Here is a 57,671-nt window from a genome sequence, read left to right on the forward strand (position 1 = left end):
CGTGTATCCCACAATTCCGGCAGAAACATCAAAATAACCTTTGGAACCTCCGCGTCTTTCATCACCTGTCTGGTAAATAAATCCACGACGCGGATCAATCTGATCACCAAAAGTCAGTTTATTCCAATCCAGAAATTTTTGACCATACGTAGCCTCTGCCCCAAAGAGAAGAGAGAATTTACGGTTAACCTTAAGATGATACGAATAAATAAGACTCAGACGCGTAGCATTGATTGTGTTTTGCCCCTGTTGATCGTGTGTTGCTAAAATCCCTATTCCCCCGCTAATTTTATCAAAATATTGGTCGTATGAAGCGCTGTAGGTGACAAAGTTACCCGAGATAGCCGGCCATTGATTGCGATAATTAAGTGCAAAACGTGGGCATCCATGTGTTCCCGCTAAAGCAGGATTCAGATACAAAGGATTTGCATAGAATTGTGTGAATATGGGGTCTTGCGAATATCCGGAAATGGTTCCTGCACTAATAAATAATATGGCTAATAACTTCTTCATTTTCTTTTTTAGTTTAGTACATTAGTTTTCGGCTGTTTTTATTTGGTTTCGAAGTAAATCGCAAACTAAGTTGGTGACTTAACATTCTTTTTCCTTTAAGTGAATTTTTTGAATAGTCTGCAAAATAAACTAGACGAAAACGATCAAACGACAAACCAATAGATGCAACTGGATCAGCATTTGTTGAAATCGCTGCCCCAACAGTCATAAATCGATAGCGGTAATTCATTCCTAACCACCCCTCATTTACATCACCGTAGTTTCTGTACAACAAATACGTCGACAGCGAAGTCTTTTTATTAAAAGACTCATAATCTGTTCCGGCAGTAGCTGTAAAATTCAACTTTGCTCTATTATCTCCCCCTGCTCCGGGATTAACATAAATCGGATTAGCATGTCGTAAGATATTATCTACATTCACTCCAACATATGCCCATTTTGTATTTAACAGGACTCCTAACCCCATATCCTTATAAAAGATACGTTCACCATTCGGCTTTTCTCCGTCAGGAAACAGGGTTGTTCTGTTACCTCTTTCCCATTCTACTTCTGTTCCCGGTACAATTCTATCCGGATTCAGAGAACGGGTTCCCATTTTAAAACGAAGAGCTGGTTCCAATACAATGTTCTTACTCAATTTAAACTTTGGTGAATACGTAATTGCTCCTTCATAAGACTCAAACATTCCCGCCTCATAATTAGAGTAATTCATTTGCACACCTATACCACCACCTAAACTGCTGGCATACGTATCAAACCCTGCTTGCATAGATACTGTCTGACCGGTTCTTCCGGGCCACTGAAGAATCGTATTGGAATAAACTCTGGTTGCTAATAAAGAACCTGTATGACCAAAGTTTATATCATTCGCAATGTTTCCCGGCAATAAGTAATTCGGGTCTCTTAAGTTAATAAGGCCAATTTCAGAATGAATAATTCGTTTCACAGAACGGGAGAAATCCTTAAAAGCACCACCTTTGGATTTTGTATTTTCTTTTTCATGAACAGGAGTTTCTTCACCAGCATCCTTATTGACTACAATTTGAACGGGAGGTTCCTTCAAAGTTGCAGCTATCTGATCCGGCACTACATCAATTTCTAAAGCATTAATTATGACAGGCTCAGCAACCGGAGCTGATGAGCCCGCATAATTATCAGATCGGCTAGTAGTAGCAGCCTCCATATTATTTGAACTCATCGAGTTATTTACTTCCGAAGTATTTTCAGCATGCTCCACCAAAAGGTATTGCCCTCTACTATCTTGTTCCACTTCATTTGTTTCTTCCTCTTTTTGTTCTACAGAAACCAATGATAATCCAGAATCAGTTGAAAAGTAGGTGTCAGAAAGAGGAACGAAGTAATATTTAACATCAGACTTGAGATTATTAACATAGTATAATCCTGTTCCAAATGAAAGTAGTAGAATAAAAACAGCTGCCCACCTTGTAAATAAAGGCACTATTGCAACACGTCTTTTAAGTCGTTCGCTATTCTGATAAGTATCTACTCCGGAAGCTGCTCTTGCTCCTCCCCAGGCTTCCATGTCGGCATCATACTCAGGATGATCCATGAGAAATTGCTCAAGCATTTCTTCCTGCCCGGGATTAAGGTTTCCCTCAAAATAGTCAAACAGCCATTGATCAATATTTGCCTTGTTCGGAGACATCATATAAAACGGTAAATTCCTTCAATTGTTGCTTTATTTTTCTTCTCGCACGGAACAGGTATACTTTCACCTGAGAATCAGAAATAGATAACATTTCTCCAATCTCATCGTAGTGATACCCTTCCAGATCACGAAGTAAAAGGATTGATTTCTGGAGCGGTGGTAAGGTATCTATAACCATATCCACAATCTCTTTCATCTCAAACCTGCTCTCCGTTTCCTGCGAGCGTTCAGGAAGATTATCACCGTACAAATCCATTCTTGCCTTCTTCTTGGCGAAGTTTATCAATGCATTATGTGCCGTAGTGTACAACCATGTTTTGGCTTTCTCTACTTCAACATTTTTACGATGATTCCAAAGTCGTTCAAAAACATCCTGCACAATATCACTTGCGTCTTCCGAATTTTGAAGACACTTCAATACATACCCGAAAAGTCTTCCGGAATACATATCCACCGTTTTATTGTACTCTTTTCTTGTCAACTTCTTCCTGTTACAACCCTAAAACAATTTAACCCGTCCTAAAGTTACACCCCTAGATATATTTTTATACAATTTCTTACAAAATACAACATTTACAGTACATTAAGGGGTAAAACTTTTTTATTTTTTTTTGAAATATCCTTTACAAAAGGGCTCCTGAGCGTATTTTTTACTAAATTAAGGGCAAAACTTTGCTATTATGGAAGAACCAAAAAGACTTTTTGATATCCCCTACTATCAATTACAGAAATATCCGAAGAGTGATGCTTTCACAATGAAAATTGACGGCAAGTGGATTCCCACATCTATTCAGGATTTTATTGACAGATCCAGACGTATCTCGCGTGCTCTGATTGCATTAGGGGTTCAGGCCGGAGACAGAGTCGCATTGGTTTCTCCCAATCGGGTTGAATGGAATTTGCTGGATATTGCTATCCAACAGGTCGGAGCAATTAATGTTCCTATTTATCCCAATATCTCAACAGCTGATTATAAATTCATTTTTTCTAACGCAGAAATAAAGGTTTGTTTCGTAGGTAATCAGGAAATTGCTGATAAAATTAATCCTCTACAGGAAGAACTTGGTTTTCTGAAGCATATTTATTCTTTTGATTTAATCAGTTCTAACCCTAATCTTTCCGAATTGGAAAAACTAGCTGATTCGGTAGCCGATGAAGAAGTTCAAAAAAGAATGGACGTCATTGAATACGAAGATCTGGCTACTATGATTTATACCTCCGGAACTACAGGACAACCAAAAGGAGTTATGCTTTCACATAGGAATATTCTATCGAATGTTGAAGGATGTATTCCGCGGATTCCGGCAGATGCTGATTGCAGAGCACTCACCTTTCTTCCGGCATGTCATGTATACGAGCGGATGCTTCATTACTTATATATGTACATTGGTGCTTCTATCTATTATGCAGAATCTCTGGATACCATAGGAGATAATATACGGGAGGTTCAACCGCATATATTTACAGCTGTACCAAGGCTGATTGAAAAAGTATATGATAAAATTATAGCTAAAGGAGAAGAATTAACGGGAATCAAAAGAAAACTATTTTTCTGGGCGGTTGAAGTGGCTGAAGAATTTGAACTGGAAGGAAAGTCTTTCTGGTATTCTATTAAATTATGGTTAGCCCGAAAATTAATTTTCAAAAAATGGCAGGAAGCATTAGGTGGAAATGTACATGCAATAGCTTCGGGGAGTGCCGCTCTGCAACCCCGATTGGCTCGAATATTTCACGCTGCACAAATTCCCATTCTGGAAGGTTACGGATTGACAGAGACATCTCCTGTTGTAAGTGTAAACTGTCTGCAACGAGGAGTTATGTTTGGTACCGTAGGACCTCTTTTGCATAATGTTGAAGTTAAAATTGCGGATGACGGAGAAATTCTTGTGAAAGCCCCAAGTGTTATGATGGGATATTACAAAAATGAGGAAAAAACCCGTGAAGCAATTGATCCGGATGGTTGGTTCCATACAGGAGATATTGGTGAAATGGTGAATAATAAGTTTCTTAAGATTACCGATCGTAAAAAAGAAATTTTCAAAACTTCCGGTGGTAAGTATATCGCTCCTCAGGTTATGGAAAATAAGTTTAAAGCCTCGCGATTTATCGAACAGATTATGGTGATCGGTGAAAACAGAAAACACCCTGCTGCTCTTGTTGTACCTTCCTATGATTTTGTCCGGGAATGGGCAAGAAGGAAAAACATTCAGGTTGGTGCTACCAACGAAGAATTGATTCAATCGCCGGAGGTTATAGAACGGATCGATAAAGAAATTGCTCTTTTCAACACAGATTTTGGTCGTTTTGAACAAATCAAAAAGTTTGAATTACTTCCGATGGAGATGACGGTAGAAACAGGAGAATTAACTCCTACTCTTAAATTCAAACGAAAAGCAATACTGGAAAAATATGCACACCTTGTAGATAAAATCTACGCTGAACAGCATTAAATAAAAAACGAAAACGGGTTAACAATGTTAATCCGTTTTTTTATGATCGTTCTTAACTAAAAGAAAACAATTAGTAGCTGTAATATATCTGCTTTACCATTAAGGAACCACTACTTTATAGCTCACCCCTTGTTTGGTATCATAAATAAAAAATAAACCTGGTATCGCTAATGGTACTTCATTTGTATTGGCGTATTCTCCAACCAATTTACCTTCCAGAGAGTATACTGTAAAATCCGATGCTACTTCAAACAAGGCTACTCCTAACAATTCATCATACATTAATCCGTTTGTCTCAACAAGAGCCGATACGATCCCCTTATTGTAAGCTGTTCCGTCATAATCCTTCGAACGTAGTTTGTAATAATTGATCCCGTTAGACGGACGTTTATGTATATAACTGTACTTATTTCGTTGTGAAGAAGTTCCCGCTCCGCCAATTTCAGCTATTTCCTGAAACTGATACCCGTCCGTCGAATGAAGAATAGTAAACGATTCATTATTGAGTTCACTTTCTGTCACCCAGTTTAATTCAACTTCCCGCCCAAAAGATGTCGCGTAGTAATCCACAAGAGATACGGGCAATATTACATCACAGGAAACCGGACAAACATAAATATCATCAAAATAATAATTCTCATCATTTGCCTGATTACCAACTATAATCCGGATTTGTAAATTAGAACCTAACGATGCGTCTATACAATCTGATTGTGTATAACTGGAGGATGCGCCGCAAATTGTACTAAAAGAAACCCATGTACCTCCATCAATACTGTACTGTGCATCAAAATAATCTCCTCCTGAACCACAAGAAGCACACTCTACATTACCTGCTACTCTACTTGAGATAAAAAGTGACAGTTCTGTTATCCCGGAAATATCAATATTCTCAGTTAAAAAGATATTATCACTCTCTCCTTCTGCTCCTGAGCAACAGGTTATCCCTTCAATATCATTCACTCTGAACTCACCATCTTCTACTCCCCAATAATTTCCATTTTCAGCTCCGGGAGCACCTTCTCCATCACAGTTTCCCGCAGTTGTAGTCCATTTTAAATTAGCCGGATTTGCCTCCCCATTTGTATATGACTCAAAATCTTCAAACCAAACGGGGACAGAGCAATTAGGTAAACCTCCTGCACAGGGTTCTTCCTGAATAATTTCAAATGCAGTTCCCAGTGCACTTCCCTCCAAATAAGGATTAGAAGATACTACGCGTACCAAATACCCTGTACCACTTGTGATATCTTCAGGAATTGTAATCGAAATGGTTCCGGAATTTGCATCGGAGGTCAATGAACCAATTACAATCGGATCAGAAAATCCACCAGAAGCGTCTGACAGTTGAACCGTATATACGTTTGTTACATGAAAGGTTCCTGTAGATGTGTAATTTATAGTACCCGTAGCACCTGTAACTGTAGCACAATTTACTGTAAATGGTACTGAAGATATTGAGTTTACATCTATTGTATTGGAAGTCGCAAAACAAGTCCATGATAAATCATCTATACCAATACGATCACCATTTCCCGGTGTTATGATTTCAATATCGAACGTTCCGGTGATATTAATGCCCGAAATCGTTGTCGTTTGTACCGTTCCGTCATAAGGAACAGTACCTACATTTATCCCATTTATGGTAATCGTAAGATTTCCGCTTCCGGTAGATCCAAATATTCGTTCTGTTGTTATGGTTAACGAACCCACCCCGTTCGGAATTCCGGTTGCTGACAACGAACCATTTCTCACTAAAATACATCTTCCATTTATAGATTGATCCGTTCTGGCATCCGTTGCTGTAAACTGATACCCGTTATCCCCTGTCCAGATTCTTGTCCCATAACTTGATGCATCGGCAGGTATATTTGAAAAAGTTTCCTCTACACAAGGTGTGCCACTGGCAGAGCAAGGTTCTTCCTGAATGATTTCAAAAGGAGAACTTACTACATTTCCTTCCACCACAGGATCTGAAGAAACAACCCGAACAAGATATCCTGTACCACTTACTGTACCTTCAGGAATTGTGACTGAAATGGTTCCTGTATCCGCTGTTGAGGTAAGTGAACCAATATCCGTTGGCGTAGAAAAATCTCCCGTTGCATCAGATAACTGAACCGTGTACACATTCGTAGCTCCAAACGTACCGGTGGATGTGAAATCTATTGTACCTGATGCTATTGTTGCGGTAGTACAATTTACTGTAAATGGCACAGATGAGATAGAGCTTACATCTATTGAATTACCGGGAGTAGCATTTGAATAGCACGTCCAGGATAAATCATCAATTGAAATACGATCTCCGTTATTCGGTGTCGAAATCTCAATGTCAAATACACCAGCAATATCAATCCCTGAAAGAGTCGTTGTCTGCGCTGTTGCACTGTAAGGAATTGTTCCGACATTTATTCCGTTAATTGTTATAGTAAGGTTTCCATTTCCACCGGCAAATTCTCTTTTGGTAGTTAGTGTCAATGATCCTATTCCGTTAGTAATACCAGAGCCTGAGAACATCCCATCACGAATGGTTACAGATCTTCCGTTCAGAGTTGTCTGATCTATTCTTGAATCAGTTGTTGTAAACGAATACCCGTTATCACCCACCCAGGTTCTTGTTAAATACTGGGACACCGTACCTGTACCTGAAATATTCGTAAATGACTCTTCTACACATGGACCACTTGCTGAACAAGGTCCATCCTGAATAATTTCAAAAGGAGAACTTACTACATTTCCTTCCACCACAGGATCCGAAGAAACAACCCGAACAAGGTATCCTGTACCACTTGCTGTACCTTCAGGAATTGTGACTGAAATAGTTCCTGTATTCGCTGTTGAGGTAAGTGAGCCAATATCCGTTGGCGTAGAAAAATCTCCCGTTGCATCAGATAACTGAACCGTGTATACATTCGTAGCTCCAAACGCACCTGTAGATGTAAAGTTTACTGTACCGGATGCTGCTGTCGTGGTAGTACAGTTTACTGTAAATGGTGCAGATGAAATAGAGCTTACATCTATCGTATTACCGGGAGTAGCGTTTGAATAGCACGTCCAGGACAAATCATCTATACCGATACGATCTCCATTACCAGGTGTCGTTATCTCAATATCGAACGTTCCGGTGATATTAATTCCCGAAAGCGTTGTCGTTTGTACCGTACCGTTATAAGGGATAGTACCTACATTGGTACCATTTATGGTAATCGTAAGATTTCCACTCCCGCTAGACCCGAATATTCGTTCTGTTGTTATCGTTAATGATCCTATTCCATTTGGAATTCCGGTTGCTGATAATGAACCATTTCTTACTAAAATACATCGTCCATTTATAGACTGGTCTGTTCTGGCATCGGTTGCTGTAAACTGATATCCGTCATCTCCTGTCCAGATTCTTGTCCCATAACTCGATGCATTGGCAGGAATATTTAAAAAAGTTTCCTCTACACAGTTTCCTTGTCCAAACCCAAAAAAACTAACAAATAAAAAAGCCGCAATGAATGCAAAAACTTTCATAACACACATTTTATGATGCACGTTTATCTGAATTTTAATTATTGTGCATCCATAACTAACCGGTAATGGTTTCAGCGAACGCGATTGCGAACCATCAAGGAGGACATTACCAATTTTCTGAACAAATTACGGCAAAGAATACTATCAGCGTATTAACCCAACGTTAAACTTGTTCAAATAATTGTTAGACCTAAACCAATCCCCTATTAATCAAGTTATTGCTGTTTTTTCAAGACACTTGTATACAACGATTCGTACATAGGAAGAATATTTCTGATGGAAAAGTACTCAGCGCGTTTGAGCGCATTACCGACAAACTTTTTATGATTTTCCTTGTCTTTCAAGATCTCAACGGCATAAGCAGCCATAGCCTCAACATCCCCCACATCAGCGAGGAATCCGGTTTCTCCATGTATATTAACTTCAGGGATTCCTCCTGTATCAGAAGAGACCACCGGTACACCTGCCGCCATAGCTTCCAATGCCGCCAAACCAAAGCTTTCTGTTTGCGACGGTAACAGGAACAAATCAGAAATACGGAGCGGTTTATGAGTCACCTGTAATTTTCCTAACATAATTACGCGGTCGCAGGTTCCTAATTCCCTGCACAACATCTCAACATTATAACGCTCAGGTCCATCTCCCACCAGTAGCAGCTTACTAGGAATCTGATCATTCACTTTTTTAAATATACGCACCACATCTTCTACCCTCTTTACTTTTCTGAAATTAGAGATGTGACAAAGAATCGGCTCCTCATCCTTCGCATATTTTCTCCGCATTTCCATATCACGCGGAATCTGGTATTCATCCGGACAAATAAAATTCGGTATCACTTCAATTTCCCTTGAAGTATTAAAGTGCCGGATAGTATCCTGTTTCAAACTTTCCGAAACGGCTGTCACGGCATTTGAATGTTCAATACAAAACCGGATAACCGGAGCAAAAGAAGCGTCTTTTCCCACCAAGGTTATATCTGTACCATGTAAAGTAGTTATAAACGGGATTTCAATCCCTTCCGATTTCAGAATTTGTTGTGCCATGTAGGCCGCTGACGCATGTGGAATTGCATAATGCACATGCAATAAATCCAGGTTTTCAAATTTTACCACATCCACCAATTTTGAAGCCAATACAGTTTCATACGGTTGGTATTCAAAAAGCGGATAGTTGCTTACGCTTACTTCGTGGTAAAATATATTTTCTGTTAACCCATCTAGTCGAACAGGTTGGGAATAGGTTATAAAATGAACCTCATGACCCTTTGCGGCCAAAGCAATCCCCAACTCCGTCCCCACAACCCCGGAACCTCCGTAAGTCGGGTATAAAACCATTCCTATTTTCATTCTGTTATTGTTCGTTTGTGAAAATGTAATTTTTCTTTTTTTTCAGTGCTTCGTATATGACACGTTGTATTTCTGTTCGTGTTGACAAACTTAGTAATTTCTTATTTTCAGCATCCGGATAGACCCGGTTTGATAAAAAGACATAATTGACGCCATATTTAGGATCAGCCCATGCCATTGTACCTGTAAAACCGGTATGACCGTAACTATCCAATGAAACCAGTTCACATGTCGGACCACCGGATAGGCTACGTACCGGTTTGTCAAAACCTATTCCTCTTCTGTTTGTCGAACAATTCGGACAACTTGTAAACTCATTTATGACTTGTGGTTCAAGCAACTGTTTCCCAGCAAATCGTCCACTATCCAGAAACATTTGCATTAACTTGGTTACATCCATTGCATTCGAGAATAATCCCGCATGACCACCAACACCACCCTGCATTGCCGCTCCCTGATCATGCACATACCCCCTGATCAACTGTTTTCTGAAAATTTTATCGTTCTCTGTAGGTGTAATTATTTTTCCATCCATTTTACGAAGAGGGTGATAAGTCATGGCAGACATTCCCATTGGGATATAAAAATGATCCCGGACATATTGATCGATTGTAACACCTGTTTTTCGGCGAATAATCTCCTTCAGAAAATAATACCCCACATCCGAATATCGGTAACCCTGATTCCTTCTCAACGGAGTCTCCAGTATTCTGGCAAAAATACTATCCTGATAATTATCTAAAATATATAATCCCTCTGCAACTTGTGTGGAATATCCCTCCTTAGGTGTAGTGGAATAAATTTCCTGTCTCCAGCTCCCTCCTTTCAATGTCTTTGTATAAAAAGGAATCCATGGAGTTAAACCTGCCTGATGGGTTAACATATCTTGCATTTTTAGGTTGGCATACACAGTCTCCCCGACAATATCCGGCAGATAATCTCCAAGTGTAGCATCCAAATCAAATAATCCTTTCCCTTTCAGATCCATCAGAGTAAGTGTTGTCGCAGCTACCTTTGTGATAGATGCCAAATCATAAACTGTTCGATCCGACACCTCATTTTTCTCCGAATAGGTATAATATCCGAAATTCTTACGATAGATCACTTTCCCTTCCAGTGCGACAATGATCTGACATCCCGGATAAGCCCCTTCTTCCATTCCTGCTAGTGCAATGGAATCAATTTTTGAAAGATCTACTCTGTCTATCCCTGCTTCTTCAGGAAGAATAAATGACATTCTCTTTCCTCCTTCTGTCTGAAAAGATGTTTCTCTTCGAAAACGTTGGTCTATGGTAACAGGAAGTCGTCCTTTCAAACCAATAGCTCCCATTATCCCCTGAATGGCAATATCCTGAATAATCGGTGAATTTTCGTACGTCACTACCAACCCGTCAAAAATATCAAAAGCGTCCTTTTTTGTGATCGCGTACGGATTTCCTACAAAAACACCTATATGCTCACGATCCGGGTTAAGTCCATGCTGGTAAATATCCCATCCTTCCGGCAAACCAAAACCTGCTGCCGGACGATTTGTAGAAGCGATATACACATGAATAACCCGATCATATTCAAAAAGTACTTCTCCCATTCGTTCAGGAGAATAATCCGAAAAATAAAAAACCTTGGCATCAAGATAATCCAGTAATCGATTTTCTGCTACGTCCTCTTTTTTCCCTACAACGACAATTCCGGTTTTTTTGGTAAAGTCAAGAATAGGGATACAACTATCTTCATTTCGGACAACCGTAACAGCAGATTTTGCCACAGCTCTTTTCAAATACTCAACTTTCAGAAGATCTTTTGTTGTAATGGCTGTTCTTTTCTTTTGCTGTTGGAGTGCCCAATACTTAGCTTTAAGTACTTTCTTACACCTATCATCTATCTCACTCTCTGTTATTTTATTATCCTCTACAGCTACCAGAATAGCATCAATCGCTGCATTAACACTCTCCGGGAACAACAAAATATCATTTCCTGCCAAAAAGGCACGGAGGACGACTTCTTCTTTTCCAAACCGATCTGCGACACCTTTCATATTTAAAGCATCAGAAATTACCAGCCCATCAAACTTCAAACTATCCCGTAACCAACCTTTAATCACTTTTTCAGATAAACTGGAAGGGATTCCGGTTGAATCCAATGCAGGAACATTGAGGTGTGCAATCATAACTGCAGCTACTCCTCCGTTGATCGCACGTTGGAACGGAACAAAGTCAATTGCCTGAAACTGCTTCACTGTATGTTTCACAACCGGTAGTTCGTAATGCGAATCAGTTTCTGTATCTCCATGACCGGGAAAATGCTTAACACAAGCCATTACGCCTCCTTTTTCCATTCCCTCTGAAAAGTTTAACACATTTTCAGCAACTTCTCTGGGATTTTCTCCGAATGAACGGTAACTGATCACCGGATTTCCCGGGTTTACATTTACATCTGCAACAGGAGCAAAATTAATATGTACCCCAAGATCCGCACATTCCCGTCCGATCCAGTATCCCGCATCATGCACAAGTGTATCGTTGTTGGTTGCTCCTAATGTTAATTGGTATGGATACCTTTCTGCATCTGAAAGTCGCATTGCAGGTCCCCATTCGGCATCCATTCCTATTAATAAAGGAACTTTCGAAATGGACTGATAGTGTTCGGTCAACTCTTTTTGTTTTTGCGTATCTCCCTGAAAGAAAATAACCCCCCCAATATGCTGGTTTTTGATCCACTGGTCGATTTCCTGTCTATTTTGTTTTTCGCCCGAAGACCAGGCTGCAACCATAAAAAACTGGGCAACCTTATCCCTAAGCGTCATTGTCTTCAGGATGCTATCTGCCCAATATTCTCCACTCCTGAGAAAATCAGGACCTTTATCATTGATATTTTCTCTACCTGAAGAGGACGAAAATGACAGTAATGATTGTATAAGAAAAGTTATAACGATCACGCCTGTAAATCCTAAAAAAACACCTCTTCTCTTCATCATCCTTTCAAATTTGACTTTAAAAATACACTGCCTATTTGGCACTTCACCCCAATTGGTACAAAAATTGTGCACATTTCATCGTGAAAGGAATTTTTATTCCCCTCCAAGTTGATTAAATTTGTAGTACAAACCCTAAGGGATAAACGATAGATTATGATTTTTAAGAATTTTTCCTTCATGAAGGTCAACGGTCACCGAAGATATGATTATTCACCTCGTTATTACGACGAAAGGAAGGAAAAATTGCGTGCACGTATAGAAAAATATGAAAAAGAAAGTACGGACACAGAAGCAAATCGGGAAGTTCGCTTATCTGAATTACGTGACCGTATTAGTGATAATTGGGTACGTGGTACAGACTACAAACAAAATATCAAAAACTCCAATATACGCCTTGTCATCATTCTCGCCATTATTCTCGGAATGATTTATCTGGTATTTAATGGTCTGGATATTGGCGGGAGCTATATTGAACAACTTAAATCCGAGTAATTCATGAGTGATGTAATCAAACTGTTACCGGATCATATTGCGAATCAAATTGCTGCCGGAGAGGTTATCCAGCGTCCGGCTTCTGTAGTAAAAGAATTAATTGAAAACTCTATTGATGCCGGTGCTACAAAAGTAGATCTGGTCTTAAAAGATGCCGGAAAGACGCTTATTCAGGTAATAGACAATGGGTGCGGGATGTCTGCCAATGATACGCACCTTGCATTTGAAAGACATGCTACGAGTAAGGTGTCATCAGCAGATGATCTATACGCTCTTAAGACAAAAGGCTTCCGGGGAGAAGCTCTTGCTTCAATTGCTGCGATCGCCCATGTAGAATTGAAGACCAAGCAAAAAGATAGCGAATTAGGAACTGTAATGGCAGTGGAGGGATCTGAAATAAAGTCGGTTGAACCCGAACTTGTACCAGAAGGAAGTTGTTTTTCCGTAAAAAATCTATTTTTCAATGTTCCTGCCCGACGAAATTTCTTAAAATCAGATCCGGTAGAGACCAGGCATATTGTTGAAGAATTTATGCGGATTGCTCTTGTGCATCCTGAAGTTGGGTTTTCTCTTTATCACAATGGCTCGGAACTACACAAATTAGCGGCTACACAAAATCTCAGAAAACGTATCGTCGATTTATTTGGGAAGGCAATGAACGACAAACTGGTACCTGTAGAAGAATTCACTGACATTGTCGGAATTTCAGGGTTCGTTGTCAAACCGGAGTTCGCACGAAAGACAACCGGAGAACAATATCTGTTTGTCAACAATCGTTTTTTTAAAGACCGGTATTTTCATCACGCTATCAAATCGGCTTTTGAGAATCTGATCCCGAAAGATCATCAACCTTCCTATTTTCTGTATTTTGATGTGGAACCGTCTTCTATTGATGTCAACGTACATCCTACCAAAACGGAAATTAAATTTGAAGAGGATCGATCGATCTATGCGATATTAAAAAGTTCTGTACGACAAGCCTTAGGGAAGTACAATATTGCTCCAACTCTGGATTTTGAACAGGAAATGGCTTTTCCTCATTCCCAACCCAAGAAGGGAGAACCGATACGTGTTCCCACTATTCAGGTTAATCCCGACTATAATCCGTTTGATACATCATCAATTGGGGCGGGAAATGGAAAAAGTTCTTCCGGAACTACCTCAAGGAAAAGTGCATTACAACCTAACAAGTCTGATTGGGAAGCTTTTTATGGAGTCAGTACTTCAGAGCGTCAGGATATGGAAGCTTTACGCATGGAATTTGATCACAACCCGAAAGGAAATCAGGAAGAAGAAACTGAAGAGGAGGATAAAATTGTCGTTTCACCAGATACAAAAGAATTTATTCAACTTCAGAAAAAATATATTCTTTGCCCGGTAAAAACAGGCTTTTTCCTTATCGACCAGCATCGTGCACATGTTCGCATCCTATATGACGAACTAATGGAACAATTTATGCTCCAACCCATTGCTTCTCAACAGTTGCTATTTCCTATAGAAAAGGATATGAATATCGCAGAAAAATCATTTTGGGAATCACATGCCAAACAGATAGAACGCATCGGATTTAGCTGGGAATGGAAAGAAAATCATATCTCTATCGTCGGTGTTCCACACATGATCCGCGAAGAAAATATGGAAGAGTTTCTCGATGAGCTGATTCATAAATTATCTGTAGAAGATATTGATGCAGGTGAGTTTGCACATACATTATTGCTCCGACTCAGTAAATCTGCAGCTATCCGATACGGAGAATCCATGCAACGGGAAGAAATGCTGCATCTTACTGAACAATTATTTCAAACGAAAGAACCCGGTTTTACGCCAGATGGGAAACGGGTATTAAAAACAATAGATTTACTTGAATTAACGAACGACTTTTAATTATGTTCCAGAATATTCCTCATATCACAAAAAATATCCTCATCATCAATGTCTTGATGTTTCTGGCTACGATTCTATTTGAAAATCAGGTCCATCTTACACAAGAACTGGGAGTACATACACTTAACTCCCCTCTTTTTGAACCTTATCAAATTGTCACCTATTTTTTCATGCATGGTAATTTTATGCATCTCTTTTTTAATATGTTTGCGTTAGTTGTATTTGGTTCTCAACTGGAACGCGTCTGGGGTCCCAAGCGTTATTTCATTTTTTACATAATTACTGCCATCGCTGCCTACTTATTGTATGGAGGATTAGGAACATACGAGCTTTATCTTACCAAGCAGGAAATTTTGAATACGTTTCAAAATGCTCAAGAAACATTGCTAGACATTGATTTACAAATCATCGCTGATGCTAAAGCCGGTTTAAAGCGGGAGTATGTAAACCCTCTTTTAACAGACTATTATAGATCAGCTGCGACACCAATGGTAGGAGCTTCCGGTGCTATATTCGGTTTATTAGTCGGTTTTGGAATGCTTTTCCCTAATACACAATTAATGCTTCTTTTCCCTCCTATTCCGATTCGTGCCAAGTACCTTGTGATCGGATATATGGCTATCGAACTATATCTGAGCTTTACCAATGGAGGAAGCTCTATTGCCCATTTAGCGCATGTCGGAGGAGGTGTTGCCGGATTTATAATTATCAAAATCTGGCAAAGAAGCCGTAAAAACTTTTTCTAACGGAAAAAATAATGACAGGAAATTTTTTAGACGATTTAAAATATCAGTTCAGATACGGAGGGATTCACCTTCAGCTATTGTTTATCAACGTTGGTTTGTTTCTGTTGATCAACCTACTCTTTCTATTGGATACACTCTTTATGACCTCCGGAATATTTGGTCGTATAGTCGATCTTTTATTTGTTCTTCCTCCTGACTTTGCTTCTCTTCTATACAAACCCTGGACTTTATTCACCTATATGTTTGCCCACATCGGTCTTCTGCATATTCTGGGAAACATGATCTTTCTCTATTTCGGAGGACAGTTGTTCAGAAGTTTACTGGGAGAACGACGTTTATTATATACCTACCTTGTAGGAGGAATTGTGGGAGCCATTATTCAAATAGCTGCCAACGAATTTATTCCTTTCTTTATGCTGAGATCATCAACAGGAATGATTGGTGCTTCTGCTGCTGTAATGGCTGTTTTTATTGCCGTTGCCTTTTATCGCCCTAATGCAAAAGTACTTTTCTTCGGCATATTTCCTATATCGCTTATTGTACTGGCAATCATATTTATGGCTCTTGATTTTATAAATCTGGCTAAAGATGATAATGTAGGTCACCTTGCTCACCTTGGAGGTGCTCTTCTTGGTTACTTATCGGTCCAAAACGTTCATTCTTCTTCCAATTTTCTTTCAAAAATTGAAATCTGGGGAGACAGGAAATGGATGCAAATCCGAAATCTGTTCAAGCGAAAGCCACGAATGAAAGTATACAAAAACACGTCCAGAAGTAATCACGAATCGAAAAATACGAGAGTAAAAACAGACGAAGAGTTCTTAGCTGAGAAAAAAGCTAATCAGGCTCGAATTGATGCAATTTTGGACAAAATATCTAAAAAAGGATACGAAAGCCTGACGAAAGAAGAAAAGCAATTTCTATTTAAACAAAGTAAGGAATAAATGAGTGGAAAAAAGTTCAATCTGTTTTCGTTGGACACGCTTGTTCTGATCGTGTGGCTAGTTGCCACAGCTGCACTCTTTATTAGTTACGCCAGCTCCTATGCTGATCCCAGAAGCTTTTCTTTTGTACCGCTCTTTGGTCTGGCTTATCCGTTAATCATTTCAGCCAATCTGGTTCTTTTCCTTTATTGGCTTATAAGAAAAAGATGGAAACTGGTATTTACATCACTCGTATTTATCATCATCGGATTTCCTCTGCATTCGCGCTTCATTACATTTAGTAAATCTACGTCACCTTCTGAATCTGCAAACTCCTTACAGGTGATGAGTTATAATGTACGCTTGTTTGATGTGTACAATTGGTTGGAAAGAGGTACGGAAACACGTGACGACATTTATACATATCTCGAAAACAACCCTGTAGATGTACTTTGTTTTCAGGAGTTCTATTACGAGGAAAGTCCCGGTGAGTACAATACGATCCAAACAATCAGAAAACGCACGGGCTTGTCCAATAAGCATGGTCGTTATACTTCCGGATCTCACGGTAAAGCTCATTTTGGCGTCATTACTTTCAGTAGATATCCCATTATCAATTCAGGACATATCCTACTCAATTCGGTAGCGAGTAATCACTGTATTTATACAGATATTCAGAAAGATTCCGTTATTTTCCGTGTGTACAATCTGCATATAGGTAGTATACAAATACAGGATGATGAATACGATCTGTTCTCCGAAAAACCCAATAATCTTAAACTTGATAAAACAGAGCGAAGTAAACGTCTTGTAGGAAGATTACTATCTGCCTATACAAAGCGTATTGAACAAGTAGAAGTTATTCTTGAACACAGTAAGCAATCTCCTTATCCTGTGATTATTTGTGGTGATTTTAATGACACGCCTATCAGTTATGCATATAATCAGTTTCACAAGCATTATACGGATGCCTTTCTAACTTCTGGAAACGGAATCGGGACAACGTACACAGGAAAAATTCCTGCCAATCGCATCGATTTTATCTTTTATGACACCAGCTTTCATGCTACTGATTTCAAAATTCAAGAAGAAATTTTATCGGATCACCGGGCTATACAATCAACTCTCGAGATACGATCATTAAATTCCGGTGGAGAGTAATTCGAAAAGATTCAGTAAACTCAATAAAAACCAAAGAGAATTAACCGTAAAGAAGGGTTGGGGAAGTTGTTCGTCTTCAAAAAAGAAGTAGTTCATGAGCAGTGCCATTCCTCCGACCAAATACACAGTAATTTCAGGTGCAAATACTGTCTCTAAAAACAGACTGGTCACAAAAACAGTACTTACCAAAAAGAAGACCAAAAACCATACTTTAGATCGTCGTAAATAATACAGTTGGGTTAGCAGGGACAGAACGAGGAAAGAAACCCCAACAAGACGGACAATATGATATATACGGCTATCAAACCAGGTACTCAACTCTTCAAAATTGAGCAAAAATGCCATAAACCATTGATCATTAAACAGATTGGTTGTTGCATATACGGCAAATGAGAGAAGCCCCAGATTAACCTTTTTATTCTTCAGTAAACTTTTGATAAACAGGGAATCTGCAATCAAAAACAAAAGAGTTGCATTCAGGAGAAACGGAGCAATAAAAACTTCTGTTGTCAGGTACTGTGTAGCACCAAACACAGCATACATTAACGCAACAGCTACTATTATCCTACTCTCAAATGACATTCATTTTAGTCTTCGGAGGAAATCCCCAATGCTTCGTAGATATAGTCAAATGTGGATAGTATCACCGGTTTTCCATCAACTACAGCAACATCGTGCTCAAAATGTGCCGAAGGCCGACCATCCTGCGTAACGATTGTCCAATTGTCATCCAGTTGACTAACACGGTGCGTCCCCATATTTATCATCGGCTCAATAGCAATTGTCAGTCCATTCTGGATTTTTTTACCCCGCCCACGTCTTCCATAATTCGGAATCTGTGGATCTTCGTGCATCGTTTTACCAATTCCGTGTCCAACCAGCTCTCTGACTACACCGTAGCCATGCTTTTCTGCGTGCTGCTGAATCGCATAACCAATATCTTCAATTCGATTTCCAACTTTCGCTTCAGCAATTCCAAGATAAAGGCACTCTTTTGTTACTTTGAGTAACATTTTAATCTCTGGCTTTACCTCTCCTACTTCAAATGTATAGGCATGGTCTCCGTAGTATCCATTTAACTTTGCTCCGCAATCAACGGAAACAATATCACCATCCTGAAGAGGTCTGTCCGTAGGCAATCCATGTACTACAGCTTCATTCACAGATGTCAATAGTGTAGAAGGGCAACCATACAACCCTTTAAACCCGGGGATAGCACCTTGAGAACGGATATACTCTTCTGCCATTTCATCCAGCTTTTTCGGAGTTACTCCCGGCTTGATTTCTTTTGCCAGCATACCCAATGTACGCGACACCACAAGGGCCGCCTGACGCATTAGTTCTATTTCCTCTTCAGTCTTGTAAATAATCATAATTTAATAAAAAAGGGCCGGTAAAACCGACCCTGCAAAAATACATAAAATAAACTTATGCCAGAACTTCTTTCACTTTGTCTGCCGCTTCCTGAAGCAAAACAGCTGAATGAACATTCAATCCTGACTCGTCAATTAATTTCTTCGCTTCTTCCGCATTTGTTCCCTGTAGACGAACGATGATCGGAACAGGAATTGATCCCATATTTTTATAGGCATCAACTACCCCTTGCGCTACACGATCACATCTAACAATTCCTCCGAAAATGTTGATCAAGATCGCTTTTACATTTGGATCTTTCAAAATAATGCGGAATGCTTTTTCAACACGTTCTGCGTTAGCTGTACCTCCTACATCAAGGAAGTTTGCCGGGCTACCTCCTGAATATTTAATAATATCCATCGTTGCCATTGCAAGACCAGCTCCATTAACCATACATCCAACGTTTCCGTCAAGTTTCACATAGTTAAGTCCAGCCTCTCCTGCTTCAACTTCTGTCGGATCTTCCTCTGTTTTATCACGCATCGCTGCGTAATCAGGGTGTCTGAACAATGAATTTTCATCAAGTGTAACCTTCGCGTCAACCGCGATAATTTTATTATCGGAAGTCTTTAACACCGGGTTAATTTCAAACATAGAAGCATCACAACCAACATACGCATTGTAAAGAGCCACAACAAATTTTGTCATTTCTTTAAATGCCTGTCCTGAAAGTCCAAGGTTGAAAGCAATACGACGCGCCTGGAATCCCTGAAGACCTACACGCGGATCGATTTCTTCCGTAAAGATAAGATGAGGTGTTTTTTCAGCAACAGCCTCAATATCCATTCCTCCTTCAGTGGAGTACATGATAATATTACGTCCTCGCTCACGGTTCATCAACACCGACATATAAATTTCTGACGGCTCTGATTCTCCCGGATAGTATACATCCTGAGCGATCAATACTTTATTTACTTTTTTACCTTCGGCAGATGTCTGCGCTGTTACAAGATGACCACCAAGGATGCCTTTTACTTTTTCCTCTACGTGCTCAAGGCCTTTCGCCAAAACCACCCCGTTTGATTGTGTTTCGGTAACAATACCTTTACCACGACCACCTGCGTGAATCTGTGCTTTTACTACATACCATGAAGTACCGGTTTCTTCAGTCAGTTTTTCAGCTGCAGCTACTGCTTCAGCAGCATTATCCACAACAATTCCTTCCTGAATCCCTACTCCAAAGCTCTTCAGAATTGATTTTCCTTGATATTCGTGTAAATTCATTATTTTATTTTTTGACGTGCTAAAAGTAGCGGTAATATTGCTAAAATTCAAAGAAAAGCGCTATCAATTTTCCACAAACTTTAAACACAATACTGAATTAATTTTAAATTAACTTTTCGGTTGCTGCTTTACTATCTTCCTGCTTCTTTAACTGTTCCCAGATTTTATCTGCTGCTGCTGAAAGTGCATTTTCTTCCTCTTTCTGAGCCTCTTCCAAAACGGATGGATCCTGAAAATAAGTAGCAACAAAATTAGTATCAAAGTTTCCGCTTCTGAATGCAGGATGTTTCATTACATATTTACCGAAATTCAATGTCGTTGTTACTCCACTGATCTGGAAGTCTTCTATGGCTTCAATCATTTTCTCAATAGCAATGCCTCTCGTTTCCCCCCAGACACAAAGTTTACCGATCATAGGATCATAATAAATAGGTATGTCCATTCCTTCTGCGAAACCATGGTCATAACGTATATTCTCTCCTACCGGTGGTCGGTAACGTCTCAGATGACCTATATTAGGCAGGAAGTTATTAGCAGCATCTTCTGCATAAAGCCTAAGCTCAATGGAATGCCCGTTGATTTGTAACTCATCCTGACGCAGCGGCAATTCCTTTCCATCTGCCACACGAATCTGCCACTCCACCAGATCTTGCCCGGTTATCATTTCTGTCACAGGGTGTTCAACCTGTAAACGCGTATTCATCTCCAGAAAATAAAATTCCATATTGGCATCCAGAAGAAATTCAACAGTTCCGGCTCCTTCATAATTACATGCACGTGCAACATCACATGCTGCCTGTCCCATTTGCTGTCGTAATTCTTCAGTGAGTATGGAACTTGGTGCTTCCTCAACGACTTTTTGGTGTCTCCTCTGGATACTACACTCTCTTTCGAACAGATGTACAACATTCCCATGTTGATCTGCAAAAACCTGAATTTCGATGTGCCTTGGTGAAGTCACAAATTTTTCAATAAAAACAGCATCATCACCGAAAGAAGACCGGGCTTCGGATTGTGCAAGCGCCATTTTTTCGACAAACTCTTCAGAAGCATCTACCAGACGCATTCCTTTTCCACCACCTCCGGCTGAAGCTTTTATCAATACCGGGTACCCGATTCCATCTGCAATTTTACGTCCTTCTTCGGGATCTGAAATAGCATATTCTGTACCTGGTACCAACGGGACATTATAATTCATAACCGTTGCTTTCGCTTCCAGCTTACTTCCCATCAAACGAATTGCTTCAGGTGAAGGTCCGATAAATTTCACTCCTATTTCAGTGACACGCTCAGCAAACTCTGCATTCTCGGATAAAAAGCCATATCCTGGATGAACTCCATCACAACCTGTTTCCCGGATTATTTCCAATAGTTTTTCCTGATTCAAATAACTTTCAGAAGAGGGAGCTGGTCCAACACAATATGCTTCATCTGCCTCAAAAACAAACGGTGCATCACTGTCCGCTTCGGAATAAACGGCTACCGACTGAATCTGGAGCCGTTTACATGTACGAATTATTCTTCTTGCTATCTCTCCTCTATTTGCTATCAGTATCTTCTTCATCTTCCTGTTTTCCTTTTTCTTTATTAAGATATTCCGCCGGAATCGGCACTTCCTGGTTTTTCTTTTGTCCTAAAAACCTACGCTTATCAATCGGTCGGAAAATATCTAATCCGTACTGTATTAATTTAAAATCTTCAATATTACGGAATGATTCCTGGTAATGCAAACCAACCCCCTGGGTGAATAAACCAAGGTTTTTGTTCTGAATAACACTGTACTGATTGGATTCATTGAAAACGTTTACCCTGAATGTCCCCGATGTATTCAGTTTGTATTCCAAATTCACATCCCCGATAAAGTTGTTGGCAGCTCCTTCCTCCTGCCCGGCACGTACCTGGTTCACACCAAAACTTCCTGAAATAATTAACCGGTCATCCAGAAAACCTTTGGAAACTCCAAATTCATAGGTACTTTCCTGCGTAAACTGATCCGCATCCATCTTTACCCGCAATTTATAATCCTGCGAAACCTGATCCAGAATCGAGTTAATTTGATTCGATACAATCTCCAAAGCAGCATTATTAGCGGTCGTATTCTGCCCCTTGATCGGTTGGAATTTCCGGAACAACAATAAAGAGAAAAACTGTCTGTTCAATTCATCTTCATCTCCTCTGATCCGGTTAATAGTGGCTTTTCCGTATTCCGGTGCCTTTGGTGCTGCAATATCAAAAGTAATCAGTGGTTTTTCAAGTGATTCTTTCAGGTCAAGGTAACAATAGATTTCATCTTTTACTCCGGTTCTCTCCACATCCATCATGTCATTAACCACCTCTGAGATATTGGCATTAACCAAATAATAGGTTCGCAAATTCAAATTGGCATCATAAGGATCCCCTGTCCACTGAACTGTCCCCCCTTCTTCGATAAAGAAATTTTTCTTAATCGGTCCCATCGCAAAGTTATACTCTCCGCTCTTCACCCTGTACGTCCCTTCTATGGAAAGCTCATTATACTCATCCAGACGAATACTCATGGGACCTGAACCTGTTGCTGTTATCTCATCTCCCAGATTTTCATTGAAAATAATTTTCACCTGTGCATTATCCTGTACATCAAAGTTCAAGTCCAGCGATACTCCTGTAAAATCAATCTGGTCTTTGATGTCCATGTCCAAAGAGTCTCCTTTCTTTACAAAAGTTATAAAACCGTCTTCCTGTATATCTCCCCGTCCATACATAGGGAAGTTAATCCATGTTCCACGTTCAGTTCTCGCGTTTACTGCAACTTCCAAATTATTCAGGTAACCAAAAATGTTCGCTGTCCCCGTAACATAAGCCTTTCCGTAATAAGGCTCCCCTTCTTTGTAAGCTGTATTCAATACCATGAACTTCTTAAGAGGCACTTCTTTCCAGGGTTCAAACGGATCTCTTTTCAATCCGTCTGTCTCCAGATTTATCGATACATCGAAGTTCCAGTCTTTAAAATTCTCATGAAAAATAGATCCGGTAAGACTTCCGGTATTCCCTTCTTCATCTGTAAGGGGAAGAGCAGGCATAAGAAAACCATATTCATCTGCCAGGACATCTCCCTGTACCTGGTAATCTGTTCCTAATAATCCTATTTTAGCTCCGGCACCTTTCAGTTTTACTCTTCCATCCAATTCCGGTTCCTCTATTGTTCCTTTTACGGCCAGTCTACCTGTTAATTTTCCCCGGATATTATCGACAACTTTCGGATCGAAGAATGCATTTACAAACGAAATATCCGTTTCATTGAAAACAAGATCTGCCCGTAAACTACTGTCTTTTCTGGCAATATAATACTCTCCATCAAAACCGACGGATTGCAAATCTTTATAAAACAGTGTCCCGGAAAGATCAAATCGTTTTTGTTCATTATCGTAATTAGAATTCAGGTTGATATCTCCCACCTCGTTGTTGTCCAGAACCAGATCATCAATTCCCAGTTCTCCGAAAACTCCAACAGTATTGAAGACATCATTAACATACCCCCTACCATTGAGTAACCCCTCCATGTTTATCTTTCCTTCAAAAAGAGCATTGATATCCGATAGCTGAAAATCATTTATGAAAAAGTCGAGTTTGTCTTCAGGATTATCAGAAATACAACCACCAAATGAAACATATTGAAAGTCATGTTCCAACGTTAGATTATCTACAATAATATTATACGGTGCATAATGGATATAGGCAGAATCTTCGAATCGCCACAATTGATTCTTCATATAAAATTCACCCGATTCAATTAAAACAATGATATCATCCGGACTTGGGAGAGTTGTTTCCCATTGAATATTACCGTGTTTTGTAGAGGTTGTATCCCCCCAGTACAAATCCGAATCTAATCGGTTGTTGGTTCCATTGGTTTCAAAATCAATATGTGTGAAGCTCAAACTATCGTTAAACTTATACTCTGCAATATCATACTTGGCATAAATCATCCCTTCCTTTACGTCATGAATCAGTGTGACATCCTTCACTTCCATCTCGTTGTAAGAGATCCTGTCTGCAAAGAAATTCAGATCAAAATAGTTCTCTGCTCCGTTATACTTCCCACTAATAAACGTATTTTCGGACAGTGAAAAGCCCGGAGTCAGAACATCGAAAATAGGTCTCGCTTCTTTGATCATAATCTGATAACCAAAATTATTCTCTACTTTCCTTACCTGTTCTTTTTTCTGTAAATTCAGGAATGAAGGAAAAATAGTTGCAAACTGGTTTCTAAATGATTGGAGAAAATCGGAGAACTGCAATTTACCAATTACCAGGGCGTCCAGAACAGAAGAATTTATTTGCAAGGTATCTGACCCCGGAGTCCTTTTCGTATTTATCACAAAGTCATCTATCTCGAATGACTTTCCTCCCTGTTTAAAGTTTACTTCCCGCAACGAGACATTTCCTTCAAAATCATCTAATCCGAAACCAATAATATCTACATCAAGGACTGCTGAAAAGGAAGAACTGTCTTTTGCAACAAGGTTTAAGTGGTCCAGTTCAGCTTTAGCAACTGTTACTTCAAAGTCCATGTGTTGGTGTTTTCCGAATTCAATGGCTCCATCATACGTCAGTACAAGGTTCTCATCCTGAACTTCGACCACACCATCAAATTTATTGTCTTTTAAAGAGCCCTCCTTTACCTCTACCCCTGAATATGCATAATCTAAAAACTCAAATTTTCTAATCTTTCCCTGAATATCTGATAATTCAAACGTTTTATCCGAAAGCCCCTTTCCACTAAGGAAAAAATCACCTTCCAGTCTTCCAAAATCTTTCCTTCCTATAAATTTCCCCAAATCAAAAGAGACAATCCGCAAATCATACTCGCTGTATTCAGAATGATTGAAATAATACAGTTCTTCATCTTCATTATACGTAAACTGAATTCCGTACGGTAATTGTATTACCCCAACGTCTGCTCTTCCTTCATCCAACGAGACAGTAAAATCCTGAAGGGCTCCAAATAACCGAACATCTTCCAATTCAACTTTTCCCAGACTTTTCAACTGATCTGTCAGCGATATATACCTTGGTTCTCCGTCTTTATCCGGTAATCTAAATGCCCGCATATCTGCTGTTGAGGTTCGGAAATACTCAATTTCTTCATCAAATATTTCGTGTTCCAGACTTCTGAAGTCCGGTAATTTGACATCTCCACGCAAAATAGTCTCCTGCCCGGTCTCCAGATTCAGATGATCTATATTCAGGTTTTTGATTTTTTTCGTCACATCAGCTGAAATATATACCTCCTGATCCATTCCCCAAAGAGCAGGGGCAAAAAAAGCAACATCTTTCATCGACACAACTGCTCCTTCTAGTTTTGCGTTAAAATCTACGCTATCTACAAAGTTTTTAAAATTAGAGAATGATCCTGTTCGAAGTGTAAAATAGGGTAATTTCGCCCTTGTTTCTCGTGTTTGAATCATTAACTCTCCAATATGCAAACTATCCGGAGACACATCTGCATATCCTGAAAAGTCAGTCAACTCAAATCCAGATGAAGACCGAACCGCAAGGTGCACAATCTCTCCTATGAAATGCCCGTCCGGATTAGAAAAGTTACGCACATGTAAATTAATATCTCTGAAATCCATGTGGCTGTAATCCATTCCTTTTTCAAGGTAAGGTTTATAGGGCAAGTCATAAACAAAATGTATGTTTTTCAAAAACAGGTCTCCGACATTTAGCAACAGCGGATTCTTTTTCTCTTTTTTCGGTTTATCCGACTTAAAAAAGTCAACCAGGTACTGGTAATTAAATTTCTCATTTTCTCCGTACCGGATCAGCTTGACAATACCATCTGTCAGGACTACACTCTCAACATTAATTTCTTTGAATGAATAGTCTAACCGACCTAGATCAACACGAATCGAACGAATATCCGCCAGTGTATCTCCTTTTGAATCTTCTGCATACACTCCATCCAGATAAACCCTGTCGTACCAAACAATATCTATTTTATCGATACGTAATTCTTTCCCGGTCTTACCGGAGAGGTAAGCCGTCACTTTCTGCCCCAGGTAAGTCTGGAAAGAAGGAAAGCGAATTGCGAACATAAATAGTATAATGAAAATTAGTAGCCATTCGGAAACTATTCCCAAAAAGCGTCCTGTTATTTTCATTAATTTTGTCATCACACACCAAAGTTAATCAAAAGTTGAGCGAAAAAAGTGTAATTATTCTGGCAATTGAATCATCTTGTGATGATACCTCTGCTGCTATAATCAAAAATAAGACCATTTTATCAAATATCGTAGCCGGACAATCAGTTCATGAACAATATGGAGGAGTCGTTCCCGAATTAGCCTCCCGCGCTCATCAACAGAACATTGTCCCGGTAGTTGATACGGCTTTAAAAAAGGCGGGGATTTCTCCGGACGAAATTAATGCAATTGCCTTTACCAGAGGACCGGGACTTCTGGGGTCGTTACTTGTCGGAACTTCTTTTGCCAAGTCGATGGCTTTAGGATTGCAAATTCCACTGGTTGAAGTAAATCACATGCATGGGCATGTTCTGGCTCATTTTATTGAAGACGGGACTCCTTCTCCTGCATTTCCTTTTTTATGTTTGACAGTATCGGGAGGACATACACAGATTGTTCACGTAACTTCTCCAACTGAGATGAAGATCATTGGTGAAACGATTGATGATGCGGCAGGAGAAGCCTTTGACAAAACAGCAAAGATTCTCAACTTACCCTATCCGGGTGGTCCGTTGATTGACAAATATGCGCAAATGGGAAACCCCAAAGCATTCACGTTTTCCAAACCACGCATTGATGGTTATAATTTTAGTTTCAGCGGTTTAAAAACAAGCATTCTATATACGATTCAAAAGCTGGAAAAGGAACACCCGAATATCCGAAAAGAAGCTCTCTATGATATTTGTGCTTCCGTTCAGCATACAATTGTCGAAATTCTATTTGATAAACTTACGAAAGCTGCTACGGAGCTTGGTATAAAAGAAGTAGCTATTGCCGGAGGTGTTTCGGCTAATAGTTTACTAAGGAGTGAGTTGGAGCGTATAGGTAAAACGAAAGGGTGGAACACCTATATCCCTAGATTTGAATACTGTACAGACAATGCCGCCATGATTGGAATTGCCGGGTATTATGAGTACCTTCAGGGACGCTTTGCAGATCAATCAGTAGCCCCGCTTGCAAGACTGGCTTTTTGATTACATGAAAGAAACGACTATAAATAATGACTCGCGCTCAAATTTCCGCTTTCAGATTTTCATACTGATAGTCGGTATTTCATTATTGATTATTAAGACAATCGCGTGGTGGATCACGGATTCCGTTGCTATTTTTTCGGATGCTTTGGAGAGTATTGTGAATGTAATTGCTGCAATCATTACACTATATACACTTTACCTGACATCTCTTCCCCGTGATGCTAATCATCCCTATGGACATGGAAAGGCCGAATTTATTTCATCAGCTATCGAAGGAACGCTTATTTCCATTGCTGCATTACTGATTGGAGGGAAAGCTATTTACAATCTCTTTGAACCAACAGAAATACAGCATATTGATACGGGTTTAGCCTTAATTGTTTTATCAGGGCTGGTAAATTTCATCGCTGGTTACATGAGCATTAAAAAAGGAGAAAAAACACGATCTATAGCATTAATTGCAGGTGGAAAACACCTCATCGTTGACACTTACTCTACCATTGGGATCGTAGGTGCTTTAATTACTGTCCGGTTACTGGGATGGCTTTGGATTGACCCGGTTATTTCTTTGGTTATTGCCTTTGTTATTGGCCGAACCGGATATACAATCATTCGAAAATCACTGGCAGGGATGATGGATGAAGCAGACGGTGAACTGCTACAGGAAGTTGTTGATCATATTTGCTCTAATCGTAAGACCGACTGGATTGACATCCATAATCTTCGCATTATAAAATATGGCTCGGTACTTCATGTCGATTGCCATCTTACCGTTCCTTATTATTACGATGTGGAGAAAGGGCATGACCTTGTTGACGAACTCGAAGGTAGTACCCGGACAAAATTTGGCGAATCGGTAGAGCTTTTTGTTCATGTCGATCCCTGCAAAGCACATTCATGTCCGCTTTGTGCGATAGAAGACTGCCCCGTGCGACAAGCTCCGTTTGTCAAAAGAATCAACTGGAACGTAGAAAATATTTCTAAGAATAAACAACATACACTGGAAAGCACACAATGAAACGAATCGGTGTTTTATCGGATACGCATAGTTACCTTGATCCCAAAATCTTTGCACACTTCAAGGATGTTGATGAAATCTGGCATGCAGGTGATATTGGGGACATCAAAGTATTAGATGAGTTAAGAGCCTTTAAACCGACACGCGCTGTATTTGGAAATATCGACAATCATGTTATCCGGTCGGAAGCTCCGGAATTTTCAATTTTCAATTGTGAGAATAAAAAAATCATGATTACTCATATCGCCGGAAAACCCGGTAAGTATTCAAAACCTCTTTACGAAAAACTACAAACAGAACATCCTGACGTGGTCGTTTGTGGTCATTCACATATTCTCCTCGTTCAATATGACAACTATTCTAATCTTTTGTGGATAAATCCGGGAGCTTGCGGAATAAAAGGATTTCATTCTGCCCGAACCTTAATCCGATTTACTATTGATGGTGATAAAATAGAGAATTTTGAAGTGATTGAGTTGGGAAAGCGGATCTAAAACAGCTCCTATTTCAGAATATGAAAATAGGTATTTTCATGTGTCGCTTCCTTTTTACCCAAACAAACCAATAAGTCTTCCAACATGACATGGGGCTCTATGACTCCCTTCGAAAAGTAGTCATTCTCCGCTGTATTACAGAAAATCACTTTACCTTCCCGAACCGAACGAAACGAAGCATATACTTTATTTTCCCCCAGTAATTTTTCCATTGTATATCCGGGTTCTCTTTCGCTGATAATCACCCAATACTCAGCTTCAGCCAGGACAGAATATCCTTCTTCCATTGAAAGGACGACATTTCCGTCCTCTTTTCTGTCCGAAAAAACATACTCAAGTCCTGCATCTTTCATCAAATTAGCTGTAATTGAATTTCCAGATGGCATATTCCAGTGTTCACCAAAGGGGAGGTTTAATGCAACTGAAGCTGTTATTTCATTCTGTTGATTTTTCAGATAATCAGTTTCAATCTCCTCAAAAATGGTTTCTGCTTTTTCACTTCCGGTCAAAACACCAAAAAACTTCAGCCATTCTGCTCTTGCCAACGGTGTAGACTCAAGGTACTCGGTTATTAATACCGTTTTTATCCCCAGTCGGTGGAATCTTTCCACGTCTTTTTGTTCAAAAGGATATAAAAACAGAACATCCGGACCTAACCCCGCTATCCTCTCCATATTAAACCCATTATCTGAGCAAATTTCCTCAAGATGTTCTGCTTTATTCTTTTGTTCCTGGCTCAGGTATTTCTTTCCACAAATACCTGACAATTCGTCCACCTTTCCTAATCTTTCAAAAAAAGCAAAGTAAGTTGTTGATTGAATAGCCGTGCGCTCAAATGTATAGACAGGAAATGTTTGATCGGAATGTTTCAAATAACCGGAATCGGCAGTTTTACCATCAACCGGATATAGAATCTGAAACAACACCGTACTATCTGTTTCTTCAAAGCGAAATCCTTTTGCATGATGTATTTCTGGAAGTTCAATTCCGGTACTCTTATCTGTGACATGTTCTTCATTATTATGCCGAATACAGGCGAAAAAAAGTCCCGAAATCAAAAAAAACAATATACTACCTATCCTCATCATGCTGCTATTTTTCCTACCTACGTTTTAGTATTGCTTAATTAACTTAACTGTTTTTCTAAAATCAACACCTTCTACTTCTAACAAATATAAGCCTGCTTCTCCTTCTATAGTTGTAGAGAATACATTAGCTGAAGCAACCGTTTCTTCCACCATAACTTTTCCACTTAAATCCAGTAAACGAATCATTGTAACCGGAGTATCATTCTCCCAGGTTACAACTATCTTGTCAGTAAACGGATTCGGATAAACTGCAACAGCAGTAGTAGTTTCTTCTTCTATTCCTGCTCCCAATGACTCATGAATAACTCCTACTCCATCCAAATCAAAACCTCCTGAGTTAAATGGTGTTGGAAAAGGATCATTTACGGGGTTTCCCTGACTATCATACGTGGCATATTGAGGATCAATAGCTCCAACAACATCAATAATACGTACGTGTGTGATATTCTCAAGATCAATCCCTGTGGAATCTACCAAATCATTTAAATCAAATGGCGTACCATACCCTTGCTTATATTTACCTGCCAGGTTATGTATTTTTGTGGCATCTATACTTCCAAACCCACCTACTTGTGTGTCTGTTTGCGTAAGTGAAACCGCCGGGAAGCGAACAAAATGCCCGCCATCCGAACTAACTTCCACAAAAGCCAGTTCTAAGAATGTTTCAGAGAATGAATTTTCAAATACGCAGAAATCATAACCTTCCCCATTACGAATAGGATTTTCAAATGTTAACGTCGCGATTCCTCCATCTCCCAATGAGACAATATTGGATGAATTTCCTTCCGCTACACCCATAGCCTCCTCCGCAGTCCCAAACGATGCATAACTATTCCCCTCATATTCTGCTGAAGGATCTCCTATATTAATTAATCCTCTCTCTATCTCAGCACCTGTAGCCCAGGCAATAATTGCTGATGAATCTTTATGTATAGCTGTCGTACCAACCTGTCCGGCCGGAGGTGCATATTGTGCCGAAATTGAATAAAGAGAAAAAATAAAAAATCCTGTAATTACTTGTTTCATTTGTTTAATTTATTGTTGTGGAATATATATGGTTTTATTTGGGTTTAAGCCACTTGTGTATTCAAACAGCAAATTCCCTTCTAAATCAATTATAACTACTTTCCCCTGATGAATGTATTGTTTGGCATCATTGAGTGCTAAAACACCCTGACCTGCTATCTGCATATAACGAATACCATAGAGTGTCTGAATAGACAGGTTTTCGATGATATCATCCTGTTCTACAGCCAGCGTCTGAGGATGCATGACCATGAGCTTTGATGTACCCAGAGAGCTGTTGTACTGTGCCAGATACAACTTTCCGGCAGCAAATGTCATCGCTGCTCCCGTACCCAGTTCAACCTCCGCTTCGATTTCCAGTGTTTGCAAATTAAGTCGGATAAGACGTGCCGGTATCATAGCATAATCACCTCTCGTCATGACAAACAGATTTCCGTTATGGTCTTCTGTAATACTTCCCGGGTTCCGACCGACTTTAATTCTGGCTACTTCGTTCAGTTCGGGTAATTGAAACACACTAATCGTGCTATCTCCGGTTGATGTAAGCCCCCCTGAATTTGCAACAATCAAGTGATCTCCCGAACAATGAACAGCATCCGGATTTGTTCCTGCCTGAGCAATCTGTTGAATAGAAATTGTGGTCGTATCAATTTTGAAAATTGAACCATCAAATGCAGATATATAAGCATGATCCTGATAAAAAGCTATGTGACGAGGAGAACTTCCCGAGTTATTATTACTTAACGTCAACCGTGCAATCACCTCCCCGTTTCTTTTATTCAAGACATGCAAAGTATGTGAGTTATTAACTACTACATAGATCTTATCCCCGTAAAGCGCGATATCATTCCCTGTATCACCCAGCCCCATTCCTGTTTTCTGTTCAAATACATGGTGGTAGACTTTTTTGCTATACAGATCATACCAGGTAAGTGTCGAGTTGTTTTGTTGGAATAAACCTTCATTTATTGTAAGTAGCCCATTCTCCAGTGACTCCGGGATTTCCAATGGTGTATCAGTAGGTTTTTTGCAGGAAATCACTACTAAAAGGATCAGTATACCTAATCCTCCACAAAGCATTTTATATCGTATGCTAAGACTTACCATTCCATCCCATTTTAAGTCCTATTTCATAATTTCTTCCCGGCATAGGAAAGCTTCTCATAACCTGATATTGTTCATCAAACAAGTTATTCACTTTACCATAAATCCGAAGCCGGACTCTTTTCATCTTAATCTCTCCTGATAAACGAATACTATGTAACCAGTATTCATCTAAAACATTGGCAGCAATATTCTCTCCCAAAACAAAGCGAAAATCATAGTATCCTACTTCGTAAGATAATTGAAGAAACTTCCAGTCTGCCACCAGTTCTCCTGAATAATTCCAATACGGTGTATAAGGAATTTGATGACCGTATGTCGCTGTATTCTTATCCGTAATATCACGGGATACATTCAGCGATGTTTTCTGAATCAATTGTCCTCCGAAACGATCATTCCGGCTTCTTTTACTAACAGATATTGACGCATCAAATCCGTAACTAATTACCTGACCAATGTTCCGAACAGACCATACAAATAAATTTTGTGTTGGAATGGTAACAATCTTATCCGAGATTTGTCCTATAAAACCATCCGCAACGATTTCTGCTGAAAAACCTCTGTTCATTCCTGACTGCCAACTCATTCCTAAATTAAACATTCTACTTTTTTCAGGTCTGAGATTTGTATTTCCTATTTGGCCAAAAAACAACTCATTAAAATTCGCAACACGCGCCGATTGTCCCAAAGACAACCGGTAAGCCAGAATACTCTTCTTCACAACCATTCGATAGTTTACCCCTAAAGAAGGTGTAAAAACAGGTGTATTACGCCAATTACTATCGATATGATTTCTTTCGGTCAATACCTGAACAGGAAGATCGACTCTCACTATCCACTTTCCGGGCTTCCATCTCATCCCGGCTGAGATCAGGCTTCGATGACGGCGGGGTTGTTTTACCGCATCTGTATTTCCATCCAATGCGCCATAAATATACTGTACTCCCCAATTAACAGAACTATTTTTACTTAACTCAAGCCCAGCACTGTGACTTACATCTAACGTTCTTTCTTCATACCTCTCTCTTGATTCTCCACCCAGCGCAAATGGATTTCTGTAATCCGTAGATTGTAGTCCATAATTGACATAATTCTGCGACTTTATACGTTTTCGAATCAGCTGGTATTTTATATTTCCTGCTAGATTAGAGGTAAGTAAGGTCTGAAAATTCTCCGGCTGATAAAATACAATTGCTCCAGGTAATACCTTATCACTTCTGTAATACTGAACTCCTGCCTGAAGCAGCTGTCCCGGTTTAAACGCAATACCTCCTCCCAGACGAATCTGTCCTTCCTGAATTGAGTTATTATTCCGGGTGTCTTCTATTGTTGTCAGTCCATTCTCGTAGGAAAACGGATAATTTCCGCCAAAGAACATTCCATACCCGTTAGCAGATACAAAATATTTTTTTCCTGAAAAACTGGTATTTACGGACCACTTATGTCTGTTAAAAGAACCATACAGTCCACTCACTTCTACCTTACTTCGATTCGGGATAAACATATAATCTGTCGTAAACACCTGCATAACTCCACCATGGGTTTTAGCCAGTACGGGAATCCCCCATTCGTCTGCCCCCCCCATAGAAAACTTAACCGCTTCTATAAAATCGGCTTGAATATTACCAAGATTTGTGCTCCCATTCTGGTGGAACATAGCCGGCATTCCATTTGTAAGAACAAGAAAATGCTGAGACCCTAACCCTCTTGCATTCATTGTCTTTAAACCACCCACTCCACCATAAGAACGCAAAAAAACTCCGGGAAAAGCACGTGTTATCTCTCCGAGATCATCCGGTCTTTTTCGTTCTATCTCTTCACGCGTCACCAAAGCTCCGGAGACTGTTGATTGCAGTTGAGGAACGGTTAGTATAGAGTCTTTATGTAAAATTTCTACCTCATGAAATACTTTTCCATTCAAGGTGTCAGGCTGAGCAAACAGAAGTCCTGATGAGAATAACATGGTAAAAATAAAATATCCCCAAAGCAAATAACCGGAAGAATTACTCATTTGCTTCACATTATTAACTACTTTGGGGATATCAACCATATTACAAAAGGACTACTGTACTACGATTCTTTTAACTGTGTTATCCATTTGGAATACATAGATTCCAGAGTCTAACCCCGAAACGTCTACTTTCATTCCGGACACAACAGTTTCAAACTTATAAATTACTTGTCCTGATAAAGTAAGTAACTGCGCTCCTGATGGAACTTCCGACTCTGTTACTACTGTAAAAGATGTCGTAGCCGGATTTGGAAAGATAGAAAATTCAGCTATTTCATTTCCTGATACACTTGCAGAATTAACTACCTCATACTCGATGTTATCCAAAGCAAAATATGCCGGAGTATTCATTCCATACTCTCCTACATCCGTCGATTGCATTTTAAATGTTAGCTTAGAAACTATTCCCAAAGAAGATAAATCTATTTGTTCCCATGTATCAACAATATAATCCTCTACGTCATTCTCAAAACGGTAATCAGCCAAGTAAAAGATTACAGAATCCGTCATCTCATTAGCAGTATTCCATCCATATACGATCAGACGTAACCAATCTTCGCCATTTGTCCCATCCACATCTCCACCGGCATTTGTGGTAGAACCAAATTGTTTTGCAACTCCATCTCCATCTCGCATTGATAAAGCAGCATACGTTGTATTGGTTACGGAAATAGTTGAAACTTCTGAAGGTTCATCAAACGTAATAACACCATCACTATACCACACAGCATAATTTACAGACGCATCTCCGGATCCTGTAAAAGCACTGTATTGATTCTGATAACCCGCTGTTGTGACATCTGTATCTTTTGAATATGCAAACCCTGACCATGATGACCAATCAGGCGTATACGAATTTGAAAAGGTCAATTGCTGACTTTGAAACATTCCCGATCCATCTGATCCGTTCCAGAAATTCTGACCCGATTCAAAAGTCAACTCTTCAAAATCAACTGTTTGTTGACCGTAAAGAATACCGGCAGACAAAGCCATTACAGAAAGTACTAATTTTTTCATAAGCATAAATTTTAGTCTGTGATTCTTCTTTTTTATCACATTCAATTCAACATATGCTCACAGGGAAAACAAAAACTTGAATACCGGATATGCGCACTATCCGTTTCCAAATTTTCAGCTTTTATCCTGAAAGCGAAAACTTAATGACCCATGGCAGGTATTCTGACTTGTCTCTGGTTTAACTCACCTTCCCATCCCTCAGGGAGAGAGACAGTGGTAATTCAAGTTAACCTTTATGAGACTTACAGCTGCAGGAACAGTTCCGGAATTTCACCGGATTCCCTTTTTATCCCGATTAAACGAGAACCATAAATCGAGTCAAAGATAAAAAAAAGGAGTAACCTACATTACTCCTTTTCAAAATATTAATGTCTGCGTTCTTAACGGATCAATATGACATGTCCCATTACTTCCTGATGTTTATCTACTCCATCTATTTTGTAAGTAATCTTCCAAAGATAAGTCCCATCCTGAACGATATTTCCTCCATAGGTTCCATCCCACCCAACTTCCGCATTATTGGATTCAAAGAGTATCTCTCCCCATCTGTTAAAGATCAACATCTTATAATTATACGGGTCAAAACCTGAGGTAAACACGGGTTGAAATATCGGGTTGTGCTCATCCTGATCCGGAGTAAACGAGTTAGGTACGTAAAAAATTAAATCTGTACCTACAACAATCAACTGGCTAACAGAGTCTACACATCCTGCATCTGTATAGGCCGTCAATGTTATCGTATAGGACTCTGGGTATCCTGAGTAGGTATGTGATGGTGAAAATTCTCCTGAAAGAGGTGATCCATCCCCAAAATCCCATTCATATGATGTCGCTCCGGAAGATTGATTTGTCAGTGTTATGAATGGATCCGAAGTTGTTATTTCGGTAGGAAATGATGAAAAATCAGCTACCGGATCTGACTCTACACAAATATACGAACTGGTTCTGGTTGTACCCGAACACCCTTCCGGTGTTGTTAAAGTAAGACTAACATCAAAACACCCCGGAGCATCGTAGGTGGTAGTAGCACTTCCACAAACAGAAGAACTACTGCCATTCCCGAAATCCCAAAAACAGGTTTGATATGAACCTTGCGTCGTATCAGTAAAACTCACTTCTAACGGGATACATCCATACATTACGTTCGCAACAAACCCTGGTGTAGGCATCTGTACGATTGTTATATCCATATCATCAGTTGCTGAACAACCTTCTGTTGTAGTCCCGGTTACAGTGTAAGTCCCTGAATTAGCAGGATAAAAAGGTACTCCATCAGACACTGCATTATCCCAGGTATATGTATCAGCTCCTGAACCAGTCAACACTACAGACTCTCCATTACATATTGTTATATCAGCCCCTGCGTTAACAGTAGGAATTGTACCAATAGTAACTTGTGTTGTCGCCGTTGCAAAACAATTCGGGTCCGGAGTTTGATAAGTAACTGTATAAACTCCGGGTTGAGACATCGTTAAATCTATCTCTCCCGTAGTAGTATTAATTATCAATCCTGCACCTGAGGAATACGTCCCCCCCGGTGTACCTGTCAAGGAAGGAACCGGATTAACTGATCCCGACTGACAATACACCGGATCATTATAACTAATGTTCGCATATTCAATTAAACCACCTAGTAACGTAACAGGAACTGTAAATTCGCAATTCGGTTCCCCGGAAAAGAACAGTCGGAAACTACAGGATCTATCAGTCACAGCTGCCGGAGGTCCCGTAAAACTATAAGGAATTTGTCCCGATTGAAATGGATAGCTATCAATGATTTCCTGGTTTCCATCACAATCTTCTATAATCAGATCACCAAGTGCGGGAGGATTGTCAAATTCAATCTGTCCATCGACCAACCAATTTGTAGCACAATTCGGTAGGTTTATATTCGATGTGAAATCCACTATAGAACACAAGGGATCACAAGGAGCTGCATTCGTATAGTTCACTGACAACTCACAGTCTCCATCATCTGAAAAGTAAACCCTTACCGAACAACTTTGCCCATCAGCTGTAATATCCGGTATTGTAAAATTATGATTTCCCGGAGAGAAAGGAGCGTTGGCGATCACAACCTGATTTCCATTACAATCCTCCGCCAGTAAACTGCCTGTTTCCGGTGGATCTGCAACGTCAAATGTACCAGAAAGATCAAATTCCCCTGTGGACGGATCACACGCACCAACAGTTACTGACAAATTAGTGATTTCACATGGCTCAACAACGCTACAATCCGTCGTGGCTGTACTGGATGGTGAATTTGAAAACACAATATTTGTTGATTGATTGGAATAATTTGTAATCAATAATACGTACACATCCCCAGGTTGAGCATTTGAAATGTTCGCTTCTTCATTTTCAGAATCAGAATAGCTACAGTCTACTATTCCATTCCAACCGGCTCCCGAACCTGCTGACCCCATATTGCCACAATTTCCCATAGCATCATTCAGATCATTAAAGGGTCCGTACAATATAAAATCGATGTCCACATTTGCCGAATTCGACATTTCAATATCAAGATTTCCCCCCTGATCTATTTCCAGATAATACCAGGCGGGATTTGGTTGAGACCCTAAACACCCATAGTTATTTCCAGACTCAGCATCTCCTGTGTTAACTCCGGCTGGGAATGTATACGTACTCCCTGTACAAAACCCTTCTGCCTCAGCACAACTAGCTCCTTGTGCTGAGGTAAATTGACTTATCAGAACAAAAGAAAGTGTAATTAGAAATACTTGTAAAAAGCCTCTTTTTTGTTTGGAAAACACGCGATATTGTCCAAATACATTAACATTAGATAGTAGTATCATCTTCTCTCGTAATAGTAATAGTTCGTATTAACACTTCATATACAATAAAGTGTTACTCTAAAATTACGGATACTTTAAGGTTTACACAAAATTCACACTCATTATTTTTTATTTTTAACAAAATCCTGATATTCTGTCATATTTCAAAAAGAGTGTTTTGACCACAACTGTTAACGTATTAATGTGACATGTCCTGAGATTATATGCCGTTTATCAATATCCTTTACTTTATAGGTAATCTTCCACACGTATGTTCCATCTTCAACAATTTTCCCTCCATACGTTCCATCCCAACCAAATTCAGCATCATTTGATTCAAACAATACTTCTCCCCAACGATTGAAGATTAACAGATTATAGTTATAAGGATCATACCCTTGCGAAAACACCGGCTTAAACACCTCGTTAAACTCATCATTATCAGGGGTAAAAGTATTCGGTACGTAATATAAAATAACTTCGTTAACGACGACCAATTGACTTATAGTATCCGCACATCCATCTTCCGAATAAGCAATCAATGTTACCAGATAATCCCCTCCATAATTAGTAGGAAACTCATGCGTTGGTGAAATCTCAGTTGAAGTTGGAGATTCATCTCCGAAATCCCATAGATAAGAAACAGCTCCGGAAGACTCATTTATCATTTCAGACTCCCAATCTAACGTCGTAAGAATATTAGGAGTTGGAGTAAAGTCGGCCGTTGGATTCGGATAGGAACAGATGTAATCATTTTTTGTTATTTCGTTCGCACACCCTTCCGCTGTTGCCACTGAATATGAAACAGTATAACATCCCTGAGCAGAATAAGTATGGCTAATGTCTCCACATTGAGTTGAAGTTGATCCATCACCAAAATTCCATAGACATGATGCTATAGCTCCTGTTGTATTTGCTGTGTAGGTAACATGAATAGGAATACAACCATCAAGAGTATCTGCTATAAAATCCACCTGAGGAGTAGCGACCCAATTTAAGTAAACATCATCCGTGTTCTGGCAACCATTCTGATCCGTACCGATAACTGTGTACGTACCAGACCTGTCCGGCACAAATGACTGCCCGTCAACAATACCATTATCCCATTCATAACTAACAGCTCCACTTCCTGTAAGAACAACTGTCTCACCTTCACAAACGGATATATCATTGCCAGCCCATACAGCAGGATTACTATTTACAGTAACTAACACATCATCACTTGCCTGACATCCGTTAGGACTCGTATAAGTAATTGTATAAACAGTCGTTTGAGAAGGAACAAAAGCAACACCATCCTGAACTCCGTTATCCCAGGCGTATCCAGGGTCTGTCGATGCAGACAGAATAACACTTTCACCATCACAAACAACCTGATCAGACCCTGCATCAGGCACTTCAACTTGATCTATAAAAATAGTAACAGAATCCGTAGCAAAACAACCAATCGCGTCTACACCTGTAACTGCATATGTAATCGTCGTTGTACCAACTGCAATTTCCACTCCATCCGTTAAGCCCTGATCCCAGGTATAGGACACTCCTCCTTGTCCCTGTGGGGTAAACGGATCACCTGGACACAAATTCTGATCCGGTCCTGCTGATATCAAAGGAGCTGGAGATACCGTTACAGGATGGGTTGTTGTAGCAGAACAACCTGCATCTGATGTAACTGTCAGAGTTACATTTAAATTACCTGAAGCACCATAAGTATGTACAGGATCTTCATAAGTACCTTCGGTATCTGTCTCATTCGTTATCGGTCCATTTGCCGATTGCGTGACGACCCCATCTCCAAAATCCCATTGCCAGAATTCTATATTCCCACTACTAACCGTGGAGTTATCAGTAAAACTGATATCATCATTTTCACAAACGGTAGATGGAGCCATCGTAAAATCAGCTACAGGATAGGGTGCATTTCCAACGGTCACAGATGCCGTAATAGAACATGAAACACCAGTGACAGGAACCATTTCAACTTCATAATAACCACCTGTTGTAACCGTAATGCTCTGCGTTGTTTCTCCGGTGTTCCACAAGTAAGATGCTGCTCCATCCGGCGCAGTCAATGTTAAAGGATCACTGCCACAAATAAACGTTCCTCCTGTAGAAGTTATAACTCCAAATGGTCGACAAGTGGCATCAACATAAGCATATCCGTAGTGTCCGGACTGAGAGCAATCTGCTACTCGAAACTCAATGGTCACGTTTTGTCCAATATAAGATGTTAACGGAGCAAAAGCTGTCTTCCAGTTCTGATACAAAACATCATTACCCGCATTGATAAAATCAGGATTACTTGCCGTAGACTGAACACTATAACTTCCACATGGGATATCATTACCACTTTCATCATATAACCTCACAATAAAGTATGGTTGTTCTGCCAACGGATGTCCCGGCTCTTCGACCACCACAGCATAACTATACGTAAATATTGCATTACTCATATCTACCAGATAGGTCTGCTTTAACATTGCCACATTTGCACCACTGGATGCACCATCTCCAATTCGTGCCGAAAACTGACCTCCATCAGGGTTTACACGAGGAATTCCAACAACAGGATCATTACCTCCATTCATAATCTGATGCTGACCTCCAGGAGCAACAGTATTAACACCACTTACTCCATAGGCATTTCCAGGATGTGTTCCTGCTGTCAATTCCCACCCATTAAATGTTCCGTCTTCAAAATCCATATTTTCACATGGTCCATTCATTTCTCTGGAACGCAAAGAATACGCTTCTTCTGTTTTCTCCTTACTGAACGGAATTAACTCTATCTCTTGTTCCAGATTCGCTATCCAATTTCTGTATTCCTGATACACTTCTTCCAGTGAACGAATTTTACCGGACTTCAGGTTTTTCGCAAGATTTTTTGCAAATACTGTTCGTCGTTTTATTATATGATCTACCGTTTCTCTGTGACTCTGACGGTAAAGGTTCAGTTTTAGATCATCTGAAATTTTAAAAAACGATAACTCCCCGGCAATATAGTCTGTAATTTCACCAACCGTAGATCGTTTTACAAATGACATTGCTTCTTCCTCAGTATGTACATGAAAATGATCTTCCTGCCCTACAACTTCGGGTACCCACAAAATAAACAGAACAAGCAAATAACAGCTGTACTTTTTCATAACGCTTCAAAAAATCTAAAGATGTCAGACAGCTTTGTTATCTAAACAGTTCGTTCGAACCATCTGTTTCACCTTTTGTGAAGCTTTCCTCTATATTATCTGAAAATACAGGTATATGCTTATGCGAGACCGAGAATCCGGTCAGGCTCATCAATTGAAGTGTAACAAACAGAATGAAAAACAGCAGTCTTTCCATCTTTTTGAGTAATAGTAATTTGTTAGTATCAAGTGCGCTTACCTTGGCAGGTAAGCGCACCATTGTAAAAATACTGATACTTTTCAGGTTTACATAAAATCTACACCTGATATTTTCATCTCAAAACAGATTTGCTAAATACTGTCTGTTTTTCAAACAATTATCACAATATTCTAACTAAATAGTAATAAACTATAGAACGGAAATTTTAACGTAATAAAGTCACATGACCAGTAATAACCTGCCTTTTATCCACTCCTTTTACTTTATAGGTTATTTTCCAAATATATACCCCGTCCTCAGCGATTCTTCCGCCATACGTTCCATTCCAACCTACACGAGCATCATTTGATTCAAAAAGAACTTCTCCCCATCTATTAAAAATCAACAGAGTATAACTATACGGATCAAATCCCTGCGTAAATATAGGCTTAAACTCTTCATTAAAATCATCATTATCAGGTGTAAAAGCATTCGGCACATAGTACAGTATTTCTTCATTTACTTTTACTAATCTGGTCGTTGTATCTGTACACCCATGTTCAGAATAAGCAATTAACGTAACAATGTAGTCTCCCCCCTCATTAGTAGGAAATTCATGAATAGGAGAAAATTCGGACGAATGTGCTGAATTATCACCAAAATCCCAAAAATAAGTAGATGCTCCAGAGGTTTCATTCACCATTTCTGACTCCCATTTAATTGTAGACAACACATTCGGTGTAGGCGTAAAATCAGCTATCGGATAAGGATATGCACAAATATAATTTGGAATGGTAGCCGTATTTGTACAACCTTCAACAGTTGTTACTGTATACGAAACTGTGTAACATCCTGCATTTGGATAGGAATGTGTCACCTCATCACATGAATTAGATGTAGATCCATCTCCCAAATTCCATAAACATGTTGCTATATTACCTGTAGCCTGTGCTGTGAAATTAGTGTGCACAGGTAAACAACCGTCTAATGTGTCGGCAACGAAACTCACTTGTGGTGTCGGTACCCAGTTTACATACATATCATCCGTATTCTGACAACCATTGTGGTCTGTACCAATAACAGTATAGGTACCAGATTGAGTAGGTACAAAAGGAATTCCATCAACCACATTGTTATCCCATTGATAAGAAACAGCTCCACTTCCTGTAAGGACAACTGTAAATCCTTCACAAACTGTGATGTCATTTCCTGCTGATACTACCGGTAGATCATATACCTCTATGCGAACAGTTTGATCAAGAGGTTGGCCACAAGTAAGAGGCGAGCTTTCCGAAACATAATTCAGGTTATACTCATACACTCCTGCCTGTGAAGTAGGAACCGTTATTGTAACATCCGGTCCTCCAGAAGATTGAACAGTCTGATCAGCCCCTCCGTTAATCGCATAAGTAAAAGTGAAAGGCTCAATACCGTTTACTCCTTCAAACAAAATTTCAGGCTCAGGATCGTTCAGACAAACATTTACTGAACCGGAAATAGAAGCCGTAGGCAGTGGATGAATTTCAATATCAATATCATCGGCGAGATCACTGGAACATCCGTTATCATCTACAACCCGGGTTAGATTATAAGTGTAATTTCCAACTACGTTGGTTGGCGCACCCACAGTTCCGTCACCATTCGCATCAGAGACGGTTGTCAACTCTGTGCCTCCGTTAATCGTGTAATAAAAAGTATAAGGAGCAGTAGCATTTTGCCCTTCAAAGACAACCTGAGGATCCGGCTCGTATTGACATAAATCTACTGCCCCTGAAATAGTAGCTGTAGGTAATGGCAAAATATCAACTGTTATTGTTTCATTGAGTTGCTGAGAACAAGCAGAAACGGATGATTCCAATACATTTGTTAAATTATAAACAAATGCTCCCACAACATCTGATGGAGCATTTAATGTAACAGAATTCTGTCCTGCCTGTGTAGAAATCGTTTGGTCTGCTCCTCCATTGATAGAATAAGTAAATGTGTAAGCTGATGTTCCATTACTTCCTTCAAAAGTAACTACCGGATTAGGTGCATTTTGACATACAGCAACATCTGATGCAATTGTAGCCTGAGGAACCGTGTTTATGTTTACTGTAACTGTTCCTTGTTGATTTTGTCCACAAGAAGCCTGATCCCCACCTTCAACGCTAACCAAATCGTACACAAATGTTCCGTCTGTTGTAGTTGGCACATTTACAGTAACTGTATTACTTCCCGAAGGAGAGGTAACAGTTTGGGGAGCCCCATTATTTATTGTATATGTAAAAGTATACGGTTGAACTCCATCGGCTCCGGTAAATGTAACCTGTGGTTCCGCATCTCCTACACAAACGTTCACATCACCTGCGATAGTTGCAGTAGGTAACTGATTCACCAGAACAGGAGAAGTATATGAGTTGTAACACCCATCCTCTGAATAAACAGTAAGAGTGACATTATAATTCCCCGGATTCGGATAATTATGCTCCGGTAAAGTATAGGTTCCCGTAGTTTGATTCACCCCGGTTATTCCACCTGTAGAATGTGGTGTCTGGATTCCATCACCGAAGTCCCACTGGTAAGAACTAATTACTCCATTAGTACCGATTGTTGTCCCATCCGTAAACTCAATATTCTGACCTTCACAAATAGTCGCTGCATCAGGAGTAAAAGTAGGTTGCGGAACAGGGAACGGAACAATATCCGCCTCTACCAAAACCGCACAGTTTGCCCCCTGAACAGGAGTTACATTACACGTGTAATGCCCTGCGGTAGTTACCGAAATTTCACGAGTCGTTTCTCCCGTATTCCATAAATACGCTGCAGCTCCATCAGGAGCACTCAAAATAGTTGCTTGCCCCTCACAACGTGCTTCAATCTCCATCACATGACAATACGCATCAACATAAGCATATCCATAATGTCCGGATTGAGAACAATCTCCAACAGAAAACTCCATTGTAACGTTCTGCCCTACATAATTTTCCAACGAAGAAAAAACAGTGGTCCAGTCTCTATAAGTTACATTCCCCTGAGTATTCCATCCTGGTTGACCATCACCTCCGTATGCCTCATACTCTGCACAGGATATACTCTGTCCGTTTTCATCGTACAAACGCACACGCACAAAAGGCTGTTCCCCGGCCGAATGTCCCGGATCCTGCAAAATAGCAGCGTACGAATAGGTAAACACCGTACTTGCTGCATCTACCTGAAAAGTCTGTACTAATGCTCCGGCACGTGCTCCGGTTCCCGTTCCATCTCCAACACGAACGGAACAGTTTCCTCCGGCAGGATTAACTCTGGGAACTCCTACAACAGGGTCATTTCCTCCATTAACAATAGCATGCTGACTATTTGCTCCACCAGGAACACATGCTACCTGATTAATAATTTGGAAAGGATTGTTATTTACTCTACCACAAATAGTTTCCCATCCTGTAAAGTTACAAGTTTCAAAATCCGCATTTTGACACGGCTCTCCAGCTGCTCTGGAACGGTTGTTCACAACATCCTCCTGACCTTCTTCTATCGGAATCCGGTAATACTTTCCGATAACAATGAAACCTTCTTCATAAACCGGCTCGAAAAGAAGTTCATCCCGATACGTTTCTATGAGTTCAAAAATCCTGTCAGAGGCAAACTCAACAGAGAGTCCTCCCTCACAGATTTCATCTACAACTTTTCTCTGAATAAAATCAACCATGACCCTATTGAATCGGTTAAAATCATCAAGAGAGAAATTGTATCTCTCGTTAAAATGTTGAGGAAAACCAATTGAAATAAGGTGCCCATCTAGTTGATCACCTGCTTCCTCTCTACAACTCACCAATTCTGCATCATGATTATGATCATGACCCTGGTGATTCTCCTGCGCACTCAATCCACCGCAGCTAATAACAGCTACCATCAAAGTAGTTAGTAGAACTTTCATAATACCTAAAATTTCGGTTAGTAAACACCCACTTGCTTTTGTAAAAAATACTTCAGCCCAAATAATAACGAGAAAAAAATAGAGGGGTTGCCTCTTTTAGGATTAATCCTATTTTTTTATCAAAAAAGAAAGGTGTATCAGGTTAGCTTTTTACGAAAAAAAAAGAAAACTGTACAGAATTATCGACAGATTCTTTCACGTTGTAATACTTCGTAGGAATCCAATTATCAATCTTTTCAGATGAATATCTTGTCACGCTAAACGCACTCTTTGTTGACTGTTTAGTTAGTGCTGTTGGTTTACCTGTTATAAAACTAAAAAAGGCTGCTAATCTCCAGGAAATCCCCATTAAAAGCTTATTTACACGAATTGTTGGTTTTTTCTTACCCAAAGCATCCGCGATGGTATCAAACAGTTTTTTATACGTTATGTTTTCACCTATAATCAAAAAACGCTCAGAGGAAATTTCCGAATCCATTATGGCCAGCATTCGTTTTGAGACATCGCGGACGTCTACAATTGCATTAGCACCCGGAGGATAAAACCGAAGCCCTTTATGTATTGCCCTGAAAATCGTAAGCGAACTTTCATTCCAATCTCCGGGTCCCAAAATAACACATGGATTAACAATTACAGCATTCAGACCTTCCTCAATACCCCTCCACACTTCTTTTTCAGACAAATACTTAGAAACAGCATATCCGGTTGTATCCGGGTTTTGCTCCCACTTATCTGTTTCCACCACATCTTTACTCTGATTCCGAACAGATTTACCAACAGCAGCGGTTGAACTGACATGACAAAATTTTCGTACGTTATGATCAATACTTAAATTGACCATATTAGCGGTTCCATAACGATTAGTTGTTATCATTGAAGAGAACTCCCTTCTTCTGAAGGAAACGGTTGCAGCACAATGATACACATCCGAAATACCTTCGAAAGCCTTTTCCAATTGAAATACATCGAGTATATCACATTCAAACCACTCGATTAAACTCCATTTTTCTTCAACATTCTCCGGGTCATAAAATTCAAATAATCCCCTTACCAGACTGATCTTGTTTTTGTTTCTGAACAAAGCGCGAACATGACGACCTTTTGCCGTCAGATCATATAGTACATGCATCCCTAAAAGCCCGGTAGAACCTGAAACCAAATCCATTTCACGAAGATAGTCTTTTATAGCTTTCATCCTTCCCTAAAAGCACCTTTTGCAAATTTATTTGGTTGGAAAAAATGAATTCTTATATTCGCATAGGATTCAAAATAAAATCTACTATGAAAAAACCCTTGTATAAACTAGTAATTTGCTGTACAGTTTTGTTTTTTTCACAGATTCAGATCAGCTGGTCTCAGGATGCGGAAACAATTGTTGAAGACTCTACCAGTCAAAACTTAATCAGTATTGAAGCACAGGAAAAATTCAACGCAGGTGTTGAAGCTCTTGAATCAAAAAACTATGAACAGGCGGTTGATGCTTTTTCAGAAGCAATCACTCTGGCACCAGAATTTTCAAAAGCTTTTTTAAACAGAGGATATGCGTACACGGAATTAAAAAACACTGAAAAAGCGGTTTCTGATTTTACGAGATCTGTAGAATTAGATCCTACCCTTCATCAGGCATTTTTTGAATTAGCTCTTATTGCCGAAAATTCAGATCAAACTGAAAAAGCAGTTGAGTTTTACTCGCAGGCAATACGCGCCAAGGGAGATAATTACAAATATTATTACCAAAGAGGTCTTCTTTATTTCGAAGCTGAAGATTATGAAAAGGCAAAAGAAGATTTTACTTCTTCTGTCTCTCTCAAAAAAGATTTTGCTTTCGGATATAACGAAAGAGGAAGTACCAACAGAATGCTGGAACAGTACGATGAAGCCATAAAAGATTATCAGCTGGCCACTCTTCACGATGACAAACTCGTTATTGCATTCAACAATTTAGGCAGTGTTTACAGAAAAAAAGGTGAACTGGATAATGCCATTCGCGCATATGACAACGCATTAAAAGCTGAACCCAAGAATCACCTTTCTTTGAATAATCGTGGATATGCAAAATTTGAAAAAGGAAATTATGCAGCAGCAATAGAAGATTTTAAAGCTGCAGTGCAAATTAAGAGTGATTATGCCTACGCATATAACAACCTTGCTGCGGCACACATAAAATTAGAACAATTCAAAGAAGCTGAAAGTGCTTGTGATAAAGCTATCGGGATTGATAACGAATATGGGTATGCCTATTATAACCGTGGAGTAGCCAAAGAGATGTTGAGAAACGTATCCGGGGCATGTAATGACTGGTTAAGAGCTGCTGAACTGGGAGTCGCTGCTGCTCAAACGTATTACAAAAACTCTGACTGTAACAATCAATAAATTTTGATCAAAATGAAGAATCTTAATATACTACTTGCCTTCCTATTCTTTTCGTTCGCATCTATTGCTCAAAATGTTGAGTTTGATAAAAATCTTTTCAAAGATAAAAAGGATGAATTCAAAGCTGCTGTAAAAAATCTGGATGAAGGAAACAAATTATTGGATTACGCTCCGTTTCCGCTTTATAAACAAGCCTTACCCTTTTTTGAAGCAGCTAACGAGTTTAACCCTAATAATGCTGACCTGAACTTTAAAATCGGGCTTTGTCACCTGAATTCCAACATGAAGTTCAAAGCGCTGGAATACTTTGAGAAAGCTTATAAACTTCAACCTACTGTAAATACTGAAATTCAGTATTATATCGGAAGAGGTTCTCAACTCTCGCAACAGTGGGACAAAGCTATCAAAGCGTATGAGGCATTTAAGAATACGCTTAATACTAAAACCGACATGGAACGTATCATGGAAACGTCCAAACATATTGAGGAGTGTCGAAATGGTAAAAAACTGATGGTTAAACCGGTTCGGGTATGGATTGACAACATGGGGAAAAACATCAATTCACAATACCCCGAATATGGAATGATTATGAATGCGGACGGTTCTGAGATTTATTTTACCAGTCGTCGTCCGAATTCAGCAGGAAATAGTAGTGATGATTTCGGAGGATATTTCGAAGATATTTACATGTCGGAAGAAGCTAACAAAGAATATCAGGCTGCAAAAAACGTGGGTGAACCAATCAATACGAAAGGACATGACGCTACTGTTGCTTTGAGTCCTGATGGATCAAAAATGCTTGTTTATATTGACGACAAGGGAGATGGTAATATCTACGAAAGTGTACGAAAAGGGTCAGAATGGTCTAAACCTAAAAAACTAAACAGCGAGATTTGCTCTCCTTACCACGAGCCTTCTGCCTGGTACAGCCCTGATATGCGAAAATTATATTTTGTAAGTGATCGCCCTCTTTCGGGAAAAGGAGCCCCAAAAGACAAAGACATCTACGTTGCATCGTGGGACGCAAAAAAAGAAATCTGGACCAATATCGAACGACTTCCGGAAACAGTCAACACGCCATATGATGAAGACGGGATCTTTATGCACCCGGACGGAAAAACGCTTTATTTCTCCTCTAAAGGACATAGTACAATTGGTGGGTATGATATTTTTTACTCGGTTCGTCAGGATGACAATTCCTGGTCTACCCCTGTAAACATCGGATACCCGATTAATACTCCCGACGATGATGTTTTCTTTGTTGTAGCAGCAAATGGTAAAGACGCCTATATGACTTCGTTCCGTGAAGATGGAATGGGAGAAAAAGATCTTTATAAAATCACTTTTCTGGGAGAAGAAAAACAGCCTATGCTGAACACTGAAGACATTCTTCTTGCCGGTAAAGGAGTTACCATGCGAGAAAAAGTTATCGAACCTAAAATAGAAATCAAACGCAGCTCTCTATCCTTACTGAAAGGTATTATTCGGGACAACAAAACAAAAGCCCCCGTTATGGCTGCAATTGAAGTAATCGACAATGAAAAGAATGAAATTATTGCAGAATTTAACTCAGATCCGGTAACCGGAAAATATATGGTTTCTCTTCCCGCAGGAAAAAACTATGGAATTGCCGTAAAAGCAGAGGGTTATTTATTTCATTCTGAGAATTTCGACATTCCAAAAGAAAGTGATTACCAGGAATATGAAAAAAATGTCGATTTGAAGAAAGTTGAAGTAGGAGAAGTTATTGTACTGCGTAACATTTTCTTCGATTTGAATAAATACTCGTTACGTCCCGAATCACAAAATGAATTGGATCGTTTGACGAAATTATTAAATGACAACCCTAGTATCCGTATTCAGATTAGCGGACATACGGATTCAAGAGGTTCTGACTCCTACAATAAAGATCTTTCACACAACAGAGCGAAGGCCGTTGTTGATTATCTGATTGACAAAGGAATCAGTTCCGGTCGTCTGGAATACCAGGGATACGGAGAGGAGCAACCGATTGTGACAGATACTGAAATTGCTAAATTACGTCTTCCCCAAGACAAAGAAGACGCACACCAAAGTAACCGACGTACTGAATTTAAGATTATATCGAAATAACTATTTTAGATTATCAGGAAAGAGGTCATTTATCCAGTGACCTCTTTTTTATTTCAAAAGTCCCAAAGAATGATAGGTTTTTATCAGCGCCAGCATGTTTTTTGCATACAGTTCAACTAATTTGACCCTGGCAGATATATAATTCATCTCTCGTGAATTCACCAGAAAAAGGGAGCTTTCTCCTCTCGAAAACTTTGTTTGCTCTCCCTGCAGCAATCTTTCTATATCTCTGTAAGTCTGTCTGTATAACTCTAACTGCTGGTTCGTGGTTCGCCACTCGTTATTTGCCTGCTGAACTTTTATAGAAAGTTGAACTTTCTTTTGTTCTAGTCCTAAATTAGCATCTTGTATATGTAAGTTAGCTAATTTCAACTCACCTCTCCCCTCTCTTAACAAAATTGGTATTGAAAAATCAGCTCCCCATTTGTAATTAGACAATGAATATTCAGCAAAAGGATTACTACTGATTGGCTCATTTAGTGCATTATACTTTAAATTAAGCTCGGGTTTAACTAACTCTAATGCGATTCTCCTGTCCAATTGTAGCTGATCTATTTTTAACTGAGCTTTATTCAGTTCTGGGTGATCAATCAGCTGTGTCTCCCAATCAAGCGGGGGCGCCAAAAAAGGAAGCTCTCCAACGGACATTTCTCCAACCGGAGGAATTACTCCCTCACCTAACTCGAGAGGAATACTCCCTTGTTGCCAAAGATGAAGAGATAGTAACGCTTTTGCGTTCGCATATTCAAGCTCTGCCTGCTGTAATGAAAACATTCTGTTTTGCACCTGTATTCCAGCTTCTAATGTGTCAATTGCCGGAATATCTCCCAATCGTGCACTTTGTTTTACCCCGACATAACGTTCTTTTGCAACCTGAAGAGCATCCCGGTATATCTCCATAACATTATAGGCAGTATACCACTGCCAATAAGCTATCATTGCCTCCTGTAACACATCATTTTTGATCAGGTTTACCTCCTGCTCACTCATCTTTAGAGAAATTTGAGCTTTCCTCAAAGTGGCACGTCGCTTATCCATCAATAATCCCTGCAATATAGGAACAGATACCCCTGCATAAGCTAATCCCGCATCCGGTGTTCTGTATTGAGGATTTGCATTTTCTCCCCGGTTCTGTTCATACCCTGCGTACAATTCAACACCAAACCAGGTTGGAATTTTTATTCCCCCATCCAACAAACTATAGTACTGTTTTCCTTTAAAATATTTTTGTGTAATCTCCGCATATACTACCGGATCAAAGGCCCCTCTCGAGCTAAGGACTTGTGCATCTCCCTTATCCAGTACAAGATCAGCTCGCATAAACATCGGATGGTGCAACCTGACGGTTTCCAGATACTCCGAAAAAGAAAAGTTTTTATCAACAATCTCTTTATCCTGTGTCCAGCTCCCAAAGGGCAAGATTGCTAACAATACAGCACAAATTAATTGTATTCCACTATTTTGCTGTTTCATTTGTACTTGCTTTTTCTTGAAGAGAAGATGAATTCTTATAATAATCGGGTGGAAATCCGTTAATCTGACGCCATAATTCGTACCAGATCGGTACATCGTTAAGAAGTAACATATTATGTGTTCCCGCGCCTACACGGAGCGCATCAGGCCAGGCAACTTCATCCGGATCAGGCTTAACCATTACCCGGTAAAAACCATTAGGACTTATAAAATTATCTATTGCAAAAATTCGACCACCATAGGTACCAAAACTAGTGTTCGGCCACCCTGAAAAAACAATGGATGGCCATCCGTCAAACTGGATACGAACCCTTTGATTCAACTTGATCAAAGGAAGATCAATAGGACGTACATACATTTCTACTGCCAAATCATAATGAGAAGGCATAATACTTACAATCTGTTCACCTTCTTTTATCGTTTCTCCGATCCCCGACTGGATAGCGCGTGTAACATATCCATTCTGAGGTGCTGTAATATAATACAGTCCTGACCGCACCGAATAATTAACGTATTGATTCTGTAGTTTTGTTACAACAGCTTCCGCATCGTACATACTGGATAAAGCCGTATACTTATCCGATTCTGCCTTTGCTATTGAGTTTCTGTATTCTGCCTGAATACTTGTAAGTTCAATCTCCGCATTTATCGCTTCGTTTCTACTGGACAACAACCCGCTTTCAGCAGAAATCATTTCTGCCTGGGTTTTCTGCATAGACATCCTTCTGTTCTCTAAATCTGTCAACGATTTTAACCCTTCATCATACAACTCCTTCATCCGATCGAACTGACGCACAGCAATCTCGTACTTAATCTTGACCGCTTCAAAATCAATTGAGTCTGCCACTACTTTAAGTTCTGCCTGTTTAAGCTTATTCTTTGCCTGTTTAAGCTTTAAACCACTTGTTTGAAACAAGGCCTCAATCTGGATATCCAACGCTTTTACCTTCTCCATGTACGACTGAACTGTTAGCTCTTTGGCTTTCAGCTGTTCTTCCGTTCTGGAGAGTAAGTTCGGATCAAAATACTCATCCTTTACTTCTGATATATATAAAATTGTATCTCCTTTAGAAACATAATCTCCTTCTCTTACAAACCACTTTTCTATTCTTCCCGCAATCACCGAATGAATCGTCTGTGGACGCTGATCCAGATTCATAGTCGTAACACTACCCCGTCCGGCAATATTTTGTGTCCAGGGAACAAACATGATAACAAGAACCAGAGCAAAAAACCAAATTAATATACGAATAAGGACCCGTCCCGATTTCTTTGATTCTGCCCATCGGAGCGAAGGAATCTTCGATCGGTCAATATACTTACCTACTGTCTTTTCCGAAATATTAAGCATCCTTATACATTTTTAAGTTAGCAATCTGTTTTAACTTTTCATAAGGTCCAAAATGGGTAAGTTCCCCTCCCTGCATAATTCCAATATTATCGGATTTCTTAGCTAAATATTCATCATTTGAAACAGCGATCACCGTCCAACCATTTTTCTGATCAAGAAGGAAATCTATTATTTTTTTCCGTTCTGCAATATCAAGATGTTCAAAAGCATATTCCAGTAATAAAAGCCGTGGTTTGTCAGCAATACTTCTGGCAATCAATAAACGTTGCACAATACTTCTTGGTAATTTCTTTCCTAAAGGCTCCAGAATCGTATCGTACCCCTGAGGCAAGGTCTTCACAAATTCTCCTAATCCAACTCCCTGCATAGCCCATTTTACATTTTCAAATGTAGCCCTCTCCCTTCCTATAGTGATATTTTCCAGCAAAGTTCCTTCAAAAAGGTCTTCATCAATCAAACACCCTCCGATTTCTGACCGCAATGAATCCAGATTAAAATTATCTCTCGGAATTCCGTTGTATGAAATCGTACCCTGATTTACCCTATACAAACCTGCCAAAAGATGCATAAATGTGCTTTTTCCTGATCCGTTTTTTCCCGTAATCACAATATGCTGCCCGCTGTCAGCCTTGAAATTAATGTTCTTTAGTACCGGAACCATTGAGTCAGGATACGAGAATGTCACTTGATTTACTTCAACCTCTAGCCCTTTATTTTTACACTCTTCCTCCAGATTAATTCCTTCTATAGCCTCCAATTCAAGATCTGTTACCTGACCTATTTTTTCGAGTGAGGTTAAAACATCATAAATAGTTTCGAGCGATAGAATAAGCTTTTCTACAGAATTGATTACTGTGATGATAATAATTTCAGCCGCAACAAACTGACCGATATTCATCAGTTGCTCCATTACCAGAACTCCTCCGATTGCCAACAGCCCCAAAGCAACAATCACCTTGAAGAAAATCATCAACGAATATTGCTGAACCAAAACCTTAAAATGGCTTTCTCTGGCCTGTAAATAACTCATGACATGTCTATCCGAATTCTGTATTGGGAAGTCCGTATTTCCCGCCATTTTAAAGGTCATATTTGTACGGGCGGCTTCCTCCAACCAGTGCGCCAGAAGGTACTTATGCTTTGATTCTTCAAGACTGGTCCGCAATCCTTTTTTCACAGTAATCCTAAAGATTATGTAAACTAATGCTATTAATAAAAGTGAAAAAAGAATAAAAAACGGATGGTAAAAAGAGAGTAGTATCAGCCCGAAAATTACATAAAGTCCTGCTGATGAAAAATCAATCAGAATTTTCGGAAGACCTTTTTGAACAGTAACGACATCAAAGAAACGATTCATTAATTCCGGTGCATGAAACCTGTATAGTTCTTCCAGTTTTATTCTCGGAACCCGAAAAACAAACTCAAATGCTGCCCTTGCGAAGATTTTCTGTTGTAAATTTTCGGTTATCCTAAGTTGAAAAATGGTTATCAATCCCGAAACTGCGATTCCAACTGTCACAAAAGCAACCAGTACAATCCACGCTGTCGACACTCTACCCCCCTGAATAAGATTGATAATCGCCTGTATCCCCAGGGGCAGTGACAGGTTAACAAGTCCGTTAAAAACGGAATAGATGTATACGTTCCTTATTTCAGGTGCATCGGGTTTAAGTAATCTCCAAAATCGTTGCCCGGGTCTCAGCTTCGATTCTTTAAACTCTGGCATATATGTCTTTATTTTTCGTTATACGGATTGCCTTTTTATTCTCAGTATGCTTTCTAATATATTTAAAACCTGAGACATCTGTAAAAAACACCTGCTGATTTTATACATTATTAACATCAGTAATATGAATATGTTCATACCAATGCCTGCAAAATTAAGTAAGATTTAAAAACTAAGAAGCACGAAAAAACTATAACCTGAGTATCAGTTTAAGATTAAATAGCCGTTGCGTGAGATAATTTGGGATAGCGTAGTTCCTACCTTCGACATCCTGCACCCAGGTTTGTGACAAAACATTATTAATTCCCAGGATATTGAAGACCTCAAGACTCAACTTAACATCCGAAAAGTTTTTCCAGAATTTTTTTCTACTCTCTTTCGGTTTCTTGTATAGAAAATCATAACTTACTCCAATATCTACACGCATGTATGCTTTTTGGCGTAATGTATCCTGATACCTGTGTTCACCGGGAGGTCCATAGGGTAAACGACTTCCGAAAAGTCCACTAAGCTGAACGCTTAACTGCTCTATTTTAGGCATACGATCCTGAAATAATACTCCGAAAGTAATCATCTGATCCGAAGGACGCGGAATATATCCCGGCGCATTTCGTGTACTATCTACCGCAACATCATCAAATGTATACCCCGGATATATAGTATCTCCGGCCTGATTAAAGTAGACGTAATATTCGTCATTTTTTATGTCTTCCATAGTTCTCAGGAATCCTAACTTAAAAAACGATTCTATTCCCTTTATAAATTGTCCGTTCAGATTCAAGTCCGCACCGTATGCATAGGCTACTGCATCGTTGTTTGCAAAATATCGCAACCGCACATCTGAAATTTTATAGGGGTTTACGTCCCACAAATACTTATAATAAACCTCCGCTGAAAATTTAAACGGACTCTCTCTATTCCACATATTAAAGAAAACATCCGTCCCGGCAACAACGTGAACTGATTTCTGTGCAAGAACACTCGTATTTAACTGTCCATCATAGGCTCTCAAATCCCTGTATAAAGGCGGTTGGTAATACAATCCCGAAGCTAATCTGAATTTAACATTTCTCCGGTATACTTTTCCATTCCGGTAAAAATACATCCTCGGAGTATATACCAATGAAGCCCGGGGGGTTACCCAGAACTCGTTATTCACTCCTGTATAGCCGGATCTTACACCAATATTAAAAGCCAGTCGGGCAGGAACACGCTCCAATGTATCTATATATTTTCTACGTTCCTTTTTACCGGATTCGTTCCTGTAAACATCTTTCAAGTGTACAATATGTTTATCCTTAACGAAATTCCAACGCAATGAATATCCCGCAAAACCAGTGACCCGGTACGTCTGTAAATTATGGCGTTGTTTTATCACATTCTTTAATTCCAGATCTCCGTTTGCATTCTGCGGGGAAATATAACCGGCACTATCTACCATTTCCCATTCACTCAAAATATCGTTAAAGAATTCTTTCTGAAACTTTGCCCCCCAATCAAGACTACTCTCCAATTGCCGTAATTTACCTGACTTAGCAAATTCTTTTCGTTTAAACTTTTTTTCTCCTGTATGATAAACAGATACAATAGTAGCTTTCAATCGGTTTCTTGAATGATTCAGGAAAGATCCTACTCCCAGTGTATTAACAGAATCTCCGAAATTTTCTTTTGCCGGATCGGTTTCCAACTCATTAATGTAATACTGCCCTAACACATCAAAATTTTCCGACTCATCCGTATTAAAAACGCTCGCATAAAAATTCAACCGAAGAGATTTCGACACATCATATTCCAGTGATGTTGCCCCTGTAACTGTTCGAAAAAGAGTTACTTCCCGTCCATCAAAATAAACCTTAAAACTCAGTGCCTGATTAAATGTACCGAAGCTCGTTTCTCTCGTTTGTGGGACAAAGCTGAATTTATTGGAAGAAAAATGTCCCATAACATTCCAACGCAAGTTCTCTGTTATATTATAATGTGTAAGAAATTGTGCATCCCAGAAAACAGGATTATACTCTCCCTTTGTTGGGAGCGTGTTCAATAAATATCCATTGGACCGAAATCGCGCTCCCCCAAGAAAAGCAAACCTGTTCTTTCGCGCTTCTACATGCGCTTCAGCCCCAAGAAGTCCTGCGACCAAAGAAGCTCGTGTCGAATCAGGGTCTCTGTATCTGATATCCAGTACAGAACTTAACCTGTCTCCATACCTTGCGTCAAATCCTCCCGCTGAAAAACGAATATCATCAACCAAAGCTGAATTTATAAAATTGAGACCTTCCTGTTGACCCGCCCGGGTTAAAAAAGGGCGATACACTTCAAAACCATTTACATAGATGAGATTCTCATCGTAATTCCCTCCTCTAACATTATAATTTGCTGTCAATTCGTTATTGGATACTGCCGGAGTAATGTAGGCAAGTGCCTGAGTAACCCCGTTTGGTAAGGCAAAACTACTTATATCAAACGGAGGAAGTGTAACAATGGTAGGATCACTTTCAACACTACCTTTTCCGTAGACATCAACTTCTTTACCCAGTAACGATTCAATTTTTACAGCACCTAAATCCCTGACTTCTCCGTTCAGTAAATGCAGGTTTACCGTTCGCCTCGAAGTAACAAATGAAAAGACCAGTTGATAGTCACGATTGGACTCCAGTTCGATCTTAAAATTACCATTAAAATCGACCTTTGTCTGAACTGTTTTATCCGTACTTTGAATGGTTACTCCTGTGATTCTTTCTCCTGCATCATCTACTACATATCCCTTTACAGTAGCGATTTGTCCCCACAAAGCGGAACACCACAAAACAGGAATTAGAAGAAATAAACGCAGTATTTTTTGCATGGTGCCAAAAGTAACAAAAGCCCACGTTTAAACAGAAAAAAAATAGTTATATTGTAAAGAGAGGTAAAAAGTACGTTATTGTCTCTTTAGCTTACCGCTTTTCCACGATTCAATAAATTGCGCCCAGGCAACCGGGTTCAGCAGATTATTAACAGGGAACTGACCTCGTGAATACAACTGACTTTGTGCCTGTTGTCGTTGCCAACTATATGTGAGACTGGCATCCGTTGTTAAACGACTTGCAGCTATAGCCAGGTTTTTACCCGACAACTGTCGTTGCGCTCTTCGAATATCATCTTCATAAGGATCCATCTCAATGAAAGCTCTTGCAAACTCTTCCCGTGAAGGCCATGGATAAACCCGAACCGGTTTCGACATAAGCGTATCGGGATCAATCAGTTGAATCAAAGCATATCCGAATTCAGAAAGTGTATCCGGCACAATATATGTACTGGGTTTATAACCAATATAATTAAAAATCAGAGT

The 57,671-nt window shown here is 39.6% G+C and carries 37 protein-coding genes and 1 riboswitch (1 of these 38 cut by a window edge); of the genes, 11 read left to right on the top strand and 26 right to left on the bottom strand.

Features of this window, described 5'->3' with window-relative positions:
• From ABDZ97_RS13230 to ABDZ97_RS13240, 3 genes are all read right to left on the bottom strand, one after another.
• On the bottom strand, window positions 1-513 hold a 513-nt coding region (locus ABDZ97_RS13230; RefSeq protein WP_343788474.1), incomplete at its 3' end, for a PorP/SprF family type IX secretion system membrane protein.
• Window positions 514-526: 13 nt separating this feature from the next.
• Window positions 527-2,182 (bottom strand): type IX secretion system membrane protein PorP/SprF, encoded by a 1,656-nt coding sequence (locus ABDZ97_RS13235; RefSeq protein WP_343788477.1) that lies wholly within the window; start codon window positions 2,180-2,182, stop codon window positions 527-529.
• Window positions 2,154-2,663: an RNA polymerase sigma factor gene (locus ABDZ97_RS13240; RefSeq protein WP_343788480.1), complete on the bottom strand. Its 510-nt coding sequence runs from the start codon at window positions 2,661-2,663 to the stop codon at window positions 2,154-2,156. The genes ABDZ97_RS13235 and ABDZ97_RS13240 overlap by 29 nt, the downstream gene beginning before the upstream one ends.
• Window positions 2,664-2,862: 199 nt before the next feature.
• Between ABDZ97_RS13240 and ABDZ97_RS13245 the strand changes: the two genes are divergently transcribed.
• A complete protein-coding gene (locus ABDZ97_RS13245) occupies window positions 2,863-4,632 on the top strand; it encodes an AMP-dependent synthetase/ligase (RefSeq protein ID WP_343788482.1) in 1,770 nt (589 codons plus the stop codon).
• Between the two features lie 99 nt (window positions 4,633-4,731).
• On the opposite strand, the gene ABDZ97_RS13250 is transcribed toward ABDZ97_RS13245, so the two are convergent.
• The 3 genes from ABDZ97_RS13250 to ABDZ97_RS13260 all read right to left on the bottom strand — a co-directional run bounded on the left by ABDZ97_RS13250 (window position 4,732) and on the right by ABDZ97_RS13260 (window position 12,468).
• Window positions 4,732-8,148 carry a beta strand repeat-containing protein gene (locus ABDZ97_RS13250; protein WP_343788485.1) on the bottom strand — a complete coding sequence of 1,139 codons (3,417 nt, stop codon included), beginning with the start codon at window positions 8,146-8,148 and terminating at the stop codon, window positions 4,732-4,734.
• 215 nt (window positions 8,149-8,363) lie between these two features.
• On the bottom strand, window positions 8,364-9,494 hold the full coding sequence (bshA, locus tag ABDZ97_RS13255; protein WP_343788488.1) for an N-acetyl-alpha-D-glucosaminyl L-malate synthase BshA: 1,131 nt from the start codon (window positions 9,492-9,494) through the stop codon (window positions 8,364-8,366).
• A gap of 4 nt (window positions 9,495-9,498) precedes the next feature.
• A complete protein-coding gene (locus tag ABDZ97_RS13260) occupies window positions 9,499-12,468 on the bottom strand; it encodes a serine hydrolase domain-containing protein (RefSeq protein WP_343788491.1) in 2,970 nt (989 codons plus the stop codon).
• A 153-nt stretch (window positions 12,469-12,621) separates the two neighbouring features.
• On the opposite strand from ABDZ97_RS13260, the gene ABDZ97_RS13265 reads away from it, so the two are divergent.
• The 5 genes from ABDZ97_RS13265 to ABDZ97_RS13285 are packed head-to-tail and all read left to right on the top strand — an operon-like array spanning window position 12,622 to window position 17,674.
• Entirely contained in the window at window positions 12,622-12,960 is a 339-nt protein-coding gene (locus ABDZ97_RS13265; protein ID WP_343788495.1) for a hypothetical protein, read from the top strand.
• A gap of 3 nt (window positions 12,961-12,963) precedes the next feature.
• Complete coding sequence (gene mutL / locus ABDZ97_RS13270) at window positions 12,964-14,844, top strand: DNA mismatch repair endonuclease MutL (protein WP_343788498.1); 1,881 nt, start codon at window positions 12,964-12,966, stop codon at window positions 14,842-14,844.
• Window positions 14,845-14,846: 2 nt separating this feature from the next.
• Complete coding sequence (locus ABDZ97_RS13275) at window positions 14,847-15,590, top strand: rhomboid family intramembrane serine protease (protein ID WP_343788501.1); 744 nt, start codon at window positions 14,847-14,849, stop codon at window positions 15,588-15,590.
• An 11-nt stretch (window positions 15,591-15,601) separates the two neighbouring features.
• On the top strand, window positions 15,602-16,534 hold the full coding sequence (locus tag ABDZ97_RS13280) for a rhomboid family intramembrane serine protease (RefSeq protein WP_343788504.1): 933 nt from the start codon (window positions 15,602-15,604) through the stop codon (window positions 16,532-16,534).
• Window positions 16,535-17,674, top strand: a complete 1,140-nt coding sequence (locus ABDZ97_RS13285) for an endonuclease/exonuclease/phosphatase family protein (protein ID WP_343788507.1) — start codon at window positions 16,535-16,537, stop codon at window positions 17,672-17,674.
• Here the strand turns inward: ABDZ97_RS13285 and ABDZ97_RS13290 are convergent.
• The 5 genes from ABDZ97_RS13290 to ABDZ97_RS13310 all read right to left on the bottom strand — a co-directional run bounded on the left by ABDZ97_RS13290 (window position 17,654) and on the right by ABDZ97_RS13310 (window position 26,469).
• Window positions 17,654-18,256 (bottom strand): hypothetical protein, encoded by a 603-nt coding sequence (locus tag ABDZ97_RS13290; RefSeq protein ID WP_343788510.1) that lies wholly within the window; start codon window positions 18,254-18,256, stop codon window positions 17,654-17,656. The two genes, ABDZ97_RS13285 and ABDZ97_RS13290, sit on opposite strands and share 21 nt — an antisense overlap.
• A gap of 5 nt (window positions 18,257-18,261) precedes the next feature.
• The gene (gene map / locus ABDZ97_RS13295; protein WP_343788513.1) at window positions 18,262-19,047 is read right to left on the bottom strand and encodes a type I methionyl aminopeptidase; all 786 of its coding nucleotides are present in this window, start codon (window positions 19,045-19,047) and stop codon (window positions 18,262-18,264) included.
• 55 nt (window positions 19,048-19,102) lie between these two features.
• Window positions 19,103-20,314, bottom strand: coding sequence for an ADP-forming succinate--CoA ligase subunit beta (sucC, locus tag ABDZ97_RS13300; protein WP_343788516.1), 1,212 nt, complete (start codon window positions 20,312-20,314; stop codon window positions 19,103-19,105).
• Window positions 20,315-20,417: 103 nt separating this feature from the next.
• Window positions 20,418-21,878, bottom strand: coding sequence for an acetyl-CoA carboxylase biotin carboxylase subunit (locus ABDZ97_RS13305; RefSeq protein ID WP_343788520.1), 1,461 nt, complete (start codon window positions 21,876-21,878; stop codon window positions 20,418-20,420).
• Window positions 21,853-26,469 (bottom strand): translocation/assembly module TamB domain-containing protein, encoded by a 4,617-nt coding sequence (locus ABDZ97_RS13310; protein ID WP_343788524.1) that lies wholly within the window; start codon window positions 26,467-26,469, stop codon window positions 21,853-21,855. Before ABDZ97_RS13310 ends, ABDZ97_RS13305 begins: the two co-directional genes overlap by 26 nt.
• Window positions 26,470-26,492: 23 nt before the next feature.
• On the opposite strand from ABDZ97_RS13310, the gene tsaD reads away from it, so the two are divergent.
• Genes tsaD through ABDZ97_RS13325 form a run of 3 tightly spaced genes read left to right on the top strand, consistent with a single transcriptional unit; the run spans window position 26,493 to window position 29,024 of the window.
• Entirely contained in the window at window positions 26,493-27,512 is a 1,020-nt protein-coding gene (gene tsaD / locus ABDZ97_RS13315) for a tRNA (adenosine(37)-N6)-threonylcarbamoyltransferase complex transferase subunit TsaD (RefSeq protein ID WP_343788527.1), read from the top strand.
• Between the two features lie 4 nt (window positions 27,513-27,516).
• Complete coding sequence (locus ABDZ97_RS13320) at window positions 27,517-28,530, top strand: cation diffusion facilitator family transporter (RefSeq protein WP_343788530.1); 1,014 nt, start codon at window positions 27,517-27,519, stop codon at window positions 28,528-28,530.
• A complete protein-coding gene (locus ABDZ97_RS13325) occupies window positions 28,527-29,024 on the top strand; it encodes a metallophosphoesterase family protein (protein ID WP_343788533.1) in 498 nt (165 codons plus the stop codon). The genes ABDZ97_RS13320 and ABDZ97_RS13325 overlap by 4 nt, the downstream gene beginning before the upstream one ends.
• An 8-nt stretch (window positions 29,025-29,032) precedes the next feature.
• On the opposite strand, the gene ABDZ97_RS13330 is transcribed toward ABDZ97_RS13325, so the two are convergent.
• The 10 genes from ABDZ97_RS13330 to ABDZ97_RS13375 form a co-directional block, all read right to left on the bottom strand.
• Complete coding sequence (locus ABDZ97_RS13330; protein ID WP_343788536.1) at window positions 29,033-30,112, bottom strand: ABC transporter substrate-binding protein; 1,080 nt, start codon at window positions 30,110-30,112, stop codon at window positions 29,033-29,035.
• A gap of 24 nt (window positions 30,113-30,136) precedes the next feature.
• Entirely contained in the window at window positions 30,137-31,138 is a 1,002-nt protein-coding gene (locus ABDZ97_RS13335; protein WP_343788539.1) for a T9SS type A sorting domain-containing protein, read from the bottom strand.
• Window positions 31,139-31,147: 9 nt separating this feature from the next.
• Window positions 31,148-32,245 (bottom strand): YncE family protein, encoded by a 1,098-nt coding sequence (locus ABDZ97_RS13340; RefSeq protein ID WP_343788542.1) that lies wholly within the window; start codon window positions 32,243-32,245, stop codon window positions 31,148-31,150.
• Window positions 32,232-34,292, bottom strand: a complete 2,061-nt coding sequence (locus tag ABDZ97_RS13345) for a TonB-dependent receptor (RefSeq protein ID WP_343788545.1) — start codon at window positions 34,290-34,292, stop codon at window positions 32,232-32,234. The genes ABDZ97_RS13340 and ABDZ97_RS13345 overlap by 14 nt, the downstream gene beginning before the upstream one ends.
• Window positions 34,293-34,304: 12 nt before the next feature.
• Entirely contained in the window at window positions 34,305-35,270 is a 966-nt protein-coding gene (locus tag ABDZ97_RS13350; RefSeq protein ID WP_343788548.1) for a DUF4465 domain-containing protein, read from the bottom strand.
• A gap of 135 nt (window positions 35,271-35,405) precedes the next feature.
• A riboswitch (cobalamin riboswitch) is annotated at window positions 35,406-35,596 on the bottom strand.
• Between the two features lie 54 nt (window positions 35,597-35,650).
• On the bottom strand, window positions 35,651-38,086 hold the full coding sequence (locus ABDZ97_RS13355) for a PKD domain-containing protein (RefSeq protein ID WP_343788551.1): 2,436 nt from the start codon (window positions 38,084-38,086) through the stop codon (window positions 35,651-35,653).
• A gap of 170 nt (window positions 38,087-38,256) precedes the next feature.
• Window positions 38,257-41,211 carry a PKD domain-containing protein gene (locus tag ABDZ97_RS13360; RefSeq protein WP_343788554.1) on the bottom strand — a complete coding sequence of 985 codons (2,955 nt, stop codon included), beginning with the start codon at window positions 41,209-41,211 and terminating at the stop codon, window positions 38,257-38,259.
• A gap of 37 nt (window positions 41,212-41,248) precedes the next feature.
• The gene (locus ABDZ97_RS13365; RefSeq protein ID WP_343788557.1) at window positions 41,249-41,407 is read right to left on the bottom strand and encodes a hypothetical protein; all 159 of its coding nucleotides are present in this window, start codon (window positions 41,405-41,407) and stop codon (window positions 41,249-41,251) included.
• Between the two features lie 208 nt (window positions 41,408-41,615).
• A complete protein-coding gene (locus ABDZ97_RS13370; RefSeq protein ID WP_343788560.1) occupies window positions 41,616-45,305 on the bottom strand; it encodes a PKD domain-containing protein in 3,690 nt (1,229 codons plus the stop codon).
• A gap of 142 nt (window positions 45,306-45,447) precedes the next feature.
• Window positions 45,448-46,500, bottom strand: a complete 1,053-nt coding sequence (locus tag ABDZ97_RS13375; protein ID WP_343788563.1) for an NAD-dependent epimerase/dehydratase family protein — start codon at window positions 46,498-46,500, stop codon at window positions 45,448-45,450.
• 86 nt (window positions 46,501-46,586) lie between these two features.
• Here ABDZ97_RS13375 and ABDZ97_RS13380 point away from each other — a divergent pair, with 86 nt between their 5' ends.
• Both ABDZ97_RS13380 and ABDZ97_RS13385 read left to right on the top strand, forming a co-directional pair.
• Window positions 46,587-47,678 (top strand): tetratricopeptide repeat protein, encoded by a 1,092-nt coding sequence (locus ABDZ97_RS13380; RefSeq protein WP_343788566.1) that lies wholly within the window; start codon window positions 46,587-46,589, stop codon window positions 47,676-47,678.
• A gap of 12 nt (window positions 47,679-47,690) precedes the next feature.
• Complete coding sequence (locus ABDZ97_RS13385; RefSeq protein WP_343788569.1) at window positions 47,691-49,790, top strand: OmpA family protein; 2,100 nt, start codon at window positions 47,691-47,693, stop codon at window positions 49,788-49,790.
• A gap of 48 nt (window positions 49,791-49,838) precedes the next feature.
• Here the strand turns inward: ABDZ97_RS13385 and ABDZ97_RS13390 are convergent, their stop codons facing one another.
• The 5 genes from ABDZ97_RS13390 to ABDZ97_RS13410 all read right to left on the bottom strand — a co-directional run.
• Complete coding sequence (locus ABDZ97_RS13390; protein WP_343788572.1) at window positions 49,839-51,263, bottom strand: TolC family protein; 1,425 nt, start codon at window positions 51,261-51,263, stop codon at window positions 49,839-49,841.
• Window positions 51,247-52,614 carry an HlyD family secretion protein gene (locus ABDZ97_RS13395; RefSeq protein ID WP_343788575.1) on the bottom strand — a complete coding sequence of 456 codons (1,368 nt, stop codon included), beginning with the start codon at window positions 52,612-52,614 and terminating at the stop codon, window positions 51,247-51,249. Before ABDZ97_RS13395 ends, ABDZ97_RS13390 begins: the two co-directional genes overlap by 17 nt.
• A complete protein-coding gene (locus tag ABDZ97_RS13400; RefSeq protein ID WP_343788579.1) occupies window positions 52,607-54,340 on the bottom strand; it encodes a peptidase domain-containing ABC transporter in 1,734 nt (577 codons plus the stop codon). The genes ABDZ97_RS13395 and ABDZ97_RS13400 overlap by 8 nt, the downstream gene beginning before the upstream one ends.
• Window positions 54,341-54,530: 190 nt before the next feature.
• On the bottom strand, window positions 54,531-57,185 hold the full coding sequence (locus ABDZ97_RS13405) for a carboxypeptidase-like regulatory domain-containing protein (protein ID WP_343788582.1): 2,655 nt from the start codon (window positions 57,183-57,185) through the stop codon (window positions 54,531-54,533).
• A 75-nt stretch (window positions 57,186-57,260) separates the two neighbouring features.
• On the bottom strand, window positions 57,261-57,671 hold the 3' portion of the coding sequence (locus ABDZ97_RS13410; protein ID WP_343788585.1) for a carboxypeptidase-like regulatory domain-containing protein. It continues 225 nt past the right edge of the window; 411 of the gene's 636 nt are visible here — the last part of the coding sequence; its start codon lies off the right edge, out of view; the stop codon is at window positions 57,261-57,263.

This window comes from Wandonia haliotis (assembly GCF_039523435.1).
In the GTDB taxonomy this organism is placed as follows: Bacteria; Bacteroidota; Bacteroidia; order Flavobacteriales_D; family Crocinitomicaceae; genus Wandonia; species Wandonia haliotis.

Bases quoted from the DNA above. Each gene is read 5' to 3' on its own strand.
- ABDZ97_RS13360 (WP_343788554.1), bottom strand. From the start codon at position 41,211: ATGAAAAAGTACAGCTGTTATTTGCTTGTTCTGTTTATTTTGTGGGTA.
- ABDZ97_RS13275 (WP_343788501.1), top strand. From the start codon at position 14,847: ATGTTCCAGAATATTCCTCATATCACAAAAAATATCCTCATCATCAAT.
- ABDZ97_RS13370 (WP_343788560.1), bottom strand. From the start codon at position 45,305: ATGAAAGTTCTACTAACTACTTTGATGGTAGCTGTTATTAGCTGCGGT.
- ABDZ97_RS13290 (WP_343788510.1), bottom strand. From the start codon at position 18,256: ATGTCATTTGAGAGTAGGATAATAGTAGCTGTTGCGTTAATGTATGCT.
- ABDZ97_RS13340 (WP_343788542.1), bottom strand. From the start codon at position 32,245: ATGGTAAGTCTTAGCATACGATATAAAATGCTTTGTGGAGGATTAGGT.
- ABDZ97_RS13235 (WP_343788477.1), bottom strand. From the start codon at position 2,182: ATGATGTCTCCGAACAAGGCAAATATTGATCAATGGCTGTTTGACTAT.
- ABDZ97_RS13345 (WP_343788545.1), bottom strand. From the start codon at position 34,292: ATGGTTGATATCCCCAAAGTAGTTAATAATGTGAAGCAAATGAGTAAT.
- ABDZ97_RS13305 (WP_343788520.1), bottom strand. From the start codon at position 21,878: ATGAAGAAGATACTGATAGCAAATAGAGGAGAGATAGCAAGAAGAATA.
- ABDZ97_RS13385 (WP_343788569.1), top strand. From the start codon at position 47,691: ATGAAGAATCTTAATATACTACTTGCCTTCCTATTCTTTTCGTTCGCA.
- ABDZ97_RS13335 (WP_343788539.1), bottom strand. From the start codon at position 31,138: ATGAAACAAGTAATTACAGGATTTTTTATTTTTTCTCTTTATTCAATT.
- ABDZ97_RS13250 (WP_343788485.1), bottom strand. From the start codon at position 8,148: ATGAAAGTTTTTGCATTCATTGCGGCTTTTTTATTTGTTAGTTTTTTT.
- sucC (WP_343788516.1), bottom strand. From the start codon at position 20,314: ATGAATTTACACGAATATCAAGGAAAATCAATTCTGAAGAGCTTTGGA.
- ABDZ97_RS13400 (WP_343788579.1), bottom strand. From the start codon at position 54,340: ATGCCAGAGTTTAAAGAATCGAAGCTGAGACCCGGGCAACGATTTTGG.
- ABDZ97_RS13245 (WP_343788482.1), top strand. From the start codon at position 2,863: ATGGAAGAACCAAAAAGACTTTTTGATATCCCCTACTATCAATTACAG.
- ABDZ97_RS13395 (WP_343788575.1), bottom strand. From the start codon at position 52,614: ATGCTTAATATTTCGGAAAAGACAGTAGGTAAGTATATTGACCGATCG.
- ABDZ97_RS13325 (WP_343788533.1), top strand. From the start codon at position 28,527: ATGAAACGAATCGGTGTTTTATCGGATACGCATAGTTACCTTGATCCC.
- map (WP_343788513.1), bottom strand. From the start codon at position 19,047: ATGATTATTTACAAGACTGAAGAGGAAATAGAACTAATGCGTCAGGCG.
- ABDZ97_RS13350 (WP_343788548.1), bottom strand. From the start codon at position 35,270: ATGAAAAAATTAGTACTTTCTGTAATGGCTTTGTCTGCCGGTATTCTT.
- ABDZ97_RS13320 (WP_343788530.1), top strand. From the start codon at position 27,517: ATGAAAGAAACGACTATAAATAATGACTCGCGCTCAAATTTCCGCTTT.
- ABDZ97_RS13405 (WP_343788582.1), bottom strand. From the start codon at position 57,185: ATGCAAAAAATACTGCGTTTATTTCTTCTAATTCCTGTTTTGTGGTGT.
- ABDZ97_RS13375 (WP_343788563.1), bottom strand. From the start codon at position 46,500: ATGAAAGCTATAAAAGACTATCTTCGTGAAATGGATTTGGTTTCAGGT.
- ABDZ97_RS13280 (WP_343788504.1), top strand. From the start codon at position 15,602: ATGACAGGAAATTTTTTAGACGATTTAAAATATCAGTTCAGATACGGA.
- ABDZ97_RS13310 (WP_343788524.1), bottom strand. From the start codon at position 26,469: ATGACAAAATTAATGAAAATAACAGGACGCTTTTTGGGAATAGTTTCC.
- bshA (WP_343788488.1), bottom strand. From the start codon at position 9,494: ATGAAAATAGGAATGGTTTTATACCCGACTTACGGAGGTTCCGGGGTT.
- ABDZ97_RS13380 (WP_343788566.1), top strand. From the start codon at position 46,587: ATGAAAAAACCCTTGTATAAACTAGTAATTTGCTGTACAGTTTTGTTT.
- ABDZ97_RS13260 (WP_343788491.1), bottom strand. From the start codon at position 12,468: ATGATGAAGAGAAGAGGTGTTTTTTTAGGATTTACAGGCGTGATCGTT.
- ABDZ97_RS13365 (WP_343788557.1), bottom strand. From the start codon at position 41,407: ATGGAAAGACTGCTGTTTTTCATTCTGTTTGTTACACTTCAATTGATG.
- ABDZ97_RS13355 (WP_343788551.1), bottom strand. From the start codon at position 38,086: ATGATACTACTATCTAATGTTAATGTATTTGGACAATATCGCGTGTTT.
- ABDZ97_RS13390 (WP_343788572.1), bottom strand. From the start codon at position 51,263: ATGAAACAGCAAAATAGTGGAATACAATTAATTTGTGCTGTATTGTTA.
- mutL (WP_343788498.1), top strand. From the start codon at position 12,964: ATGAGTGATGTAATCAAACTGTTACCGGATCATATTGCGAATCAAATT.
- ABDZ97_RS13265 (WP_343788495.1), top strand. From the start codon at position 12,622: ATGATTTTTAAGAATTTTTCCTTCATGAAGGTCAACGGTCACCGAAGA.
- ABDZ97_RS13330 (WP_343788536.1), bottom strand. From the start codon at position 30,112: ATGATGAGGATAGGTAGTATATTGTTTTTTTTGATTTCGGGACTTTTT.
- ABDZ97_RS13285 (WP_343788507.1), top strand. From the start codon at position 16,535: ATGAGTGGAAAAAAGTTCAATCTGTTTTCGTTGGACACGCTTGTTCTG.